We start from the raw sequence: 56,905 nt of genomic DNA on the forward strand, positions 1-56,905 counted from the left end.
CCCCTGCTCGAGCAGCCCCAGCGCCTGTTCCCGCTGAGCTACCGAATACCGCCTCAGTCCACCAGCCATCGTCCCGCCTCCACACGACATCCGTGTTGCGCAGACGATCTGAGACCGCCCTCACTCGAGTGGGACGGGGCGCTCACTCGAGTGGTGGCTGGGGGACGCCGACCGCGCGGAGCATCCGGGCCGCCTGCTCGCGCATGACATCCCGCAGCTCGGGCGGGTCGAGGACCGTCATCTCCCACGGCAGCACCCCGAGGTGCATGGCCATCCACCCGAGGTGGTTGCCGCCGGCCTCGAAGATGCAGCGTGTCCGCCCGTCGGCCGTGACCGTGCCCACGGACGCGGGAATCTGCTTCTCCACCAAGGACTTCGGGGCCTCGATGCGCACCCGGCACACGTGGTCGTAGGCGCCCTGCGAGATAGAGCGACGCACGTGGTCGGCCGCGTCGGGCGCGTCGTCGCGGGGTCGGAACCGCCAGCCGCGTGACTCCGCAGCAGTCATCCGGTCGAGCCGGAAGATGCGCCAGTCGTCCCGGTCGAGGTCGAAGCCGAACAGGTACCAGCGGCGTCCGGTGGCGACGAGCCGGTAGGGCTCGACCCGGCGTTCGCCCGAACCGCGCGGGCCGGCATACGCGAAGGTGACGCGCTCGGTCTCGCGGCACGCCCGGGCGAGCAGGAGCAGGATGGCGGCGTCGACGGGGGCGGTGTCGCTCGTGAGGGTCACGGTGGCCTCGTGGATCGCCTCGACCTGCGAGCGCAGGCGGCCCGGGAGCACCTGGTCGAGCTTGGCGAGCGTGCGGACGGCGGCCTCACCCAGACCCTCGACCGTGCCGCCGGCGGCGAGCCGCAGGCACACCGCGATGGCGACGGCCTCGTCGTCGTCGAGCAGGAGCGGCGGCAGCCGTCGACCGGCGCCGAGCTGGTACCCGCCACCGGCGCCGTGGGCCGCGTTGACCGGGTAGCCGAGATCGCGCAGGCGCTCGACGTCGCGGCGCACGCTGCGGGTCGTGACGCCGAGCCGGGCGGCGAGCTCCGTGCCGCTCCAGACCGGCCTGCTCTGCAGGAGGTCGAGAAGGCGCAGCACCCGCGCGGTGGTGCCGGTGCCGTCGCTGCTCGTGGACATGACCCGAGCATGACAGGCACTGCGGACAGAAGCTGTCCTATATGGGTGGGACGCTCGACGCATGACATCGACACAGACCTCCATCGACTGGACCGCCGTCCTCGTCGACCAGGCAGCCTGGCACTGGACCAACCAGCTGCGCCCCCGCTTCGAGGGCCTGACCGACGAGGAGTACGTCTGGGAGCCGACGCCGGGCGCCTGGAACGTCCACCCGCGCGGCGAGGGCAGCACCGAGACCCAGGGCGGCAGCGGCGAGCTGACGATCGACTGGGCCTACCCGGAGCCGGTGCCCGCGCCGATGACGACGATCGCGTGGCGGCTCGCGCACGTCATCGTCGGCGTCCTCGGCGCCCGCGTGCACAGCCACTTCGGCGGCCCTGCCGTCGACTACATGTCGTTCCCGTACGCCGCCACGGCCCAGGAGGCGCTCGAGCAGCTCGACGCGGCCTTCGCGGCGTGGACCACGGGGGTCCGCGGCTGGGATGCGGCGGCTCTCGCCGAGCCGTGCGGCCCCAGCGAGGGTCCGTGGGCCGAGCACCCTCGCGTCGAGCTCGTGCTCCACATCAATCGCGAGCTCATCCACCACGGGGCCGAGATCGCCCTGCTCCGTGACCTCTACGCCCACCGCAACGACTGAGAGCAGGCACCGGCCATGGCAGCCCACGTCCCACCCGTCGCCGACGAGCGCGAGAGCCTCATCGCCTATCTCGACCAGCAGCGCGACGCGTTCGTCACCGTCGCCCACGGTCTCACCGAGGAACAGATCCGTCTCGCCCCGACCGCGGGCACGCTCAGCATCGGCGGTCTCATCAAGCACGTCACGACTTGCGAGCGCGGCTGGACCGAGCGGATGGCGGCCGCTCCCGCGGCGCCGACACCGCCTGACCGCACCGTCGAGGAGCAGGCCACCGCCTGGGGTGACGACTTCCGCGTCACCGACGACGACACCCTCGAGTCGCTCCTGTCCGCGCTGGGCGCGCAGGGTGACGTCACGCGTGAGGTCCTCCGCCACGCGGACCTGGGCGCCGCGGTGCCGGTCCCGCGGGACGCCCCGTGGTTCCCCCACGACGTCGACGCCTGGTCGGTGCGATGGGTCGCCATGCACCTCGTCGAGGAGCTCGCCCGCCACGCCGGCCACGCCGACATCGTCCGGGAGTCGATCGACGGGGCGACGATGTACGAGCTGGTGGCCGCCCGTGAGGGCTGGCCCGAGACGCCATGGCTCAAGCCGTGGCGACCGGCGGCGCCGACCCGCGTCTGACACGAAAAGCACTGCAGCGCAAAGGCGAAGGGCCCTTGGGAGTATGAGTCTCAAGGGCCCTTCTGGTTTGATCGGTCGATGTGACGCTCCCGATCGACTTCTCGTCGGCTCCGGTCCCGGCCGCCTCGTCACCCGGCTGCCGCGGTGGGTTGCCCCACCGTGTGGACCCTCGTCTCCGAGTCGTCCCGCTCTCCCCGAAGGAAGGGCGTGAGAGATTTCTATCCCTGCCGGGGACGGTCCGCAAGCACTTCCCGAAAACTTCTCGGCGGTCCACAGCGCTACGGCGTGTCGTCCACAGCAAACCCCTTCTTCTCCACATGGCCGGAGCACCCGTGCACAGCTTGTGCACCGGCCCTGTGGACGACGGGCCTCAGCCGCCGGGACGGTCGAGCTCGTCGAGCACCGACTGCAGGAGCGCCGCCCCGTGGGCCGCGGAACGCGCCCGCTCACGGTCGCCGGCTGCGGCATACGCCGTCTCTGCCTCGACGAGCGACGACACCTCGAGGGCGACGACGGAGCGCTCGGTCGCATGGTCGAGCCGGCGTCGCTCGGCCTCCGTGACTCCGAGACCGACCGCCGCACCGGCCACGTCCGAGGCCGTGAACGCGGATGCGGGCGTGGACGCAGCGCCCGGCGGCTCGTCCCCCACGGGAACGGCCTCGGCGTTCTCGATGGCAGCCACGGCAGTTCGCAGCACACTGACGGCCGACCGGTCTCGCTCGCGCATCGCCGTCGTGAGCCGGGATCGCAGGACCGTGCGCAGCGTCGACGTCATGACGAGACCGTATGCCGCCGGCTGACCTGTGCGCCAATGGTTTTCGGCCGCCAGGACACGACCGGGCGAGCGAGCGCCCGTCCCGCCCAGACGTCGCTCAGCCTTCGGACATGAGGCGTTCACGCAGGAAGCCGACGACGGCATCGACCGCCTCGTGGTGCCGGTGGTCCGTCAGCGTGGCGTGCCCGGTGCCCGCGAGCTCCACCCGGATGAAGCCGTCGCCGAGCACCCGCTCCAACGTGTCGAACCTGGTGCCGGTGACCCAGTCGTGCCGGTATCGCACGCCGAGCACCGGACATCCCTGAGCGACCCGCTCGGCCACCGCAGCGAGGTCCTCGGCGCTGAGGTTGACGTCGGCGGCCCGTCTCCGGCCCAGTGGCAGTGGGGTCGCCGGCTGTGCGACCACCGGCGCGACGACGGCCGGGTCCACCATCATCGCCAGGGCGAACCCGCCGGTCACGCACATGCCGACCACTCCGATGCCAGGACCCTCCGCCGTCGCGTGAACCGCGCGGGCGAGGCTGCGCAGCCACCCGGCGAGCGGCGCGGTGCGCCCGGCCGCGAACATGGTGAACTCCCTCGTGAGGCACAGCCGCGGCACGACGCGCGCGGCCTCCCAGGTGCGCGGCGGCGCGTGTGCGCTGCCGAAGAGGTGCGGCAGCACGACGGCGAAGCCGGCCTGCACGAGCTCGTCACCGAAGTCGATGACCTCGGGCGTGAGGCCCGGGCTCTCGTGGATGACGATGACGGCAGGCCCGCTGCCGCGTCGGTACGTCGGGTAGGCGCGGCCGTCCGCCTCGTGCCGCCCCGCCTCCCACTCCTCCAGCAGCGACATGGCAGCGACACTACGCCGACCCCCTGTCGTCCTCTCGCGACGAAGTTACGCTGGCGCCATGTCGACGCCAGCGACCGCGGAGCGCGGACGGTTTGCCGGACTGCTCTCCCCCTCGGAGCGCGACCCCCTGCCCGTCACCGACCAGGCCGTCCAGCGCGGGCTCCGCCGGGAGACGGTCCTCGTCCTCGGGGTGAGTCTCGGGTCGTCGGCCGTCTACGCCGTGCTCAGCATCATCGAGAAGCTGACCCGCCCCGTACCGCTGTCCCAGCAGACGACGGCGATGAACCAGTCGGCCACCCCGGGTCGCCCCTGGCTCGACCTCGCCTTCCAGCTCGCCGGCATCGTCCTCCCGCTCGTCGCGGTCGCCCTCGCCCTCTACCTGCTGAACCACATCCGCCAGCCGGCGGTCGACGTGCGCGCCGGTCACTTCGTCGGGCTCGACCGTCGCGAGCCGGGGCGCGACCTGCTCCGCGGGCTCGGGCTCGCCGCCGTGATCGGCATCCCGGGCCTCGGCTTCTACTTCCTCGCCAAGGCCATCGGCATCAACACCCAGGTGTCGGCGGCCAACCTCGAGGCCGTGTGGTGGTCGGCGCCGGTGCTCGTGCTTGCAGCCATCGAGAACGCCGTGCTCGAGGAGGTCATCATGGTGGGCTACCTCTTCACGAGGTGGCGCCAGTCCGGGTGGTCGTGGCCGCTCGTCATCGGCCTGTCCGCCCTCATCCGCGGCAGCTACCACCTCTACCAGGGCTTCGGCGGCTTCGCCGGCAACATCGTCATGGGCCTCGTCCTCGGGCTCGTCTTCGTCCGCACCCGGCGCGTCATGCCGCTCGTCGTCTGCCATGCGATCCTCGACACGGTGGCGTTCGTCGGCTACTCCGTCCTGCGCGCCCGCGGCGTCTCGCTCTGACGACCCCGCCCTGAGCGCCCGGCCGCCCGGCACGACCCACCCAGCCACACTGCATACGATGGCGCCCATGAACTCGGCCACGCAGGTGCGCGCTCGCCTGCTCGGGGACCCGGCCGACGACTTCCGCGTGACCCGTCGCACCGCCGGCCGCATCGCCTGGCTCGGCTGGGCCGGCCCGCTCTTCTTCATGCTGGTCGGCGGCTTCATGCGCTTCTGGCACGTCGGGGCGCCGCACCAGCTGGTCTTCGACGAGACGTACTACGTCAAGCAGGGCTGGTCGATGGTCCTGTACTGGTTCGAGATGAAGAACGACGACGTGCTGCAGCAGGCCAACCAGGTCGACCAGCACTTCACCGCCAACGACCCGATGGTCTACGGCACCGAGGGCGACTTCGTCGTCCACCCGCCCGTCGGCAAATGGCTCATCGGGTGGGGCGAGGCGCCCTTCGGCATCCTCAACTCCTTCGGCTGGCGCTTCGCCGTCGCGCTCGCCGGCACCATCTCGATCTTCATGCTCGGGCGCATCGCGCGACGGCTCTTCCGCTCGGACCTGCTCGGCACCGTGGCCGCAGCGCTGCTCGCCTTCGAGGGTCACCACTTCGTCCACTCACGCACCGGCCTGCTCGACATCTTCGTCATGTTCTTCGGGCTCGCTGCATTCGGGGCCCTGCTCATCGACCGGGACAAGGCACGGGAGGTCCTCGCCCGCACGGTCGGTGACCGCGCCCGCTCGGCCACGTCGTGGCTGGGACCGTGGCTCGGTTGGCGTCCGTGGCGGTGGGTGGCCGGCATCATGCTCGGCCTCTGTGCCGGCGTGAAGTGGTCGGGCCTCTACTTCCTCGTCTTCTTCGGGCTGCTCACCGTCCTCTGGGACCTCGGGGCCCGGCGGGCTGCCGGTGTGCGCGGCTGGTCGGTCGGCGCGGTCGTCAAGGACGGGCCGTACGCGTTCGTGCAGCTCGTGCTGACCGCGGTCGTCACGTACGTCGCGAGCTGGACCGGGTGGATCCTCACCAAGGGCGGGTCGTTCCGCACGTGGGCGCAGAACAACCCCGACACCGACCACGGCTGGCTGCCTGACTGGTGGCGCTCGCTCTGGGCCTACCACCAGCAGATGTACGCCTCGACGCAGGCGATCACGAGCTCGCACCCCTACCAGACCAACCCGTGGTCCTGGCTCATCCAGGGACGCCCGACGTCGTTCTTCTACGAGGGCCCGAAGAAGGGCGCCGACGGGTGCCTCGTCGAGCAGTGCAGCAAGGCGATCACCTCGCTCGGCACCGTGTCGATCTGGTGGGGCGGCACCCTTGCGATCTTCGTGCTGCTCTTCATGTGGGCGCTGCGCCGCGACTGGCGGGCCGGCGCGATCCTCTGCGCCCTGTTCGCCGGCTACCTGCCGTGGTTCTTCCTCGGCGACCGGACGATCTACTCCTTCTACGAGGTCGCCTTCGTGCCGTACGTCGTGCTCGCCTGCGTCTACGTCCTGGGCCTCGTCATCGGCGGCCGCGACGTGTCGCTGACGCGCCGCCGCGTCGGCTACGGCGTCATGGGACTGTTCGTCCTCGCCACGATGGGACTGTTCGCGTTCTTCCACCCGATCTACGTCGCAGACGTCATCCCGCTGTCGGAATGGCAGGCCCGGATGTGGTTCCCCAGCTGGGTCTGAACATGGCGCCTACCGGCCTCCCGGTCGATTGGGTATGCCGGTCGGCGTGGTGTTATCGTTCCTTCGCACCAAGGGGCTGTGGCGCAGTTGGTAGCGCGTCTCGTTCGCAATGAGAAGGTCAGGGGTTCGAATCCCCTCAGCTCCACCAGACGGAAACCCCGTCCCACCTGCGGAGACCCGCTGGAGGGGGCGGGGTTCTCTTCTGTCATCGGTCGTCCTCCTGCCGATGTGTCCCCCCGGGTGTCCCCCGGTGTCACTGTGGGCCCAGCCAGACCGCGCGTCGCCTCCCGCTCGCCGACCGACTGATGCCGATCGTTCTGCGCCTGAGCGTCGACCACCCAAGGTTGTACAGGCAGGGGCGGCGGGCCTCGGCATGACCGGAGAATCGCCTGGTGGGAACCTCGCCCGGGGATCTCCCGCTGGTTGGGCGCGAAGCCGAGATGCACCTACTGCGCGACCTCGTCTCCGGCACAAGCCGACGCGGGCGAGGCCTGGTGTTCACCGGTGAGCCAGCCGGGCGTGGGAAGTCAGTCCTGCTGGAGCAGGCCGGAGTGCTGGCGCACGGGGAGGGGTACCTCGTTCTCGGGGTGGCCGCTGGGGCTGTCGCCCGGCCCGGCCCCAGTCATGTTCCTGAGAACGGTGGTGGCTTCGGGGCCCGGTCGCGGCCGCGACCCGCGTCACCGGCCGGTCGGCCGGCTGCCACGGCGCCCCCGGGTCGCGAGGCGGCGACCAGGCCGATGGATGCTCCCGCAGCGGCGGTGGCCCGCAGCAACGTGCGCCGGCTCGGCGCCGACGCCTCGGCCGCGATCGCGGTGACGTCTGCGGGTGTGGCGGCAGGGTGTCGCGATGACTCGGGTGGAGGGTTCATGGTGCTGTTCTCCTTCTGGGCAGCTGGAAGCAGTCGCTGGGCACGGCGAGCAGCGCGGAAGCTCGGGCCCGGACGGCAGCCATCAGCCGACGGCCGTCGTGGGGAGTGCCTCGCCGCCATGGACGGGCATCGAGCTGGACCGTGCTGAGGCGGGTGTCGTCCTGACGACGAGGCCGGCGGCGGGCGGCACCTCCACGATGACGCCCGGTGCGCGTCGCGCCATCAGCCGAATGACTGAGTTCCACCCGGAACCGGGTTCGTTGCGCACCTCCCAGCCCACCTGGCGGCGCGTATTGAGCCGGGCATGGGCGCACGGCACCCGCCTCTTTTCGGGCCGCTGCGGAAGCGCGACGTCTTCGACGCCTGGGTGCCGGGTCGCGCGCAGGCCGGCAGGCACAGTCACGCGGCTGATGCCCGCCACGGCGGTGCGTCGTCAGGGTGGGGAGGTCCCGGGCCGATACGGCTCGAGCACCACTTCGGGACCGGCGGACCACATACGGGATGCGGTGTGAGCATGGACAGACCTCGAACGCCACTGTTCGCGCAGCCCACGGCCGACGTCGGGCTACCCGCGGACGCTCGCCTCGTGCGTGAGGAACACGGAGAGGGCGATCTCCGTGGCTGCCAGGAGCTGCTCGGCGCTCACCCCCGCCGCCGCGTGGACCGCGTTGCCCTCAGCGACCATCATGACGAACCGAGCCAACCCGGCCGTGTCGGCGTCGGCCGGCAGGTCTCCGTCGGCGACCGCCCGCGCAAACCGCTCGGCCAGCTCCCGCTCGCCTGCGAGCCGGCTCGCCGCGAGGAACTCCGCGATCGCCTCGTTGCCGGCGCTGCACGCGGTCCCTCCCTGCACCGTCAGGCAGCCGGCCGGCTGACCCGGGCGGGTGACCGCCTCCACGTTCCGCCGCAGCAGCGACGTGGCGACCTGGGCAGCGGTCGGCTCGGCCAGGGCCTCCCGCGCGTACGCCATGTCGACCTCGGCGTAGCGCGCCACGGCCGCACGGAACAGCTGCTCCTTGTTCCCGAACGCCGCGTACAGGCTCGGCCGGTTGATCCCCATGGCCCGGGTCAGGTCATCGAGCGACGCGCCCTCGTAGCCGTGACGCCAGAACACCTCGACCGCCGCGTCGAGCGCTCTCTCCGCATCGAACCCTCTGGGTCTGCCTCGTGGACTCAACGACCTCACCTCTTCCGCCTGTCACGGTACCAGTTCCAAACCGAACGGTACAGATTTGCCAAGCGGCAGATGGGAGCGTACTTTCTTTCTGTACCACTCGATACACAACTACGAAGGATGATCATCATGGGACAGCTGCACGGCAAGAACGCGCTCGTCACGGGAGCCACCTCCGGCATCGGCCTGGCCACGGCACGTCGGTTCGCCGCCGAGGGGGCGCACGTCTTCATCACGGGGCGCCGCCAGGAGGCGCTCGACGCGGCGGCCGCCTCGATCGGCGACAACGTCACCGCCGTCCGCGGTGACGTCAGCAAGCTCGAGGACCTCGACCAGCTCATCGAGGCCATCCAGGCGCACGGCGGCGGACTCGACGTGCTCATGGCGAACGCCGGCGGCGGCGGATTCGCGCCCCTCGGCGCCATCACCCCCGAGCAGTTCGCCGAGACCTTCGACGGCAACGTGGGCGGAACCCTCTTCACCGTCCAGAAGGCATTGCCGGTCCTCAACGACGGCGCCGCCATCGTGCTGGTCGGGTCCACGGCCGCCACGGCCGGCACGCCGGCCTTCGGCGTCTACGCGGCGTCCAAGGCCGCCATCCGCTCCTTCGGGCGGACCTGGGCGGCCGAGCTGGTCGGGCGCAAGATCCGCGTCAACACGGTCATTCCCGGCCCGACCCACACGCCTGGGGTCGAGGGGCTCGCGCCCACTCCCGCCGACACGCAGGGACTGCTGGACACCCTCACGTCCACGGTCCCGATGGGCCGGATGGGCCAGCCGGAGGAGATCGCGAACGTCGCCCTCTTCCTCGCCGGCGACCAGAGCAGCTTCATGACTGGCGCTGAGATCTTCGTCGACGGCGGAGCGCAGCAGCTCTGACCCTCCGCCGACGGTCGCCGGGCCGCCCCTACTCCCCACCCGGAGCGGGGGCGGCCTGAGGCTGAAGCCGCGGCGCTCTCAACGCCCCACCGCACGCGCCTTGGGTGCAGCTCCCCGGTCGAGCTCGTCCGCCACCAGACGCAACGCCACGCGACGGATGAAGGAGCTGAAAGGGCCGATCACGAGCCAGTACCGCCTGAACCGGCGCCGGCTCTCGTCGTCCGTCAAGACCACTCGCGTCTCGACCGTCAGGATCGACGAGTCGTTCCCGTAGGGGTCGATCCTCAGGCCGGCGGCGATCTTGGCGTACCCCGGCTCGTCGAAGCTGGCGAACTCCTCTGGCGTGGTCGGGGCGTCAGCGGGGTCCGCGACCGCCCTCCACGGGCAGCTGACCTGACCGAGCACCATCTCGACGCCGGGCGTCTCGCCGAGGAGGATCCACCCCAGACCGACCAGGTCCTTGAGCCGGAAGGTGCTCAGGGATGCCTCAGGAGCCGAAGCCGTCGGAGGCCGCCCCCTCAGCTCTCCCGCGACACGTCGTGGCAGAGCCCGCATGACGAGCAAGGCTCGAACCAGAGGCGCCTTGAAGAGGTCCACGTCCGTCGCCGCCCGGTAGCACTCGACAGGGACTGCCCGGAAGACGTCGGAGTGCACGACGGCAACGTCGAAGTGGGGCCGCGAACTCGTCCAGGAGCAGCCGCGAGCCAGAAGGTGTGCCGGCTGCACCGGCCAGTTCCCCATCACGTGATTCTCTCGGCGGCGCGCTCATGGCACCAGCGTGCCTGCGGCCGACGTCAGCGCCACAGGGGCCAAGGTCCCCGCGTTCTCGTGCGACGTCGCCTCGAACGCATTGCGTTGGCGACCCAGAGCGTCGATCACTCGCTCATACCGGGCCGATGAGAATCTTCTCTCCCGTGCCGGCCTCGATCGCCCCGCGGTTGAGAGCGGCGCGTTGGTGCTGTCCATCCTCAGGCCCGTTGACAGCAGGCGGAGCGTGGGCGGGGCTCATGGCCGGGCTCCCTTGCTCGCTCTCGGCCGGGTGCGGGCACCGGCGGTGCCGCCCGAGAAGAAGATGGTCAGGCCCACGATGTAGCCGAAGTCGTACCACGCGCCGTTGTTGTGCACTTCGTAGATGCCGACGTTGTGATTGAACAGCGAAACCAGGAACGCGATGGGTGCGATGAATCCCTGCCAGAGGCCGAACCAGAAACCTGCCGAGTCGCTTCCCCCAGCGGCGGGATTCGCCGCCGCTGCACAGCTCGCCAGCAGCAGCGCCGAGAAGATGAGCATGAGCACCACAAGGATCCGGCGTCCACCGTGTGATGTTCCGGTCCTGCGCCACGTCGAAGAGGCCATCGGGCGCCTCGATCCCTAGAACCCGACGCGTCGCACCGGATGCGTCCTGTCCTGTCCAATGTGCCACCGGGCGGGGCGGTCACGCGGCAGATTCCTGCAGGTGCGCTCCACCCAACGGTGGCTCGCGATTCCGCGGAAGACCCTAACGCGCACGTCCTCGTATGCCGCTCCGAGGACCGCCGCGCTCGCCGACTGACCTGCGGTCATACTCGATGCGTGAGCGTGCCGTTCCCTGAACCGACCGAACCTGCATCGTCGTCCACTGAGGCGATCATCCGTTATCTCGACTACTTCCGCGACCAGGTCGCAAGCAGGGTCGAAGGGCTGTCCGAGACGGAGCAGCGGACCAGCAGACTGCCGTCAGCATGGACGCCCGTACAGCTCCTGAAGCACCTGACTCATGTCGAGCAGCGATGGCTCGAGTGGGGATTCGAGGGCGCCGCGGTTGCCGACCCGTGGGCGGACAGCCGCGATGGGCGCTGGTTCGTGGACGAGTCCGAGCCCCTCACCGACCTGCTGGTGGCCTTCCGCGAGCAGGCCACACGCAGTAACGCTGTCATCGAGGCTCACGCTCTGTCCGATGTCGGGCAGCCTGGGCCGCGCTGGGAAGGCCAGCCACCGGCAACCCTCGAGAGGGTGTTGCTTCACCTCGTGCAGGAGTACGCAAGGCACGTGGGCCATCTCGACATCGTGGCCGAGCTGGCGGGAGGCCCAACGGGCGAATGACGGGCCAGCGGCCGGATCGCCTTCCTTGTCGGAGACCATGGAGGCATGCCAGTCCAGTTGCTCGGCCAGGACGTCGCCGCTGACCTGCAAGCCGCCACCTTGTCGTACCCGGCAGATCAGACCGCTGCCGGCGAGTGCCCACCGGGCTTCCGGCGCTTCCATGTCACCAGACGCTTGAAGCGGCGAGACTTCGACGGTGCCGCCCGGGACCTGATGGGCTGGCTGATGCACGAGAAGGCTGGCCTGCGTGTCCAGGCGTCCGATGCGACCGTTCAGACGGGCACGGTCGTGGTGATGCGACTCGGTCCCGGTCCGCTGTCATTGCGGATCCCGTGCCGAGTCGTCCAGGTGATCGATGAGCCGCGGCGCAAGGGGTTCGCCTACGGCACCCTTCCGGGGCACCCGGAGTCGGGCGAAGAGCTGTTCGTCCTCGACCACGACTCGGACGGCACCATTCGGTTCACGGTCACCGGTTTCTCCAAACCTGCGTCGTTCCTCACGAGACTCGGCGGACCCATCGGTCGAGCCGTGCAGGATTGGATGACGCAGCGGTACCTCGTGGCCCTCGACCGGCTCTGAGGCATCGGCATCTGCCGTTTGTCGGTCTTGCCGACGAGCGGACGTCGCCGCCGCCCGACGCATCGATCACATGAGCATCGCGCAGACGTCTTGGCTCGTACCAGTCGACGTGAAGGTTGTGATGGCGCCGGCCGGATCCATGGCTGCCACGAAGTTGCCGGTGAACAGGTAGGTCCGGCCGTTCTGGATGTCCCCGGGGCCAGCGTCGCCCGGGAAGAACACGAACGCGTTGATGCCACTGCCTCGAAGAACCGATCCGCCATCCGCGCTGGGCACGCTGTCGAAGCTGCCCTGTTGGTCGATCGTGGTCGAGGTGCCGGTATCCACATTCGTGAACCGGTCGATGTGGCGCCCGGTCGCGTGGAAGCGCTCGTTGTCGAAGAAAGTGAAGACTCGGTTGCCCCCAACGAGATCCGCTTGCAGCGTGTAGGCGCAAGCGGTTCCGGCCGGGAAGGTGTTGCTGTTACCGATCGGAGCAGGGATGCGGAAGGGCTTGCTCGCGGACGCGTCGGGCGCGACCGCGACGACGCACCCCACCATCATCGCCACCGCACCCACCAGGAGCCCGCCGCGTCGGACGCGTCCTGTCGCCCCTCGTCGCCACTGGAGCAGGAGGGCCCAACCTATGGGAAGCACAACGAGCGCGGCGATCACGAGGAGCGCGAACATCGGGAACCTCCCGGGGTTGGTGACTCCTCACTCTCCTCTTCGTCCCAGCCGACCGCTACGGCCTGAACGCACGGATCTGCCGCCCGGAGGGCGGATCCACGTCCCAGGCCGCAAGCGCAGATCCACGGGGAGAGGTCAGACGTCGCCGGCGACGGCCGTCGTCCTTGCCCGAGGCAGGTGGCGAACGGCGGGAACCATGGCGACGTCAACTGCGGCTGTGACCCCCAGGACGGTCATCGCGAGGAGAGCGTGGTGCAGCCCGATGGCGACCGTCACGAACCCGATCAGCAGGTTGCCCAGCGGGATCACGCCCGCGCTGGTGAGGTAGTCGTAGCTGGAGACACGCGACAGTGCGCGGTCGGGCACGTGCTCCTGCAGCGACGTCTCCCACAGCGTGAACGTGCCGGTCACGCAGATGCCCGCCAGTGCTTCGAGCCCGGCGATCGCCCACACCCCGAACCCGCTGCCGATGAACGCTGCCTGACACGATGCACCGATCAGCATCAGGCTCGCGACGCGGAGGGCGAATCGTGGCCTCCAGCGCAGCAGGAGCACGTCTCCGACCACGCAACCGACGCCGAACCCTGCCGTGATGATGGCCCAGGACCTCGCGCCGTCCAGCTCCTCCGCGGCGAGCACGGGGCCGAGCACGAAGATCGCCGGGAGCACGATGAGGTGGTAGGCGGCCATGCCCCCGAGGAACGACGTGACCCATGGGCGGCTGCGCACCTCCGACCACCCTTCCTTGAGGCTGGACAGGAAGCGCGTCGTCGATGCCCCGGGATCCTCGTCGTGCATCACCTGGGCGGCGACTCGGGGACGGATCGGGATGAGACAGGCGATCGAGACGGCAAACGTCCCGGCGTCGAAGAGGAAGGCGCCGCCCGGCCCGGCGAACGCCACGAGAAATCCCGCCAGCACAGGTCCGACGATGGAGCCGGTGGAGAAGCTGAGACCGCGAAGGGCGTTGGCCGGTTGCAGGTTGATGGGAGAGACGGTGCCGGGCAGCAGCCCGGTGAAGGCGGGGGCGAAGAAGGCGTCCGCGGCACCGTACAGGGCGGCCAGGAGAGCGAGGTGGAGCACGTGGGCCGTACCGGTCACCAGGAGGATGCCGCCCGCGAGCTGGCAACCGAATCGGGTCATGTCCGAGGCGATGAGGATCTTCTTGCGATCGAGCCGGTCGGCCCACACCCCGGCCGGCAGTGCCAGGACCGCGAAGGGGAGGAACTGGGCGGCCGACACGATCGCCACGTCACCCACGCCGCCGCCGACGGCCAGGACGGCGAACGGAAGCACGACCATCATGACGCGGTCACCGAGGATGGACAGCACCTGACCGCCGAACAGCAGACGGTACTGGGGCTCCTCACGGAGGACCGAGGGCAGCCGAGGTCGCCAGGAGCGAGGCCGGTCCACCGGTTCTCCTTGCGTGCTCATCGACTTCTCCTGACACGGAAGCGGGTTCCAGCGTCCCTAGAGTGCATGGCTGGGCGTTCGAACGAGAAACGAATTCGACCAGGGCGCCGGCCCCGAGGCGTCAGTCTCGCTGGACGTCAGGTGCCAGACGCGGCTCCACCGCCCACCAGTTGTCCATCCGGCTGACCGCCACCGGTCGACCGGCACCGCCCTCGCTCCCGTCACCGTGAACGCCGTCGACGACGCGCCCCAGCCGGTGGAGGTAGGCGCAGATGCCGGCCACGCCCTGCATCCACCCGACTCCCGGCGGCAGCAGCGGGTCGGCGTTGCGATGCTCGACGAACCGCCAGTACGCGCGGTCCCCCTCGACGATGGCGTGCTCGACGAGCGCGTCACCGAGCCGGATGGCGAGGTCAAGGTCTCTCGGGTCACCGAGGCTTGTCCAGGCGTCGAGGAGCGTGTCGCCGACTCCCGCCGTCCCGCAGCAGCGACCGTCGTTGTCCCAGAAGCCGGGCCGCAGCCGTTGAGGTATGCCGGAGGCGTGCACCGCGTCCAGGCACCGTCGGTGCCACCTGAGGGGGTGCTCCCCGGCCACCTCGCGGACGCCCGCCGCGTCGAGGGCGAGGAAGAGCAGCGAGGTTCCCGTCGGACCGTGGCACCAGCCATAGGACAGTGGTTCCAGCCCGAGCTCGGGCGCCGCGGGCACGAGGTGCGGGAGCGCCAGCCCGGGATGGCCCGGCACGCGCAGCCCGACGAGGTGCTCAGCCCCTCGGCGGGCCTGCTCCACGACGTCCGGACGGTCCAGGGCGGAGCCGGCGAGGGCCAGCGCCGCCGCAATGCCTGCCAGGCCGTGAGACCAGTTCGGCATGTCGCGGCGCGGCCCCAGCCGGTGGCGGTCCGCGACCATCGACCAGTTCAGGCCGTCGGCCACCGGCTCGGCCTCCGCGATGAGCACGTCGACGCACCGGTCGGCGAGCTCGCGTCCGGCCGGGGCGCCGTGACGCATCGCCCAGAGCGCCGCGAGGAGCACGCCGGCTGTGCCCGTCGTCGCGTCATGAACCCGCGCGTCGGACGTGTAGCGCGGAGGCCCCGCGGCCTCGGTCGGCCAGCCGTCCGGGGTGAGCAGCTCGAGCAACCTGTCGACCGCCGTGTCCACGACGGCCAGGTCCGGGACGGGAACAGACAGGTCCCCGGAGGGCCCCGATGGTCTCGCCCTCCCCGCCTCGGCGGCGATCAGCGCGCCTACCGAGCTCGCGAGGCCGTCGAAGTACGACGCGTCCGTCTCGGCGGGGGCCTCGGCGCTCAGGCGCGAGACGACGCCGTCGACGAGCTGCGTCTCCTCGTCGGTCCACGCGCGGGCGAGCCCGATCTCGGTGAGGAGGTGGACGAGTCCGGAGACGCCGCTGTGCAGCCCCTGCGCGAACTGCGGGCGTAGCGCGGGACCACCCGCGGGGTCCACGGAGTCCGGGATCCAGGGCCCGTCGTCGTCCCACTCGACATGGTCGAGGACCCAGCGCCACGCGGCCGCACCGAGGCTCAGGTAGGTCCGTGCCCTGACATCCGAGGGCGGCCCCAGCGCATCCCTCGGCGGCAGCGTCGACATCCCGACATCGTCGCAGGCCCTGGGCCCTCGGGGACAGCAACCGTTCGCACCGAGGAGGTCAGGGGCTCGAGGACCTCAGCCCCAGACGCCCGCGACTCACTCCCGTGCGACGGCGAGAGCCGGGGCCCCCACGGGCCGCACCGTGACGCGGTCGCCCGGTGCGAAGTCGGCCACGACCGCGCTGGGCACCTGCACGAGCACCTGGTTCAGGTCCTCACCGGGGCTGACGACCACCCGACCCTGGGCGCCGAGGAAACTCGAGCTGATGACGACCGCGGCCCCCTCCCCCTCCTGCGTGACGCTGAGGTGCTCCGGCCGGATGAGGACCGTGACGGGGCCCTCGCTCGCGGAGCCGGGGAGCAGTGGGACGCTCGCGCCGAGCACCTCGGCGGTCGCTCCGTGGGACGTGCCGACGATCCGGTTGGTCAGGCCCACGAAGTCCGCGACGAAGTCGTCGGCCGGCCGCGAGTAGAGCTCCTGCGGTGCGGCAAGCTGCAGGAGCCGGCCGTCGCGCATGACCCCGACCCGGTCGGCGATCGCCAGCGCCTCCTCCTGGTCATGGGTCACGAAGAGGGTCGTCGTCCCGACCTCGAGCTGGATGCGGCGGATCTCGTCGCGCAGCTGGGCCCGGACCTTGGCATCGAGGGCGGAGAGGGGTTCGTCGAGCAGGAGCACCTGCGGCTCGATCGCGAGCGCCCGCGCCAGCGCGACGCGCTGCTGCTGGCCGCCCGACATCTGGTGGGCGTACTTGTCGACGTGGGCCGAGAGACCGACGAGCTCGAGCATCTCGGCCGAGCGCCGGCGTCGCTGCTCGCTGCCCTGCTTGCGCAGCTGGAGGCCGAACTCGACGTTCTGCCGCGCCGTCAGGTGCGGAAAGAGGCTGTAGGCCTGGAAGACCATCCCCATGTCGCGCTTGTTCGTCGACACTCGAGTCAGGTCCTTGCCGCCGACCTCGACGCGTCCGGAGTCGGGGTCCTCGAGCCCGGCGAGGCAGCGGAGCGCGGTCGTCTTGCCGCAGCCTGACGGCCCGAGGAGGGCGACGAGCTCCCCGGGTTCGAGGTGCAGGGTGAGGCCGTCGAGGGCGTTCACCCCCGAGTAGGTGCGGCGCAGCTCGGTCAGCTGCACCGCGACACCACGACTCATGAGGGCTCCTTGCGGGAGGGTCGCCGGCCGCCGACGAACGACAGGACGAAGAGGACGAGGAAGGCGAACACGAGCGCGGCCAACCCGACGGCGACGCTGATCTGCGAGTCGGACTTGCCGAGGAGGAACATCGCCACCTGCAGGTTGGTGCGGCTGAACAGGTTGGCGATGGTGAACTCGCCGAGCGTGAGGGCCACCGCGAGGAAGGCTGCCGACAGCACCGCCGTGCGCAAGTTGGGCAGCACGACCCGGGCCATCACCCGGCCCCAGCCGGCGCCGAGCGACCGGGCCGCCTCGGAGAGGGTCTTGACGTCGATGGCCCGCAGGCCCACGTCGATGGAGCGAAAGGCGTAGGGCAGCACGAGGATGACGTAGGCGAAGCCCAGCCAGATCGTCGACTCGCCGAGGAAGTAGGTCACCCAGGAGTAGACGGGGGTGAGCCCGACCACGAGGACGATCGCCGGCACCGTGAGGGGCAGCAGGCAGAGGAACTCGACGGTGCGGGACAGCCCCGGCAGGCGAAGCCGCACCCAGGTCATCGTGGGAACGAGCAGCACGAGCATGACGACGACCGTGAGCACTGCCAGCCCGACCGACGCGGTGAATCCGGCAGCCAGGTCGGGGTAGTCCCGGGAGATCGCCTCCACGTCGACGAGCTTGGCCCAGGTCTCGCTCGTCCGGTTGCCCTGCGCGTCCTTCGTCGTGAAGTCGAGCATCCCCAGGAGGGGGGCTGCGAAGAACGCCATGCTGAGGGCGACGACGACCCAGCGCAGGGCGGACTGACGGCGACGGCGGGTCGCCCTGATCCCGCTCATCGGGCGAGCCAGCGTGACGCGCGGCGGTCGATGGCGGCATACAACGTCATGACTCCTGCGACGACGACCACCATGAGCAGCGCCATGGCCTTGCCGACGTTCTCCTGACCGAGGATCACCTCGGAGTTCAGCGTGCCACCGATGGCGAGCGGGAGGAGCGGGGAGCCTTGCGAGACAAGCGCGGCCGCCGTCGCGTAGGCGCTGAAGGCATTGGTGAAGAGGAGCAGCAGGGCGCCGACGAACGAGGGGAACAGGATCGGCGCCGCGACCTTGCGCCAGTAGAGCCACGTGCTGCCACCGAGGGTCTCGGCCGCCTCACGCCACTGGGGACGCAGACCCTCGACCGCCGGCAGGAAGACGATGAGCATCAGGGGGATCTGGAAGTAGAGGTAGACGAGCATCAAGCCCTTGTTCCACTCGTAGAGCCACAGGCCACCCGTGTCGTCGAGACCCCACGCCGTCAGCAGCTTGGTGAGGTAGCCGGTGGCACCGAACGTCGCGAGGAACGCGAACGCCAGGGCGACCCCGCCGAACTGCGCCAGCACCCCGCACAGGGAGGTCGTGAAGCGGCGGAGCACGCCGTCCACGTTCGCCGTCGACACGGCATACGCGAGGAAGGCTCCGATCACGGCACCACCCACGGCCGTGACGGCCGACAGCACCAGCGAGTGCCACAGGGCCGAGGTCACCGCCGGCTCCGCGAGCGCCCTGACGTTGGCCAGGCTCAGCCCGCCCTGACCGTCCGGACCGGTCGCGATGAACGCGCCGACGACCACGACGAGGGTCGGGATCAGGAGGAAGACCGTGACGTAGGCGAAGAAGGGGACGACGCCGAGGAGGGCGCTCGACGGTCGACGACCGGCGAGCGCCCCTCGGCGGGGAGTGTCAGCCAACCGCGTTCGCCCACGCCGTGGCGAGGTAGGCCTTGCCCGACGTCGCGTCGGCCTGGGTGGGCACGACCGGGGTCCCACTCACCTTGGGCAGGGCGGCAGCGGCCGCAGCATCGAGCGTGCCGGCCTTCTGCATGGCCTCGAAGCGGACCGGACGCGCACCGCCCTTGAGCCAGAGGTTCTGGCCCTCGTCGGAGTAGAGGAACTCCTGCCACAGACGGGCGGCCGCCGGGTGCGGCGCGTCCTTGTTGACCGCCTGGTAGTAGAAGCCGGCGATGACCGCCCCCTCGGGGACGACAACCTTCCACGACGGCAGCTTCGCGGTGGCGGCGCCGTTGAGGTAGTCCCAGTCGATGACGACCGGGGTCTGGCCCGACTGGATCGTGGCCGGCGTCGGGTCGACCGGGATGAAGTTGCCGGCGTCTTTGAGCTTCTTGAAGAAGTCGACACCCTTGGTGAGGTCACCGGCCGTGCCACCCTGCGAGACCGAGACCATCTGGACACCCGCAAACGCCGCTCCGGCCTTCGTCGGGTCACCGTTGAGGGCGACCTTGCCCTTGAACTCCGGCTTGAGCAGGTCGTTGACGCTGGTGACGGCCGGGACCTTGGCGGAGTCGTAGCCGATCGACATGTAGCCGCCGTAGTCGTTGACCCAGGCACCGTTGGCGTCCTTGAACGAGTCGGGCACGTCCGCGAAGGTGGCCACCTTGTAGGGCGCGTACTTGGCCGTGTTGGCCAGGGCGACGGCGGCACCGAGGTCGAAGACGTCGGGGGCGGTCGACTGGCCCTTGAGCCGGTCGGCTGCGGTGATCTCGTCAGCGCTGCTCGCGTCGGGCTGCGCGCTCGTGACCTTGATGCCGTACTTGTCGCCGAACGCCTTGATGATGGCGCCGTAGTTGGCCCAGTCCGGCGGGAGGGCGATGACGTTGAGGGCGCCCTCCTTCTTGGCCGCGGTGACGAGCGCGTCCATCCCGCCGAGGTCTGCGGCTGACGTTGCGGTGGCGGCGCTCTTGCCGCCGGGAGCGGTGGTGGTGTCGGAGCTCTTCGTCGGCGCCGAGCAGGCGCTGACGACGAGCGCCGACGTGGCGACCAGCGCGAGCATCCCGGTGGACCGGCGCAACAGGACAGAGTGCATGCGATTCCCTCCCAGTGACGAGTGCCCGAAGCGGGCTGTTTCGAACACTAGGGGCAAGGCAGGCCCCGTGGGCAGGACTTGGCTCGCGTTCACCTGGTGCGCTTGAATATTTCACTACCGGCGCCCGTCGCCGGTCGGAATCGTCAGTGGCTGTCGCGTCCCGCCAGCCGCTCGCTCTCCTGGTCGAGGCCTCCGGGTCTACACTCCGGGAGGCGACGGCAGACAGGCACGTCGCGTGCGCGACGACGGCAGGGAGGTGGGCGCCATGTGCGGCGAGCCTCCCAGTCATACGACCGACGAGAGCTGACCGCTCGAGACTCCCGCAGGGGCTCGCGGCGGTTCTCGTCGTGATGACCGCCAGCCCCTTCGTCCCACCCGGGAGTCGTCGTGTCCGAGCGCCCTCGCAACCCCATCCGCACCCTGGCCGGCCGCGTGCGCCGTCCGTCGCCCACCCACCCCAGCCGCACGAGCCCGCAGCCGACCGCCCCGTCGTCGCGCCAGGAGCGACGGCAGGGCGCGAGCGTGGTCGACAGCGCCATCTACGTCGACGGGCGGCGCACCGCCTCACCGGAGACCCTCGCTGACACGTTCCGGGGCCTCCGCGAGCTGACCGAGTCGGTCGCCTGGATCGGTCTCTACCGCCCGACGCAGGACGAGCTGGCTGCTCTCGCAGCGGAGTTCGACCTGCACGAGCTCGCCGTCGAGGATGCGATCGTCGCGCACCAGCGGCCGAAGATCGAACGCTACGGCGAGACGCTCTTCGTCGTGCTGCGAGCGGCTCGCTACGTCGACGCGTCCGAGGAGGTCGAGTTCGGCGAGGTGCACCTCTTCGTCGGTCGCGACTTCGTCATCACCGTGCGCCACAGCGAGGCCCCCGACCTGTCGGCCGTCCGCCGGCGCCTCGAGAGCGACCCCGAGCTGCTCGCCCTCGGCCCCGAGGCGGTGCTCTACGCGATCCTCGACCGCGTCGTCGACGGCTACCTGCCGGTGGTCCGCGGACTGCACAACGACATCGACGAGATCGAGACCGAGGTCTTCCGCGGCGACCCGGCCGTGTCGCGCCGCATCTACGAGCTGAGCCGTGAGGTCATCGAGTTCGAGCGCGCCGTGCGTCCGCTGGCCACCGTCATCCAGTCCCTGTCGGCCGGCTTCGAGAAGTACGGCACCGACGAGGAGCTGCGCCGCTACCTGCGCGACGTCGAGGACCACCTCACCCAGGTGCGCGAGCAGGTCGACGGCTTCCGCCACCTGCTGCGCGACATCCTCACTGTCAACGCGACCCTCGTCGCGCAGAAGCAGAACGAGGAGATGAAGACCCTCACCGAGGCGAGCATGGACCAGAACGAGGAGGTCAAGAAGATCTCGGCCTGGGCGGCGATCCTCTTCGCGCCGACACTGATCGGCACCGTCTACGGGATGAACTTCGACGCCATGCCCGAGCTGCACTGGCGCCTCGGCTACCTCTACGCGATCGGCATGATGGGTCTCGTCAGCGTCGGCCTCTACGGGATCTTCAAGGGACGTCGCTGGATCTAGGAGAGCGGCCGAGGGGCGGGTAAGGAGCGGGCATGCCACACGCACGCATCGGCGTCTCTGGCTGGCGCTACCCGTCGTGGCGCGGCGACTTCTACCCCAAGGGCCTCCCCCAGCGCCTCGAGCTGACGTATGCCGCCGAGCGGATGACCTCGATCGAGGTGAACGGGTCGTTCTACTCCCTCCAGCGCCCGAGCTCGTATGCCGCGTGGCGGGCCGCCGTGCCCACCGACGTCGTGCTCGCGGTCAAGGGCGGGCGGTTCATCACCCACCTGAAGGCGCTGAAGGATGTGGAGACGCCCCTCGCGAACTTCTTCGCGAGCGGGGTCCTGGCGCTCGGGCCGCAGCTGGGCCCGGTCCTGTGGCAGCTGCCGGAGCGCTTCGTCTTCGACCGCGAGCGCGTCGCGGGGTTCTTCGCGCTCCTGCCCCGGTCGACGGCCGAGGCCGCGCGGCTGGCGGAGAAGCACGACGACAAGCTCAAGGAGGGCCGGTTCCTCACGACGTGCGAGGTCGACGTGCCGGTGCGCCACGCCCTCGAGCCGCGGCACGACAGCTTCGACACGGACGAGGCGAGGGCCCTGTGCGCCGAGCACGGCGTCGCCATGGTCATCGCGGACAGCGCGGGGCGCTGGCCGGTCATGGACGACGCGACGAGCGACTTCCGCTACGTCCGGCTGCACGGCGAGACCGAGCTCTACGCGAGCGGCTACACCGACGAGTCCCTCGACCGCTGGGCCCGGACGTGCGAGGCCTGGATGGAGCAGGGGCACGACGTCCACGTCTACTTCGACAACGACGCGAAGGGGCACGCACCCCACGACGCGGTGCGTCTCGTCCGGCGACTCGGGCTCCACACGACCGCGTGAACGGGAGGGGGCCGCACTCCGGCACGGGCGCAGCGCAGCGCAGCCACCCGGCATACGGTGTCGGGACAGGAGTCGGACGACGGGAGCCAGCGATGACCCAGCAGCACCTGAGCGACGCGGGATGAACAGGGACGAGCTCCGCGCGGCGCAGGAACCGCTCAAGGCGCGCTACCGCGAGGACCCCGAGGCTGCGGTGCACGCGGTGTCGGCGAGCGCCGTCTTCGGCGAGCCGGTCACCGTCGAGGTGCGCACCTCGGCCGGTGCCGTGCGGGCAGGACTCCACCCGGCCGCGGGCGGCGACGGCTCGGACGCCTGCTCGGGCGACATGCTGATGGAGGCGCTCGTCGCGTGCGCGGGCGTGACGCTGCACGCCGTCTCGGTCGCGTTCGGCGTCGACCTGCGCGATGTCGAGCTGCGCGCCGAGGCAGCGTTCGACGCGCGCGGCACGCTGGGCGTCGACCGGACGGCCCCGGTCGGGGTCCTGCTCCCGCGGGTCGTCGCCGAGGTCTCGACGGAGGCCGACGACGCGACCCTGGCCCGGCTCGCTACGGCGACCGAGCGCTACTGCGTTGTTGGGCAGTCCCTTCGGCACCCACCCACCATCGAGGTGCGACGCCGCGACCCGCGGGACCGGTAGGTTCGTGACGTGAGCCGTAGCGTCTACGTGGCCTCTCCCGAGGGCCTGACCGGCAAGTCCGCGGTGGCCCTCGGCCTGCTCGACGCGCTGCTGCGCGAGGTCGGGTCGGTCGGCGTCTTCCGCCCGCTGACGACGCTCGGCGGCACCGGTCCCGACGACGAGGTCGACCACATCGTCGAGATGCTCGTGAGCCAGCCCGGCGTGGACCAGACCTACGACGAGGCCATCGGCGTCACCTACGCCCAGGCCCACGACGACCCGGACGAGGCGCTGCACCGCATCGTCGAGCGGTTCGGCGCCCTGAGCGCGAGGTTCGAGGTCGTCCTCGTGCTGGGTTCGGACTACACCGACGTCTCGACCGGCACCGAGCTGTCCTTCAACGCGCGGGTCGCTGCCAACCTCGGCTCCGCCGTCGTGCTCGTCGTGCACGGTCGCGACCGCACGCCCGAGCAGATCCGGGTCGCCGCCGACGGAGCGATCACGGAGCTGCGCGCCAACCACGCCCAGACCGTGGCCGTCGTCGCCAACCGTGTCGACCCCGCCGACCTCGAGGCGGTGCGCTCCGTCCTCGCCGGGCTCCCCTTCCCCGTCACGGCTGCGATGCCGGAGAACGCGCTGCTCTCCGCCCCGAGCTTCCGCGCCCTCGCCGACGCCATCGGGGCGCGGCTCGTGCTCGGGAGCGAGTCGTGGATGGACCGCGACAGCCTGGGTCTCGTCGTCGCCGCGATGAGCCTGCCCAACGTGCTCGCGCGGCTCGGCCCGGACGTCACGGTCATCGCCCCGAGCGACCGCACCGACCTCATCCCCGGCCTCATGCTCGCGCACCAGTCGGGCACCTTCCCGACCCTGGCCGGCATCATCCTCACCGGCGGCTACCCGATCCCCGAGACCATCGCGCGCCTGTCGGCCGGCGTGCAGCAGGACCTGCCCATCGCGCTCACCGACGACGGCACCTTCCGGACCGCGGAGAGGCTCATGCAGGTGCGTGGGCCCATGACGAAGGGCTCTCGCAACAAGATCGAGACCGCGCGCCGCCTCTTCGCCGAGAGCGTCGACCAGGCCGCCCTGCTCGCGGCCATCGACGTGTCGGCCTCCGAGGTGCGCACGCCGCTGATGTTCGAGTTCCAGCTCATGGAGCGGGCGCGCTCGGACCGCAGGCACATCGTGCTCCCCGAGAGCCAGGACGACCGCATCCTCGAGGCGGCCGACATCCTCCTGCGCCGCGGCGTCGCCGACCTGACGCTCCTCGGCGACGAGACCAAGGTGCGGGCGCGCGGCTCGGCGCTCGGGCTCGACCTCGACACCGCCGCGGTCGTCTCCCCCACCGACCCCGGCCTCGTCGAGCGCTTCGCGCAGGAGTATGCCGTCGCGCGCGCCCACAGGGGCATGACCGTCGAGCGGGCCCGGGAGGTCGTCACCGACATCTCCTACTTCGGCACGATGATGGTCCATCTCGGCCTCGCCGACGGCATGGTGTCCGGTGCCGTCAACACGACGGCCCACACGATCCGGCCGGCCCTCGAGTTCGTCAAGACGGCCGACGGCGTCAAGACGGTGTCGAGCGTCTTCCTCATGTGCCTGGCCGACCGGGTGCTCGTCTACGGCGACTGCGCCGTCATCCCCGACCCGACGGCCGAACAGCTCGCCGACATCGCGATCTCGTCGGCGCAGACCGCCCAGCAGTTCGGCATCGAGCCCCGCGTCGCGATGCTCTCCTACTCGACGGGATCGAGCGGCTCGGGAGCCGAGGTCGAGAAGGTCCGTGCCGCGACGGCCCTCGTGGCCGAGCGCGCACCGGAGCTCGCGCTCGCCGGTCCGATCCAGTACGACGCGGCCATCGACCCCGTCGTCGGCCGGGCCAAGATGCCCGACTCCGACGTCGCCGGTCACGCCACCGTCTTCGTCTTCCCCGACCTCAACACGGGCAACAACACCTACAAGGCCGTCCAGCGCAGCGCGCACGCCGTCGCGGTGGGGCCCGTGCTGCAGGGGCTGCGCAAGCCCGTCAACGACCTCTCCCGCGGCGCGCTCGTCGACGACATCGTCAACACCGTCGCCATCACCGCCGTGCAGGCACAGGGCGTCTCCGCCGAGCAGCAGGGAAGCACCACGTGACGCAGTCCTCCACCGACCGCCCCGTCCTCGTCCTCAACGCCGGGTCCTCCTCGCTCAAGTACCAGCTCGTCGTGCCCGAGTCGGGTGAGGTGCGCGCCGCGGGGATCGTCGAACGCATCGGCGAGCCCGGCAGCGAGGTCGCCGACCACTCCGTCGCGCTCGAGCAGATGCGGGCGCAGCTGCGGGCCGACAGCGTCCGTCTCGACGAGGTGCCTCTGCGCGCCGTCGGCCACCGGGTGGTCCACGGCGGTCCCGACTTCTCCGAGCCCGTCGTCATCGACGACGCCGTCCTGGATCGCATCCGACACCTGAGCGCCCTTGCGCCACTGCACAACCCGGCCGCGGTCATCGGCATCGAGGCGGCCCGCGAGCGCCTCGACGTCCCTCACGTCGCGGTCTTCGACACCGCCTACTTCTCGTCGCTGCCCGCGGCGGCGTCGACGTATGCCGTGCCCCGCGACCTCGCCGCGAAGCACTCCATCCGCCGCTACGGCTTCCACGGCACGTCGCACCAGTTCGTCGCCGGAGCCACGGCCGAGCTCCTGGGTCGCCCGCTCGAGGACCTGCGCCAGGTCATCCTCCACCTCGGCAACGGCTGCTCGGCGTCGGCCGTGCGGGGCGGGCGCGCGATCGAGACCTCGATGGGCCTGACGCCGCTGCAGGGTCTCGTCATGGGCACCCGGTCCGGTGACGTGGACCCGGGGCTGCACGCCTACCTGGCGCGCGAGGCCGGCCTGTCGCTCGACGAGATCGACACGCTGCTCAACAAGAAGTCCGGCGTGCTCGGCCTCAGCGGTGTCAACGACTTCCGCGAGCTCGTGGAGCGCGTCGAGGCCGGCGACGACGACGCGCAGCTCGCGTTCGACGTCTTCGTCCACCGGCTCAAGCACTACGTCGGGGCCTACCTCGCGATCCTCGGCGGCGCCGACGTCCTCGTCTTCACCGCGGGCATCGGGCAGCACAGTGCGCCGGTGCGGGCCGCGGTCGCCGACGGCCTCGGCGAGCTGGGCATCGCCGTCGACGCCTCGCTCAACGACGACGACTCGTCCGGGGCCCGCGTCATCTCCCCCGACGGCTCCCGTGTGGTGGTGGCCGTGGTGCCCACCAACGAGGAGCTGGCCATCGCCCGCCAGACGGCCGACCTCGTCGGCTGACCCCGTGCTGAGCGCCGGTCGAGGTCCTACCGGCCCTCACCCGGCTGCCGGGATCACCTCGAGTCGCGCCGCGACTCGAGGTACTCGCGCAACGAGGTCGGGCGGCGTCCGGTCAGACGCTCGACGTCACCGCTCACCCCGTCGAGCTCGCCCGCCGCGACCGCGGTGTAGGTCGACACCCAGGCGTCGACCTGCCAGTCCGGTGCCCCGTAGACCGCGCGTGACGCATACGCCTCCTCGAGGGTCTCGTCGTGGAAGTGCACCTGCCGACCGGTGACGTCGGTGATCGTCTCGGCCATCTCGGCGAAGGTCAGGGACTCCGGTCCGGTCAGGTCGTACGTCGCGCCGGAGTGGGAGGCCGGGTCGAGCAGCACGACCGCCGCGACGCGTGCGATGTCGGCGTGCGAGACGACCGCCGCCCGGCCCTCGGCCGCGGGGCCGCGGATCACGCCGTCGTCACCCACCATCTGGTCCATGAACTCGAGGTAGAGGTTGTCGCGCAGGAAGGTCCAGTCCATGCCGGAGGCCCGGAGGTGCTCCTCGGTGGCGGCATGGTCACGGGCGAGCGTGAACGTAGCGTCGGGTGCCGCGCCGAAGAACGACACGTAGACCACGTGACGCACGCCGGCCGCCGCGGCTGCGTCGACGAAGGCGCGGTGCTCGGCCAGCCGGTCCTCGTTCTCCGCCGCCGAGACCATGAAGAGCGTCTCGACACCCTCGAGAGCAGCTCGGGCCGCGACGCCGTCCCGGTAGGTGCACTGTGCCGCAACCGAACTCGGCAGCTCTGGAGCACGCGCCAGATCCCGCACCAGCAACCGCTGCGCGACCCCGCGCCCGGCCAGGTCCCGTGCGACGAGGCCTCCGAGCCAACCGGTCGAACCGGTGACGGCGAGGGACGGACGCCCACTGTCGGTTCCGCTCATGCCAGGAGCCTACGCACGCAGACCCGTCAGGTCAGCCGCACGAGGCGGCCGAGGTCGACGCAGGAGACGCCCACCGCAGCCATCCGGCTCGTGACCGCGCGGCCGTGGTCGCGCGGCACGACGAGGGCGGCAGGCGTGCCGCGGCTCAGCGCGTCGGCGACGTCGTCGCGGGCACTGGCCAGACGCTCCCAGTCGGCCAGCCAGGTGTCGACGGGCAGGTCGTCGGCCCGGGTGTCCGCATCGAGCGTGCGCACGTGGGCCACGAAGTCGCGGATCGCCTCGTCCTGCGCCGCTATGGTCGCAGCGCGCACCGACGGCGGTGCGCCCGTCGGCACAGGGTGGGAGGCGAGCTCGGCGCGGAGCCGGGCGCAGCCGTGCTCCACGACAGCCACGACACCCGGCCGGTCGATGAGCTCGGGACGGTCGTGGTTCGCATAGGCCCACAGGCCCACGACCGAGATCACCATGAGCGCCACGAGCACGATCGCCGACCCCACGACGACGACGGCTGCGGGCCGCGACCAGCGAGCACGACGACGCAAGGGCTCACGCAGCGGTGGCGCCTTCTGCCAGAACGTCGTCACATCGGGAGTGTTCCGCCCTGCGGCCCGACCCGCACCGTCACGCCCCGACACGATGCTCGATCGTGACGCCGCGGCAGCCAGCGGGGCGCGGACCGCGGCGGGTGATCCACCGGAAGCCCGCCACGCGGCATACGGTGTGGTCGTGACCGACAACCACGCCACCCCCTCCGGCGCGCCTATCGACGCGACCCTGCCCGTCCCCACCCACGACGGCGCCGACGCGCACCGGCGCGAGGACCGCACCCCGACCACGACGAGCGAGCTGTCCGGGGTGGAGGCTGCAGCCGTGCCACCGAGCATCCGGGTCGCGAGCGAGTGGGCCTGGCGGCTGCTGCTCATCGGCGCAGCCATCTACCTGCTCTCGCTCACCGTGCGCTCGGTCTCGGAGATCATCGTGCCGGTCGCCATCGCCATCCTGCTGACGGCGCTGCTGCGTCCCATCGCCAACTGGCTGCACCGGTCGATGAAGCCGGGCGCGGCCGCCGGCCTCACCCTGCTCGGCACGATCCTGCTCATCGGCGCGCTCTTCACGCTGGTGGGCACCCAGTTCAGCAGCGGCTTCTCCGACCTGACGAGCCAGGTGGCGACCGGCCTGGAGCGCATCCGAGACTGGGTGCGCACGACCTTCAAGATCACCGACGCCCAGTTCGACCAGTACTTCAACACGGTCCGCGACAAGGTCAGCGAGTCGGGCAACCTGGGCGACACCGCGACCTCGGTCGGCCTCACCGCCACGCACTTCCTGGCGGGGCTGTTCATCGCCCTCTTCTCGCTCTTCTTCTTCCTCTACGAGGGCCCGCGCATCTGGGGCTGGGTCGTGCGGCTCTTCCCTCGCGCGACCCGCCCACGCGTCGACTCCTCCGGCCTCATCGCCTGGCAGCAGCTGTCGGCCTTCGTGCGTGCGACGATGATCGTGGCGTTCGTCGACGCGGTCGGCATCTCGGTCGGCGCCGCGATCCTCAAGGTGCCCTTCGCCTTCGCGATCGGCGTCCTCGTCTTCATCCTGGCGTTCATCCCGATCGTGGGCGCGCTGCTCTCCGGTGCGGTCGCGGTCCTGCTCGCTCTCGTCGCGCACGGCCCCGGCGTCGCCCTGATCATGCTGGCCGTCGTCATCGGCGTGCAGCAGCTCGAGTCGCACGTGCTCCAGCCGTTCCTGCTCGGCAAGGCCGTCAGCGTCCACCCGCTCGCCGTGATCCTCGCGATCGCGACCGGCTCGATCATCGCCGGCATCGTCGGCGCCCTCGTCGCCGTGCCGTTCGCGGCGGTCCTCAACGCCGTCGGCAAGCACCTCTTCAGCGACGAGTCAGAGCGTGAGCTCGACCGCGAGCTGGAAGCGTCCGCCGACGACGGAGGAGCACCGGCCAACGCCTGACCCGAGGGCGGGGGTCGTATGCCTCATGGCGTATGCCGTGGGGCGCGCTCTCCCACTCCCGTGCGTGACCGTGGGGCCGCTCGCAGCGCGAGCGGCCCCACGGTCATGCGAGACAGGTGTGGCGACAAGGCCTCTCGACGGTGGGGCGAGGCCCTTACGGACGGCTGCGGCTAGAGCGTCACTGGGAGACGGCGCGGCGGGCGAAGAGGGCTCGGTCGTCGAGCTCCTCGGCCTCCTCGGCGAACTCCGGCGTGTCGAAGACGTCAGCCGGGATGCCGGTGTCGGTGTAGCGCGGCTCGGCCTTGGCCTTGAGCGAGTAGGTCGGCCGCGGCACGGGGACCGGGCTCCAGCTGCCCTCGGCAGCCGGGGCCGCCTCTGCCTCGACGACCGGAACCTCGCCCGTGACGGGCGCCTGCACGTCGAAGACGCCGGGCTCGACGTGCTGGCCGACGAGGGACTGCGGCTCCGGAGACGCCGCCGTGACCTGCGACGGGACGGGCGTGCTGCGGATGACCTGCGTGTCGTCGCTCGAGAGCACCGGCACGTGGTGCGCGAAGTCGTGGCCCCGGCCGGAGTCGGCGCGCCCGTCACGACGGCGCTTGCCGCGGCGACCGCCGCCGGCCGTCTCGGCGGCGTCTGCCGAGGTGCGGAGCCGGTCGGCCTGGGCCTCGGCCCTGAGCCAGACGAGCACGGCAGCGACGGTGAGCACGGCGAACGGGATCGAGGCCCACATCAGCAGGCCGGTGACCGTGAGCGCGATCGAGACGGGGACCCAGACGACGGAGAGAAGGAGCAACACGGCACGAATTCGACGCTGCGCCAACGGGACCCGAGCCGGAGCCGGAACCGCCTGACGACCTACCGGACGTCCTGACCGAGGCTGCGCCCCGTGGCTCGTCCGGCTCGCTGACTCGGGCATGCGGTCCACCTCGGCGGCGTAGGGGGCGTGGTCGGTGTGGCCCGGATCCAGCCGGTTGCCCGACGGGACGGTGGCAGTGAGGACGCGCTCGTCACCGCGTCGCGCGACGAGCGGCGAGTGCCGGTGCGACGTGCCGGCAGGGACCGCTCGCTTCACGTCCACGGTGGGACGGCCGGCGCCGGCGGGCTTGACGGCATACGAGTGGGGGCGCGGCGTGCTCAGCTCGGTGGCCGGGAGGGCCTGACGCTTCTCGAGGACGCGCATGGCCTGCGTGAACCCGTCGACGGAGCGCGTGGCGGCAGCGTCCTCGCGACGGCGGGCCCAGTGCTGCACGAGATAGGCAGCCCAGATCGCCACGATGACGACGAAGATGAGGCTGCTGACAGGCACGTGACCCACGGTAGGACGCGGTTCGGTAACGACACGGCACATTCGAGGCGTGTCGCGCAAGAGGCTGGTGTTACACCTGTGACAGACGGGTCGTGAGGGTCGAACCGGCCAGGTCCTCCGTCGTGACGGCGAAGGACCGGTGGTCACGCCAGGCACCGTCGATGTGCAGGAACCGCTGACGGATCCCCTCGTCGCGCAGGCCAAGACGCTCGACGACCCGCAGCGACGGCACGTTGTCGAGCCGGATGTTGACCTCCACCCGGTGCAGCCCGCCCGGGCCGAGGGCGTGGTCGACGGCGAGGGCGAGCGCGCGCGTCGCGATGCCACGCCCCGTGACCGCCTCGTCCAGCCAGTATCCGGCCGCCGCCGACTGCTGCGCGGCCCGGACGATGCCGAAGAGGTGGACCTGACCGACGATGCGCCCGCCGACCTCGATGCACCAGGGCATCGCCCGGTCGGCACTCGCCTCAGTGTCGAGATCGCGGACGAACTGCCGGAACGAGACCGGCGTGCGCGCGGGCGAGCCCGGCGGGAGCGTCGGCTCCCACGGCTGGACATATGCCGCGTTGTCCCGTCGCACGCGCTGCCAGTCCCGCTCGTCATCGACCCTCAGCGGCCGCAGCACGATGGCGGGGTCGGCGGACGCGTCGCGCAGGACGACGGGCCACCGGGCCCGTCCGTCGCGATGCGGACGCCACGGCATCCTCACGTCAGTGGTCGCTGCCGGGGATCTGGTCGAGGGCGTGACCCAGGACCGGCTCGAGCACGTCGAGCGCATCGCTGACGCCGCCGCGTGACCCGGGGAGGTTGACGACGAGGGTGCGACCCGACAGACCGGCGAGCCCCCGCGAGAGCATCGCCGTCGGCACCCCCTTGGCCACTCCCGCCGCACGGATCGCCTCGGCCACGCCCGGCACGAGCCGGTCGAGCAGCGGTGCGGTCTGCTCGGGCGTCGCGTCGGTGGGCGTCAGGCCGGTGCCCCCTGTCGTCAGCACGAGGTCGGGCTCGCTCGCGAGCACCTCGCGCAGGGCCATGCCGTACTCGTCGCCGTCGGCGACGACCACCGGGGCCCCGACCTCGAGACCCCAGCCTCGGAGCCGGTCCACGATGACCGGCCCCGACCGGTCGGCGTAGACACCGGCCGCTGCCCGGGTCGACACCGTGACGACGACGGCCCGACGGCCCGAGCCCGGGCCCTCGCCCAGGCCGGAACCCGCGGCCTCACTCATGCCAGTCCCCCGAACGGCCGCCGGACTTCGCGGTGACACGCACGTCGGTGATGCGGCCGTGCTTGTCGACGGCCTTGACCATGTCGATGAGGGCGAGCGCGGCGACGGACACGGCGGTCAGCGCCTCCATCTCGATGCCGGTGCGGTCCGCGGTGCGCACGGTCGCCGTGATGTCGGCGCCGTCGTCGGCGACCGTGACGTCGACCTCGACGCCGTGCACGGCGATAGGATGCGCGAGCGGGATGAGCTCCGGCGTCCGCTTGACCGCCTGGATGCCGGCGATGCGTGCGACGGCGAGGGCGTCGCCCTTCGGAACCCGCCCGGAGCGGAGGGCGGCGACGGCGTCGGGGCTGAGCAGCACCCTGCCTGCGGCACTGGCCTGGCGCGCGGTCACGGCCTTGGCCGACACGTCAACCATGTGCGCGCTCCCGTCGGCGCGGACGTGGGTCAGCGCCGGAGCCGGCGGTGGCTGGTCGGTCATCACATCTCCTTGTCGAGGAGCAGGACGTCGACGACCTCGCCGGCGACGAGCTCGGTGACGTCCTCGGGCACGACGAAGAGGGCGTTGGCCCTCGAGAGGTCGGCGACGAAGTGTGACCCCTGACCCGCCACCGGCACCGCGACGAGCGTGCCCTCGGCGGAGCGGGACACCACGGCGCGGCCGAACTGCCTCCGGCCGCCGTAGGACTCGACGCCCGAGATGAGAGTGGCCGGGCGCAGGCGGCGCTTCTCCGGTGTCAGCCGCATGAGGCGGCGCAACGCCGGACGCACGAAGACCTCGAACGACACGAAGGACGACACCGGGTTGCCGGGCAGGGCGAAGAGCGGCACCGGTTTGCCGCCCGGTCCGGTGAGCAGGCCGTAGCCCTGGGGCTTGCCCGGCTGCATCGCCACCTTGACGAAGTCGATGCCCTTCCCGCGCAGCGCGCTCTTGACGACGTCGTAGGCGCCCATGGACACACCGCCACTGGTGATGACGACGTCCGCCCGGGTCACGATGTCGTCGAGGGCGGCGAGCAGGTCCTTCTCCGAGTCGCCGACCGCGCCCCGCACCTCGGCGGACGCCCCGGCGCCGACCGCCGCGGCCCACAGCATCGAGGAGTTGGAGTCGTGGATCTGCCCGGGCCCCAAGGGTTCTCCGGGCTCGACGAGCTCGGTCCCCGTCGAGAGCACGACGACGTGCGGTCGGCGGTGGACCTCCACGCCGGCATGTCCGCAGGCCGCGAGCAGGGCGATGGTGCGCGCACCCACGACCTCGCCCGCGGAGACGATGACGGTGCCCGAGGCGACGTCCTCGCCGCGTGGCCTGACGTATCGGTGTCGCGGCACCGAGGCCCGGCACTCGACCTCGCCGCTCGCGGCGCCGTCCGTGTCCTCGACCGCGATGACCGCGTCGGCGCCTTCGGGGATCGGGGCGCCGGTCATGATCCTGGCTGCCTCTCCTGGGCCCACCGAGAAGGCCGGGTCGTCACCGGCGGCGACCTCGCCGACGACGCGCAGCCGCACCGGCGCGTCAGCCGCGGCTGCGAGCGACTCGGCGCGGACGGCATACCCGTCCATCGAGGAGTTGTCGAAGCCGGGGAGGTCGACCTTCGAGCGGACGTCACGCGCCACGACGAGGCCGAGGGCCTCGGTGAGCCGCGTCCACTCGGTCGGCGACGGCTCGAGCGTGGAGAGGATGGCCTTGAGGTGCTCGTCGACGGTGCGCAGGTCGCGCGGCGTCGCGGCGGGCGACGTCGCGGGCACCGGCAGCTCGCCGAGCACGGCATCGTCGAGGACACGGCGGTAGCCGTCGATGAGCACATCACCGACACAGCGGACGTTCCGGCCGAAGACGGGGTCGCCGATGACGCGCAGGCTGGTGCAGTCACGCATCGACGGCACGCCCTTGGGGAAGCGCTTCTCGAAGCCGGGCACGAAACGGTAGGCCGAGTCGAGGTCGACGTAGGGCTCGGGCCCGTCGACGGTGGCGACCACGTGGTAGCCGTCGTCGAGGGAGAAGAAGTCCGACCGGATGACGAGCAGGTCGTTCGTGGTCTTGACGGGCCGGAAGCGTGTGCGCGGCACCAGGATCGCCTCGGACCCCTCGAAGACCTCGATCGCCGTGCCCATCGCCGACTCCATCTGGATGACCTCGGGCGAGCTGGGGTCGGCCGGGTCGACGTTCTTGCGGTTGACGATGATGGGGAGTCCGAGGACCCCCTGCTTGGCCGTCATGCGCTCCCGCAGGACCTCGAGGTCGATCCACACGTTGTTGGCGTTGAAGGTGCTGTGCCGCTTGATGTCGCGGAAGAACCTCTCCTCCCCCTCGGCCACCATGGCCGTGTCGCGCAGCACGATGCGTCCGTCCGACTTGCGCACCGCGAGGTGACCGCCCTTGCGGTCGCTCTTGGTCCGCCGGCAGACCTCGGCGACGTAGGGCAGACCGTGCTCGACCATCCACGCCGCGACGTCGGGGTCGCACGTCGCACCGAGGTTGTCGGAGTTGGAGAGGAACGCATAGCGGATCCCCTTCTCCAGCAGGGCGTCGAGCACGCCCGACGTGACGAGCGAGACGTAGACGTCGCCGTGCCCCGGCGGGCACCACTCGAGCTCGGGGTCGGCGGGCCACTGGACCGGCATCAGGTCGTCCGGCCGCAGCTTGGGCTCGGCGCTCTGGATGAAGTCGAGGGGCAGTCCCTGGACCGGCAGGTCGGGATACTTCGCGAGGATCTTGAGCGACTCCTCGGACGTGCGGAAGGAGTTCATCAGCACGAGCGGGAGCTCGACGTCCCAACGCTCACGGAGCGCGAGCACCTGCAGGGCGATGATGTCGAGGAAGGTCAGGCCGTCCTTCACCTCGAGCGCCGACTTGGCCCCCGTCATGCCCATGCCGGTGCCGAGACCACCGTTGAGCTTGATGACGGCGGTCTTGGACAGCGCCGCCCGCGCCTCGTCGTCGGCGACCTTCACCTCACCCAGCGCCTGGATGTCGCCCAGGGGCTCGATGGAGTCCTCGGGGATGGTGCCCAGCGCGCCCGCCTGCAGCTGTTCGAAATAGTGCTCGAAGACGCTGATGGCCTCGGGGCCCAGGCCTCTCCGGCGCATCAGGTCGACGGAAGCGCGCAAGCCCTGGTCACTCATGGCCATCACCTTACGATGGGCTCCATGCGCGTCCGGACCGTCTCGCGAACCCGATTGCGATGACGACGGCCACCAAGCGTGACCTGCGTCACGCCGCCCGCGCCCGGCGGCGCGAGCTCGCCCGCACGATGGACGACGCCGCCCGCGACGCGGCCGCCGCCGCGATCACCGAGGCCGTGCTGCGGTTCGTGCCCGAGCCCTGCCGGGTCGCCGTCTACGAGTCGCTGCCGGACGAGCCGCCGACCGGGCGCCTCGTCGAGACGCTCGTAGCGGCCGGACACGAGGTCGTCGTGCCCGTCGTGCTCGACGACTTCTCACTCGAGTGGAGGTATGCCGTGCCCGGCACGTCGGGCGACCGGGCCACGGTGCGCCGTCCGAGCCGCGGTGGGCACGGTGGGCACGGTGGGCACGGGCCGGACGCCGCCGACGGGCAGGGATGGCTCGGCACCGACACCCTCGCCACGTGCGACCTCATCGTGACACCGGGCCTGTCCGTCGACGCCCATGGCACCCGTCTCGGACAGGGCGGCGGCTGCTACGACCGCGCCCTGCTGCACCGCGACCCCGCGACTCCTGTCGTCACCCTGCTGCACGAGGGTGAGCAGAGCACCACCGACCTGCCGGCCGACGCGCACGACGTGCCCGTCGACGGCTACGTGACGACCACCGGACGCGTCGTGCGCCTGCGCTGACGCGGCCAGCACCCGGCATACGCCCTCAGGTGGTGGAGCCCAGGTGGTCGAGCTCAGGTCGTCGAGCTACGGGGACGACGTCGCGGACGGCGGCACGAGGGTCAGCTCGTCGTCGGTCGCGTCGCGGACCGCGGCCTGGCTGAACGGCCACGCGAAGGTCTCGTTGGCCGCCCAGGCGTCCACCTGGTCGGCGTAGTGGTCGTCGTAGGCGTGACCCGACTGACCCGTCGAGTTGACCCAACGGGACGCGTCGAGGTTGCCGAGGTCGACGACCATCCGCATCGAGGGCCCGTTGGTCACGTCGTAGCCGGGCTTCGAGGCGTTCCACGAGTTGGCGTTGACGATGGAGTTGCCGCCGCCGAGCTCGATGTCGTTGCGGTTGAAGAGGTTCTGGATGACACCGGGCACGGCGTCCGAGCTCATGACCTGGTGCTCGAGGTCCAGCTGGTGCAGGCGTCCCCACCGCCAGGTCGCGGGGACCTTGCCGAGCTCACGGGCGAGGTCGAGACGCGCCTCGACGAGAGCCCGCTTGAGGATCTCACCGGAGCCCTCGGTGACCCCGGGCGTCGTCTTGTCGTCCCACCAGTCGTTCTTCGGGTCCTTGAGCAGCTGCTCCATGACGACCATCCAGCGGCTGCCGCCGTCGGGGGCGATGTCCGGTGGGAGCTCGTCGAACGTGTACTGGAGGAGGTACTTCCACACCGCGTTGTAGTACGCCGCCGACGCCGCGTCGCGGGACTTGTCGTTGGGCTGGCTGCCGTCCCAGTCGCGCAGCAGCCGCTGGGCCTGGGCGGTGAAGTCGTCGACCTGCACCGACAGGAGACGCTCGACGAGCTCGGGTGCGTAGGTGTTACGGGTGTCGCCCTGGATCTGCGACATCGTCTCGGGTGAGACCTTCGGCGTCGCGGCGAGCAGCGTGCGGATGCGCTGCGCCCGGAAGCCGTAGTCCCACTCCGACGTGAGGAACGGCGTCGGGCTCGCCGTGACGGCCTGGTTGGCCGTGACGATGAAGCCCTCTGCCGGGTCGAAGGAGCTGGGCATGTCGTCGAACGGGACGTAGCCCTTCCAGTCCCACTGCGAGTCCCAGCCGGGCGAGGGCCAGAAGCCGGGGGGCGCACCGGGCGTCGCGGAGCGCCGGACCGGGATCTTGCCCGGCGCCTGGTAGCCGATGTGGCCGGCCGTGTCGGCGTAGACGAGGTTCTGCGACGGCACGGAGAAGAGGGCCGCGGCCTTGCGGAAGTCCGACCAGTTCGTCGCGCGGTTGAGCGCGAAGATCGCGTCGGCCGTCGTGCCGGGCGTCAGTGCCGTCCACGCGAGCGACACGGCATACCGGCTGGACTGCGGGGCCCCGCGCACGACGCTGCGGTCGCCCGCGGTGTCGATGGCCGGGACGACGTCCGACAGGATCGGCCCGTGCACGGTCGAGCGCACCGTCAGGGGCACGTCAGCGCCCCCGGCGACCTTGATCGTCTCCTGGCGCTTGACGAGCGGCACGTTGTCCCCGTCGCGCAGGTAGGAGTCGCCCGAGACCTGCTCGAGGTAGAAGTCGGTGACGTCGGGGCCGAGGTTGGTCATGCCCCACGCGACCTTGTCGTTGTGCCCGATGACGACCCCGGGCAGGCCCGAGAAGGTGAACCCCGAGACCTGGAACGGGCACGCGGCGCTGAGCGTGCGGCACTGGAGGTTGACCTGCCCCCAGATGCCGGGGATCGCGAGGGCCAGGTGCGGGTCGTTGGCGAGCAGCGGCTTGCCCGTCGTCGTGCGGGCACCGGAGACGACCCACGAGTTCGATCCGATGCCGTCCCCGCGGCCGAGGCTCGCAGGCACGGCGTCCACCGAGGCGAGCGCCGAGTCGACGGCCGCGCTCCCGTCCGAGGAGCGCAGCGCCGTGAGGGCGGCGGGCGTGGGGCTGGCGGCCTGGTCGCTCTGCGCCGCGGCCGGCTGCCAGTCCTGCTGGGACAGGATCGGCTGGTTGCGGTCGACGGGATAGGGCGGGTAGAGCAGGTTGACCTGCTTGAGCGAGCGCGTCGTGCGGGACAGACGGGCCCGCGCGAGCTCGTCCTTGTAGTCGCCGCGCAGGTCCCAGGCCATGGCCTTGAGCCACGCGAGCGAGTCGACAGGCGTCCACGGCTCGACGCGGTAGTTGGGGTTGCGGCGCGCGAGCACGGTGTACTCCAGCGACATCTTCTCGGGCGACTCGGCCTTCTTGATGTACGCGTTGACACCGTCGGCGTACGCCTGGAGGTACTGACGGGTCTCCGGGGCGAGCTTGGGCAGCTCCTGCTCGGCGACCCGGCGCCACCCCATCGCCCGGATGGCCCTGTCGCTGTCGATGCCTGCGCTCCCGACGAGCTCGGACAGGCGCCCGGCCGTCACGTGACGGCGCAGGTCCATCTCGAAGAACCGGTCCTGGGCGCTGACGAAGCCCTGCGCACGGAACAGGTCGTTGGCATTGTCGGCGTAGATCGTGGGGACGCCCTGGGCGTCGCGGTGGACCGAGACCGAGCTCGTGAGCCCCTCGATGGCGAGCTGGCCCGTGGTGTCGGGGAAGGACTGTCGCACCACACCGATCGCCAGGATCCCGACGGCGACCACCGCCATGACGACGAGGACGGCGACGAGCAGGAGGATCCGACGGGCGCGCTTCAACCGTGACACGCGACGAGCCTAGGCCACCGCCGACGGCCCGGAACGCACCCCGGCGGGCGCGGCACACATCGTTGCCGAACCGACGACAAACCCGCCACGAACGCCCGGCGAACCCGCGGACCGCTCCCCGGCGACGGGGGCCGGGATGGTTGGATTGCCCCCACACCTGAGGAGCTGCCCTTGCCCGCACTCGCATCCATCACGTCGTCGACCATGGACCTCGACGACCTGACGCGCGTGCTCCTCATCGGGTCGCTCGTGCTCCTCGTGGCCGTCGCGGCCGTGCGCCTGTCGGTGCGATCGGGCCTGCCGTCGCTGCTGATCTACCTCGGCATCGGCCTGGCCCTCGGCAACGCCGGGGCCGGCATCCAGTTCGACGACGCCTCGATCACCCGGGTGCTCGGCTATGCCGCGCTCGTCCTCATCCTGTCCGAGGGTGGCCTGACGACGTCGTGGTCGAACATCAAGGAGTCGGTCGCGCCGGCCGCGGTGCTCTCGACCGTCGGTGTCGTCGTGTCGGTCCTCGTCGTCGCCGTGGCCGCACACACCCTGCTGCCGCTGTCGTGGACGATCTCGCTGCTCATGGGCGCCATCGTCAGCTCGACCGACGCTGCAGCCGTCTTCGCCGTCCTGCGCAACGTGCCGCTGCCCAAGCGCCTGTCGGGGATGCTCGAGGCCGAGTCGGGCTTCAACGACGCCCCGGTCGTCATCCTCGTCGTCGCGTTCGCCGCCCAGGGAGTGCCCGGCGGGACGGCCGACCCGTGGTGGGTGCTCCTGCTGCACGCCGCCGTCGAGCTCGTCGGCGGGGCCGTCATCGGTGGCGCCGTGGGCTGGCTCGGCGGGCAGATCCTGCACCGCGTCGCGGGCGCCTCCTCGGCCCTGTTCTCCATCGGCGTCGTGGCGCTGACCGTGCTCGCGTATGCCGTCGGCGCGGCCCTGCACGTCTCCGGCTTCCTCGCCACCTACCTGTCGGCCCTCGTGCTCGGCAACATGGGGCTGCCCAACCGGGTCGCGTTCCAGAGCTTCGCCAACGCGCTCGGCTGGATCGCCCAGATCGGCCTGTTCGTGCTGCTCGGCCTGCTCGCCGACCCGACGCGCCTCGGGGAGCAGCTGGTGCCGGCGATCGTCATCGGCCTCGTCCTGCTGCTCGTCGCACGGCCGTTGTCGGTGGTGGCGTCGGTGTCGTGGTTCAAGGTGCCCTGGCGCGACCAGCTCTTCCTCTCGTGGGCGGGCCTGCGCGGGGCCGTCCCGGTCGTGCTGGCGACCGTTCCTCTCGTCGTCGGCACGCCCGACACCGAGTGGATCTTCGACCTCGTCTTCATGCTCGTCGTCATCTTCACCATCGTGCAGGCGCCGTCCCTGCCGTGGGTGGCGAAGCGTCTGGGGCTCAACGAGCAGGTGCACTCGGTCGACGTCGACCTCGAGTCCACCTCGCTCATGCAGATCAGTGCCGACGTCATCCAGGTGACCGTCGGGCCCGAGTCGCGGCTGCACGGCGTGGCCGTCTTCGAGCTGCGCCTGCCCAAGGGAGCCAACGTCACCCTCGTCGTGCGTCGGGGTGAGGGGTTCGTCCCGGAGCCGCACACGACGATCCGCCACGGCGACCAGCTGCTCGTCGTCACGACGTCTCGCGTCAAGCAGCGCACCGAGCAGCGCATCCGTGAGATCAGCCGCGGCGGGCGCCTCGCCGGCTGGCCGTAGACTGACCCTCGGCCTGTTCCCCCCATTCGACGTCCGAGGTTCACCTGTGCCCACCTACTCCTACGCGTGCCAAGAGTGCGGCCACGCCTTCGACATCCGCCAGTCGTTCACCGACGACTCCCTGACGGTGTGCCCGGAGTGCGGCGAGCCGCGACTGCGCAAGGTGATCCACCCCGTCGGCATCGCCTTCAAGGGCTCGGGTTTCTACAAGACCGACTCTCGCGCCGCGGCCAAGACCGCCTCGGCGGCGGCTGCCGGGAACGGCTCGGGCGACACAAAGAAGGACAGCGGGTCCACGACGTCGTCCGACTCGACCACCCCGTCGAGCACGTCCACCTCCTCGAGCACCTCGACGCCCTCGACCTCCTCGTCGTCCTCGTCGAGCACGTCCGGTTCGTCGACGTCGAGCACGTCGTCCACAGCCCCCTGAGCCAGGGGGACGTTGTCCCCACCCGAGGACGTATGCCGTCCGGCCGGCCGGGCGGCCACCCTAGGCTCCTGCCATGACGACAGAGCAGACGACCGTGTCCGACCCCGCAGGCTCGGGGGTGCCCTCCCCCGGCGCACGCGCCGAGATCGGCGTCATCGGCGGGTCCGGCCTCTACGAGTTCCTCGACGACTTCGAGACGGTCGACGTCGAGACGCCGTTCGGGCGTCCCAGCGACCCGCTCGTCATCGGTGAGGTCGAGGGTCGCACTGTCGCCTTCGTCGCCCGGCACGGCAAGGGCCACCGCTTCGCGCCGCACCGGGTCAACTACCGCGCGAACCTCTGGGCGCTGCGGGCCGTGGGCGTCCGCCAGATCCTCTCCCCCTGCGCCGTGGGATCGCTCAAGCCGGAGCACGGTCCGGGCACCATCGTCGTCCCGGACCAGATCGTCGACCGCACGTGGGGACGGGCGCACACGATCTACGAGGCCGAGGGTCCTGTCGTCCACGTCGGCTTCGCCGACCCCTACTGCCCCAACGGCCGCCAGGTCGCCGTCGACGCCGCCCGGCTCTCGGAGCTCCAGGTCGTGTCCGACGGCACGCTCGTCGTCATCAACGGACCGCGGTTCTCCTCGCGTGCCGAGTCGCTCATGCACCAGGACGCCGGTTTCGGCATCGTCGGCATGACGACGATGCCCGAGGCGGCCCTGGCCCGTGAGCTCGCCATGTGCTTCACGACGATCGCCATGGTCACCGACCACGACGCCGGGGTCGAGGGGGGTGACGCGGTCACCCACGACGAGGTGCTCCGAGTCTTCGCCACCAACGTCGAGCACCTCACCGGCATCCTGCGCGACGCCATCGGGCAGATGCCCGCCCACGAGCCCGACGAGACGGCGACCTGCCCGTGCCGACGGAGCCTCGACGGTCTCGAGCTGCCCTTCCCCCTCCCCTGATGACGGCGGCGCGCGCAGCCTCGCGGTGGCGCCGGGCTCGGGGCTCTGAAGGCTGGCCAGACGGTCCGAGACGCCGCCGGGCCCGACACACCCGATGGCGGCGTGGGGCGGCAGCCGGTCTCGCGGGGCTGGCGGTCCTCGTCACCGTCGGGGCCCTGCGCCCGGTCGCGGCCGGAGGGGCCGGCGTGCCGACGGTGGTCATGGTCCGTGACGTGGGCGCCGGGCAGCGACTCGGGCCCGACGACGTGGCGCTCGCGACGAGGTCCGACGGGCTACGGCCGGGGTCGGCCCTCGCGAGGGTCGAGGCGGCAGTGGGCCGTGTCGTCACCACGCCACTGACGGTGCACGACGTCGTGACGCCCGAGCGCCTGCTGGGGCCCGACCTGCTCGCGGGGCAGCCCGCGGATCGGGTCGCGATCAGCGTGCCCGTCCTCGACGCCGCCTCGATCGGGGTCAGGCCGGGCCACCACGTCGACCTCTACGCGACCGGCTCCGGGGCCCGGGCCGCGACCGACGTCGTCGTCCTCGCCGTGCACGACGCCGAGGAGTCGACCGGGCTCGGCGCCGGGGCACCGGCGCGAGTGACCCTCGCGCTCGACCCCGCGCAGGCCACCGAGGTGGCGCGTGGCCTCAGTGCTCTCGAGGCCGGGCAGAGTCTCGTCATCGCCATCCGGCACGGGTCGGGGTCCGCGCAGTAGGCTCGGAACGCCCGGAGTGTCCGTCACACGAGTCACTCTCATCGCAGCGTCGCACACGGGCCGCACCCGGGCCTCAGGCTCAGCAGAGACAGGCACGACCCTCGGGGGCGGGTCGACACCCCACCCGACCCCCGCGGCACCACACGCCCCACCTCCCGGGGCACAGGAAGGGACGCTCATGATCAAGGGTTTCAAGGATTTCCTGATGCGGGGCAACGTCGTTGACCTCGCTGTCGCGGTCGTCATCGGCACCGCGTTCGCCAAGGTCGTCGAGGCGTTCGTGGTGATCATCCTCGACCTCGTCGGCAAGATCGGCGGCAAGCCGGACTTCTCGTCCTTCAGGCCGGGCGGCGTGTCGGTCGGGCTGTTCCTGACCGCGCTCTTGAGCTTCGTCATCGTCGCCGCGGCCGTCTACTTCATGGTCGTCGTGCCGATGAACCACCTCGCGGAGCGGCGCAAGGCGGGCATCGAGCCCGAGCCCGAGGCGCCGTCCGAGGAGGTCATCCTGCTCACCGAGATCCGCGACAGCCTCCGCGCCCGCTGATCCCACGAGCGACACAGTGCCCACTCGACGTCACGTCGAGTGGGCACTTCTTGTGTCGGGTGCCCGGGTCGCCATACCCCACCCGGCCCTTCAGGCGGGGTCGGTGGGCTCAGCCGTGCTCAGCGGCCTCGCCCGGGGCGCTGCCGTAGGCCTGCGGACGCTCGTAGTCGCCGAGGATCTCGGCAAGGGCGAGCGGACGGGCAGCCTCGGCGTGACGACCGGCGCGCTGCAGCGTCCGGCCGAGCAGCAGGTGCGCGTACGAGTCGGTCGGTGACTGCTCGATGACCTGGGTCAGCGTCGCCTCGGCGCGCCCGAGCTGGGCCGACTGGAAGTAGGCGCGGGCCAGCATGAGCCGCAGGTCGGTGACCGAGTGGAGCACGGCGTCGGACCCGGTCGAGTCCGCGCGGGACGACTCGACCTCGTCGACGAGCTCGGCCAGGGCGGTGGCGGCGGCCGCGTGGTCACCCCGCTCGAAGAGACCCTGGGCCCAGGAGAGGCGCAGCGAGAACGGTGTCGTCGTGTTCATGAGCCCGTCAACGCGGGGCTGGGTCGCGGCATTCCGAGGGGTTCACTCGTAGTGCGGTGGCCGCTGCTCCTGCAGCCAGCGGTCCCCGAGGCCCGACCCGGAGGGCCGCTCCCCCCAACCGAGGTCGAGCTCGTCGCTGCTGCGGCCGAGCGCGGCGCCCGGCTCGCTCGCGTCGGTCTCGGAGGTCGCCTCGGCGGCCGCCGTGCCCTTGCGGAAGACGCGCCGGCGCTTGCGCTTCGGGGTCGGCGCGCCCGTCGACGACCCGGCGTCGGCGTCGGCCTCGCCCGACGCCGAGGCGTCGGTCGCTGCATGGGGCTCCGCGCCGACGTCGGGACCGTCCGTCGCGGGCTCGCTCGGCGCGTCCGCGTCCGCGTCGGACGAGGTCGGCTGCGGGGCGAGTGGTGGCGACGACGTGCGAGCCAGGGTCACGATGCGCGCGATCTCACGGGCGGGGTCCCGGAACACGTCCGTGCTCCACACCCGCTCGTGCACCCAGCCGAGCCGCGTGAGCTGCTCCGGCCGCAGACGGTCACGGTCGCGGGTGCTGCGCAGGGCGGCATACCGGCTCCCGTCGGTCTCGACGGCGATCAGCGCACGGCCGCGGTGGTACGGGTCCTCGACCGCGATGTCGATGCGGTGGCTTGCCGTGCCGTAGTCCTCGTGGACCGTGAGCCCGTGACGGCGGAGGCGCTCGGCGAGGTCGTGGCGCAGGGGGTCGCTCGTGGCGGTCGCCGTCGCGAAGAGGGTGTCCTCCGCTCCGGCACCACCACCGGCCTCGGCGTAGGCGAGGAAGTCACGCAGCATGAGCGCGCCCCGGGCCTTGAGCCGGCTCGGGTCGAGGTCGATGGCGCGTAGGGCCGACACGACCGTCATCCGGGAGCGGGCCCGGGTGATCGCGACGTTGAGACGACGCTCGCCGCCCTCGATGTTGAGCGGTCCGAACCGGTGCAGCACCCGCCCGTGAGGGGTCTTGCCGTAGCCGATCGACAGGATGATGGCGTCGCGCTCGTCACCCTGGACGCGTTCGAGGTTCTTGACGAAGAAGCGCTCGTCCCGGGCGTCGTCGAAGAAGGCTGCGACGTCGGGCGCGGTGCGCAGGGCCCCGGTGATCGCCTCCTCGAGCCGGTCGGCGTGCTTGATGCCGAGAGCGATGACGCCGAGCGACTCGGTGGGGCGGCTGCGGGCGTGCTCGAGGACCAGCTCGACGACGCGGGCCACCTCGCCGTCCGTCGTCTCGATGGTGTCGACGCCGGGCTGGACTACGGCCTGACCGTCGACCGGCTCGAACGTGACGGCTGAGTCGAGGGAGGTGCCCGGGAAGGTCGTGAGACGCCCGTCGTACATCGCCTCGTTGGCGAAGGCGATGAGCCGCTCGTCGCGGCTGCGGTAGTGCCACGTGAGGTTGCGGGTCGGCAGCGCCGCGGCGAGCACGTCGAGCACCGACTCGAAGCCCTCGGTCAGGGTCTCGTCGGCCGGGGCCGCCGCGTCGGACTCGTCGTCGGACACGACCGTGAAGAAGTTCGTCGGCGGGAGCTGTCTCTCGTCACCGGCGACGACCACCTGGCGGGCGCGCGAGATGGCCGAGATGGCCTGGGCGGGCTGCACCTGCGACGCCTCGTCGAAGATGACGACGTCGAACCAGCGGCCCGGCGGCAGGGTCGACGCGACGACGAGCGGGCTCATCGCCCAGCACGGCTTGATCGCCGTGAGGGTCGCCGACGCCTGGGGCATGAGGTCGCGCAGCGGCCGGTGGCGGCGGGCCTTGCCGGCCTCGGCCCGCACGAGCGCCTCGTGCGCCGGGTGGTCGGCCAGCGTCTCGCGGACGTTGCGGGCGACAGCGGCGCGCACCCGCGCGACGGTCGCCGACTGGTGCGCGCGGTCGGCCTCGGCGAACTCCGCGACGTCGCGGCGCAGGCCCGCGCCGTCGTGGGCGCCGTAGGCGGGGTCACGCACCGTGATCTCCTGCGCGAGCGAGGCCCACCACACGTGCTCGACCTCGGCCGTCACCTGGTCGGTGGGGATCCCCCGGGCTGCGAGGTCGTCGACGACGGCGCCGAGCCCGACGGCACGCAGCTCGTCGAGGGCGGTCGTGACCTGCGGCAGCACCGCGATGCGGTCGGGACGGCTCGCCAGGGCGGCGAGACGCTCCCGCAGCTCGAGCAGCGGCAGGGAGACGAGCGTCTGCCCGTCGGGACCGGGCTGGAGTCGCTCGTCGAGCCACTCGAGGTCGGCCGTGAGGTCGGCGAGCAGGGCCAGCCCCTCGTCGAGCCGGGGCGAGATCTCGGGCCGGCCGCCACCGCCGACGAGCTCGAACCAGTGCTCGCGCTGCTCGCTCGCCGACTCGAGCTCCTCGTGGAGGTTGGCGGGGGGACGCCCGGGCCGGAGCAGCCGCTTGGTCTGCTGTCGGATCTTCCAGCGGTCGAGCCAGCCCATCTCGACGTCGCGCGCCTCACGCCAGTCACGCGTCGCGGTCGCAGCGATGTGCTCCTTGAGCGGGATGTCGAACACCTCGGGCCGGAACACCTCGAGCGTCTCGCGGACACTCGACATCGTCGCGAAGGCCGACTTCCAGTCCTCGAGCGAGTTCGCTTCGGGCACACGGGACTCCGACAGGATGCGGTTGAGCTGGCGAGCCGCGTCGTCGAGTCCGCTCGTGCTGTGCCTGGTCGTGATGTCGAGCGCGCGGGACGCGTCGTCGGCGCTGAGGATGCGGGCACCGAACCACGGGTCGTCGCCGGCACGGGTCCACGCGCCGAGGCCGGCTGCATCGCGCAGGCGCCGCCCGAGCTCGACCGCACGGGTGCGGCTCAGACCGGAGAGGTCGCGGCTGCCGAGGCGCACGTGGCAGGTCGGCGGCGGGGTGCGGGTGCCGAGCTCGACGAGCGCCTCCTGCGCCTCGTGCGCCGAGACGCCCCAGGGGTCGCGCACCGCGTGGAGGGCCTGCACGTGCTGCTGCAGCCGGGCCCGGCGGTCGCGAAGGGTCGAGGTGGTGCGGTCGCTCTCCGGAGCATCGTTCTCGACGGCGGCGTCGAGGCTCCGGGCGAACTGCTGGGCCGTCGCGCGCTTGTTCGTCGGGCCGTCGTAGGCGTCGAGCACGAGGTCGCCCAGGCCGAGCCGGTCGAGGCGGCTGAGGACGGCGTCGATGGCGGCGCGCTTCTCGGCCACGAAGAGGGTCGACTTGCCCTCGGCCGCGAGCGAGGCGATGAGGTTGACGATCGTCTGCGACTTGCCCGTGCCGGGAGGTCCCTTGATGACGAGGTGGGCGCCCGCGCGGACGGCATCGATGGCCGCGTGCTGGGAGGAGTCGGCGTCGAGCACGAGGTACTCGTGCTCGGGGTCGGGGTCGGGCTCGCTGTCGGGCACGCGGAGCCGCACGGCCGCGAGCGCCGACTCGTCACCGGCGAGGGCCGCGACGACGTCATGGTCCGCGAGGCTGGCGCCCTGTAGGGCGAGGTCGGCCACCATCGGCAGCTTGGCGTAGGAGAAGGTGCCGAGCACGAGCCGCGGGGTGATCTCGAACTCGGGCACGCGCTCGCACGCGTGGCCGAGGGCGGCATACACCGGGTAGGGGTCGAAACCGTTGCCGGCGCTGGCGAGGTCGGCGAGCGCGTCGGCGTCGAGCTCGATGCCCTGCTCGGAGCGGAGGTACTCGCGCAGCACCGGGTTGAACTCGGCCTCGGGCCCGAGGTCGATCTCGAAGTCCTCCTGGGCGGCTCCGGTCGGGCGCAGCACGCACGAGCGCAGCAGCACCGGCGAGGCCGGCGGGCGCGCGGCACGCGGGACGGACCAGGTGGCCATCCCGATGGCGATGAAACCGGCCGCGATGCCGCGCTCCTCGCGCAGCTCGAGGGCCTTGGACCGGATGGCGCGCGCCCGGCGGCGGGCCTCCTCGAAGGCAGCGGGCTCGCGCATGAGGTCAGACAGCCGGGTGCGGCGGCCGGCGAGCAGCATCGAGACGCCACCGGGGTGTGCGGTCGTCAGGTCGAGCGTGCCGGAGGGCAGGTCGCGGTACCAGAGCAGCGTGTTGCGCCCGCCGAGGTCGACGAGCGTGCGCTGCCACGTCTTGACGCCAGCTGCGACGCGGTCGGCGCGCGGATCGCCCGAGGGCGACTCCGCCGGAAGGGCAGGGTCGGTCCTGAGGGCGTCGGTCATTCCAGCAGGCTAACCAACGAACCCCGGTAGACAGGCCAGCGACAGACCACCGCGCGGAGGAATCGGTGGCCGGCGGACGGCATACGCGAACGGCAGGCGCCGACGGCCGGGGTCGTCATGTCGACGACCCCGGCCTCCTCCCCCGAGCTCGGCGCGTCAGCGGCGACCCTGCGGCACGGTGAGCGGGAAGCTGCCGGGCGCGCGGTCGGCCCACGCGCTGGTGTATGCCGTCCGGTACGTCGCGAGGTAGGGCGACGGGTCTGCCTGGGTGGGGTGGTCACGCCTCGGGCTCTGCAGGTCGAGGGCGAGCGATGCCGAGCGGACGGTGATGGTCTGGCCCGACGCGGTGTCGGCCCACGACCGGGTCGTGTTGGTGCCGATGCCGACGACGAGCTGGTGGCCGCGCTCGAGGACCCAGTCGGTGGACTTGAGGTCGAAGGCGAGCCGGCCGCCGCGCACGAGCGACATCTGCTCGTCGAACATGACGGCGGCGCCGTCGGGGGCGACGTCCCAGAGCCGGACCAGGACGTTGCCCTGTCCGCTCGTGCTCATCGTGACGCGCGGGGTGCCGGTGACGCGGACGGCGGACCGGGTCGGCTTGGACCACGTGTAGTAGGCGTTGTCGTCGTCGGTCGTGCGCGGCTGGGGTCCATGGCCGCGTTCGGTCGTGACGGTGGCCGGCAGGTCGGGGGCGTTCTCCATGTCCCAGGTGCCGGTGTCGGGGGCCGCGCTGCGGGCCGCGGCCGCGGTCCGGCCCTTGTCGTCGACGTAGCGGCCGGGCTGCAGGCGCACCTCGGTCTCGCGACGGATGGCAGGCCAGGTCGACTGCGCGCGCCACGTGCCCGTGCTGTCCTCCACGGCGATGGCCGGGTCGGTGACGGCGGGCCGGATGCCCTTGAGGTGCTGGTCGTAGAAACGCATGACCTCCGCGAACCAGTCAGCGCGACCCATCCGGAGCACACCGTCCGAGCCGGTCTCGTTGCCGCGCACGTGCTCCCACTGCCCGAGCCAGCCACGCTCCTCGCCGCGGTGGTTGTCGAGGTAGGTCTCGATGTCCTCGGGTTTGGTGTTGGGCTCGATGAACCCCTGGGTGACGAAGAGCGGCACGCGCGAGCCCTTGGCCTGGGCGGCCAGGTTGCGGGCGCGCCAGTAGGCGGAGCTGGGGTCGGGGTCCTGCGTGTCGGTGAGGTTGTCGGCGAAGCACTCGGGGTGCGACACCTCGTAGGCGGCGTTGGCCTTGTACCTCGCCGAGTCGTCGGGCATCCCCTGGATGCCGGCGATGGAGTTGTACGCGCGCGGCGTGCCGAGATAGTTCGGGCGGCGCACGCCGTTGCTGTAGAGGTAGTTGTACATGTCCCAGACCGGCTCCTGGGCCACGACGGCCTCGAGTCCGGCGGGTGCGAGGTTGGCTCCCACGAGTCCGGTCGAGGCGTCGTAGGACTTGCCGTAAAGCCCGACCCTGCCCGTCGACCACGGCTGGCTCGAGGACCAGTCGACGGCGGCCTTGACGTCGGCCTGCTCACCGGGGCCGACCCAGTCGAGGCAGCCGGTGGACCCGCCGAAGCCGCGCAGGTCGACCATGACGACGGTGTAGCCGCGGGCCATGAGGTCGGCACCCTCGATGAGGTCGTTGAACCGCTCCGACGGCCCGGTGCCTGTGAAGCCGTCGTCACCGGTCTGGCCACGGTGCGCGAAGTAGGGGCCGACCGAGAGGATCACCGGGGTGCGGGCACCCGCCGGGAGGTTGGCCGGGCGCAGGACGTCGGCGTGCAGCTCGACGCCGCTCCGGTCCGAGCTGGGGAAGTACTCCTCCGACCAGAGCGCACCCTCCGGCACGCGTGGGTTGTCCTCGTGCGACACGGGAGCGCCGGGCGCGGGGATCGGATCAGCCTGCGCCGCAAGGGGCGTCACGAGCGGCGCAGCGAGTGCCGCAGTCGAGGTGAGGGCGGCGGCGGCAAGGATCGACAGACTTCGGGAACGAGACATGGCGTCCCTCTCGGTTCGGCGTCACTGGACTTCGACGCTAAATCGGGACAAACCACCCTGCAACCGGAGATTTCGGGGATCAGCCCGGTCGCAACGCCGAACGGGTCGCGGCCACCGAACCGGACACGGACTCGACCGCGGCACGAAGCGAATCCTCCGTGGCGCCCAGGGAGCCGAGGGCCAGCGCAGCGTCCCGCGAGAACCCCGCGGGCGTGCGCGGCAACGAGGCGACCGCAGGCACCAGGCCCTTCTCGTTCGTCACCCACCGGCCGGCGTCCGCGTGGAGGGCGTGGGCGCAGAGCAGGATCGCTCTCGAGAGCGCGGACGACACGTAGGCGGTGTCCCCTCGGGCCGCACCCTTCCCGGCCGCCACGACCAGGAAGTCCGCCTCCCAGAGGGCGCCGACCATCGCGTCGCGAAGCGAGCGTGGGTATGCCGTCACGGTCGACCGCAGGGACGCGAGCCGACCCGACGGGTCGGCGAGGACGACGCCGAGAGCCAGCTCGCCGGCATACGACACGTCGAGGAAGCCGAGCGGGTGACCCGCCTGCTGATGGAAGGCGAACTCTCCACGGGACGCCCGATCCGCCTGCGCGGCAACGCGATCGATGTCACGAAGGATCCAGTCGACGGCGGTTCCGTCCACCTTGAGCCAGCCCCCGGCATCCACCCACGGACCCCACGAGCCGGGCTCGCCCACGGTGATGTCGCGCCCCGACCAGCGGCTCGCGAGACGGGTCAGGGTGGCGGTGTCGGGCGCCCCCTCGTAGTAGACGCCGAGGTCGACGTCCGAGGACGGGAGGGCGTCGCCCCTCGCCCGGCTGCCGCCGAGCACGACGCCGACGACACCGCTGACGCCTGTCAGCTCGTCGGCCATCCGGCGCAGCGTCTCCTCGGAGATCATCGAGCCCGGCCCATGGCGGGGACGTTACCGGAGCCCCGCTCGAGCCGCCCGGAACCCGAACCCGTGCCCTCACCCTCCGCACGGGCGGTAGCCCACACCCCCGGACCGCGTCGATGAGGCGTGGGTTGGCCGGGTCGGCGCCGACCCACGCCGCGGTTTCACGGACCGAGTGGTCGATGGACCTTGCGCAGATACCCCATGGGGGTATGCTGAAGGAATGGACAAGATCAGCGACACCCGCATTTCCTCGACGGGCTCGCTGGTGCAGGACCCCGTCTGCGGCATGGACGTCGACCCCGCCACCAGCGAGAACCACCTGGAGCTGGACGGCCACGACTACTACTTCTGCTCGGCGGGCTGTCTCGCGACGTTCGAGGCCGACCCCACGGCATACCTCGGCGGTGCACCTCGACCCGAGCAGCGTCCGGTCGGCGGCCACGACGGCCACGACGGCCACGGCCACCAGGCCGACGCGTCTGCCGTCGGGGACGTCGCGGAGTGGACGTGTCCGATGCACCCGGAGATCCGGCAGCCGGGACCGGGCACGTGCCCCATCTGCGGGATGGCCCTCGAACCCGTCATGGTGACGGCGGACAGCGGGCCCAACCCCGAGCTGGCCGACATGACGCGGCGGTTCAAGGTGGCCGTGGCGCTAACCATCCCCGTGCTCATCCTGTCGATGGGCCGCGACCTGGTCCCGGCCCTGCACGACGCCATCCCCTCGACCGTCGCCACCTGGGCCCAGCTCATCCTCGCGACCCCGGTCGTGCTGTGGGCGGGCTGGCCGTTCTTCCAGCGCGGCTGGACCTCCGTCCGCACGATGAAGCTGAACATGTTCACCCTCATCGCGATGGGCACCGGCGTGGCGTGGCTGTTCAGCGTCGTCGCGACCGTCGCACCCCAGCTGTTCCCCGAGGCCTTCCGGATGGACGGCGCCGTCGCGGTCTACTTCGAGGCCGCTGCCGTCATCACCACGCTCGTGCTGCTCGGGCAGGTGCTCGAGCTGCGCGCCCGCGAGAGCACCTCCGGCGCCATCCGCGCCCTGCTCGACCTCACCCCGAAGACCGCCCACCGAGTGGCCGCGGACGGGAGCGAGAGCGACGTCACCCTCGACCTCGTCCAGGTCGGCGACCTGCTGCGCGTCCGTCCCGGTGAGTCCGTCCCCGTCGACGGCGCGGTGCAGGAAGGGCGATCGACCCTGGACGAGTCCATGGTGACCGGCGAGTCGATGCCGGTGACCAAGCAGGCCGGTGACGCCGTCATCGGCGGCACGGTGAACCAGACCGGTTCGCTCGTCATCCGGGCCGAGAAGGTCGGACGGGACACGATGCTGGCCCGCATCGTGCAGATGGTCGCCGACGCCCAGCGATCCCGTGCGCCGATCCAGCGTCTCGCCGATCGCGTCTCCGCCGTCTTCGTGCCCGCGGTCATCGTGGCGGCGCTCGTCGCGTTCGTCGTCTGGGCCACCGTGGGACCCGAACCGCGACTCGCGAACGCCCTTGTCGTGGCCGTCAGCGTCCTGATCATCGCCTGCCCCTGCGCCCTCGGGCTGGCCACGCCGGTGTCCATCATGGTCGGCGTGGGGCGCGGCGCGACCCTCGGCGTCCTCATCAAGAACGCTGAGGCTCTCGAGCTCTTGGAGAAGGTCGACACCCTCGTCGTCGACAAGACCGGCACACTCACCCAGGGCCGCCCCTCCGTCACCCACGTCTCCGCAGCCGAGGGCTCGGACGAGAACGAGGTCCTGCGCCTGGCCGCCGCCGTCGAGCGCGCCAGTGAGCACCCGCTCGGACTCGCCGTCGTGCGAGCCGCCGGCGAAGCCGGCCTGAGCGTCCCTGCGGTCGACGACTTCGACGCTCCCGTCGGCAAGGGCGTCACCGGCACCGTCGAGGGACGACGGGTCCTGGTGGGCAGCAAGACGTTCCTGACCGGTCACGGCCTGGAGACGGCCGCCATGGACGCCGAGGCGGACCGGCTGCGCGCCGACGGCGCCAGCGCCGTCTACGTCGCGGTCGGAGGCCACGTCGCGGGCGTGCTCGCCATCGCCGACCCCGTCAAGGAGACCACCCCCGCCGCGCTCAAGGCACTGCGAGACGAGGGCATCGACGTGGTCATGCTCACCGGCGACAACCAGGTCACGGCCGACGCGGTCGCCCGCAGCCTGGGCATCGACCGCGTCCAGGCCGAGGTCCTCCCCGACCACAAGAGCGACGTCGTCAACGCGCTGCGCGCCGAGGGCCGGGTCGTGGCCATGGCCGGCGACGGCGTCAACGACGCCCCCGCCCTGACCGCCGCCGACGTCGGCATCGCCATGAGCACCGGCACCGACGTGGCCATCGAGAGCGCCGGCGTGACCCTTCTCAAGGGCGACCTGACCGGCATCGTCCGGGCACGGGCCCTGTCGGAGGCCACCATGTCGAACATCCGCCAGAACCTGGTGTTCGCCTTCATCTACAACGCCGCCGGGATCCCCCTCGCGGCCGGAGTCCTATACCCGGCGTTCGGCCTGCTGCTCTCGCCGATGATCGCCGCGGCTGCCATGGCGCTCTCCTCGGTGAGCGTCATCGGCAACGCCCTGCGGCTGCGCACCCAGAAGCTGTAGCGAGCCGTTGGGGTGGTGTCGCCGTGGCCGGTGGTGGCCGGTGATGGCCGGACGCGGCGACACCTGCCTCAGTGGACGTGGTCGTGGCCGAGGTCGTGGTTGTGGCCGTGGTCGGTCGGCGCCTGCCTGCCCGGGTGCGCGGGATAGGCGTGCACGACGGCCGCGGTCAACTTCGGCACGGTGCGGACCAGCTCTGCCTCGGCATGGTGGGCCAGCGCGTGAGCGTCGGTCAGGGACGTGGAGGGCTCGACGTCCAGCTCGGCGTCGGCGCGCATCTCGTGACCGATCCAACGCATCCGGACCGCCCGTACCGCAGTGACGCCGGGGACCTGGATCAGCGTGGCCTCGGCCTGCTCCACGAGCTCAGGATCGACGCCGTCCATGAGGCGTCTGAAGACGTCTCGGGCGGCGGTGCGCAGGACAAGGACGATGGCCACGGTGATGACGAGACCGACGACCGGGTCGGCCCAGCTCCAGCCGACGGCCACCCCTGCCGCGCCGACAAGGACGGCGAGCGAGGTGAACCCGTCGGTGCGGGCGTGGTAGCCGTCGGCGACCAGGGCCGCTGAACCGATGGCCTTGCCCTCACGGATGCGGAAGACGGCGACGGCCTCGTTGCCGAGGAAGCCGAGGAACCCGGCGACGGCCACCCAGCCGAGGTTGTGCACCGGCGCGGGGTTCAGCAGCCGGTCGACCGCCTCCCACCCCGCGACCACGGCCGACAGGGCGATCATCGCGATGACGAACAGCCCGGCCAGGTCCTCGGCGCGCCCGTAACCGTAGGTGTAGCGCCTGGTGGCGGCGCGGCGCCCGAGCACGAAGGCGATCCACAAGGGCACCGCCGTCAGGGCATCGGAGAAGTTGTGGATCGTGTCGGCGAGCAGGGCCACGGATCCGGAGAAGCACACGATGACCAGCTGCAGCAGCGCGGTCACCCCCAGCCCCACGAGGCTGATCTTCACCGCCCGGACCCCTCGGGCGCTGGACTCCAGGGCCGAGTCGATGGAGTCCGTCGCGTCGTGCGAGTGCGGCGTGAAGGCGTGCGTCACCGTGGCCCAGAGCCCCGAGCGGTGCGCATGCCCCTGGGACCCAGCGGAGTGCCTGTGCCCGTGGCCGTGCTCATGGTCAGCGTCGTCCGGTGAGTTCGGCGACGGCATACGCACGTTGCCGGGCACGTGGCGTTGGTTCGTCTCACTCATGGGGCACTCCTGAGCCCGGACGGGCCAGCGGCCCGGTGATGCTCGGGTATGCCGTCACCCGCGTGCTCCGCGTTGTGGATGGCGTCTCGAACCAGGCTGGCGATGTGCTCGTTCTCAACCCGGTAGAAGACCTGGTTGCCCTCTCGGCGCGTGCGCACCATCCGGGCCATCCGCAGCTTGGCGAGGTGCTGGGAGACCGACGGACCGGGCTTCTGGAGACGGTCGGCGAGCTCGGTGACCGACAGCTCGCCGTCGCTCAGCGCCCACAGCATCCGGACCCGGGACCCGTCGGCCAGCATCCGGAAGATCTCGACGGCGAGCTCGACCTGCTCGTCCGGCAACGCCTGCTGCGCATCTGCGTTCATACGCACATAGTAGTTGCTCGGGGTGCAGCAACGGACCGCACACCGTGGGCGGCCACGGCGTGCCACGGGCACCGCCGCGCTGGCTGTGCCAGCCTTGGGCGGGTCGCTCCCGGCCGGGGAGCACCCAAGGAGCGAGGGATTCGATGAGGGCCGACCACTACGACAGCTTCGCCGAGAGCTATGCGAAGTCCAACGAGTCGAACCTCTTCAACGCCTACTACGCGCGACCGGCCATGATCGAGCTCGCCGGCGACGTCCGCGGTCGTCGGGTGCTCGACGCCGGGTGCGGCTCCGGTCCCCTGACCGAAGCCCTCCGCGCCAAGGGCGCCCTCGTGACCGGATTCGACTCCAGCACAGCCATGCTCGAGCTCGCGCGGCAGCGACTGGGTGAGGACGTGGACCTGCAGGTGGCCGACCTCAGCCAGCCGCTGCCGTACGCCGACGGCACGTTCGACGACGTCGTCTGCTCGCTCGTGCTGCACTACCTGAAGGACTGGACGGCACCGCTCTCGGAGCTGCGGCGCGTCCTCAAGCCTGGTGGCCGCCTCCTGCTGGCGGTCAACCACCCTCGCATCCTCGAGGCCAGCGACCCCAGCGCCGACTACTTCTCCGTCACGCAGTACTCGGACGAGTACTCCTTCGCCGACGGCCAGAACGCGGTGCTCACCTTCTGGCACCGGCCTCTGCACGCCATGGCCGACGCGTTCACGGAGGCCGGCTTCCGCATCGCCGTCATCAGCGAGCCTCCCTTCTCACCCGACACACCACGCGAGCTCCTCCCGCCCGACCTCGGCGAGCGAACCGCCTTCATCTGCTTCCTCTTCTTCGTTCTCGACGCGCACTGACGCCGGCGGCGTACGCGCAGCTCGTCGGGTCTCAGAACTGGCCGGCAGGTCGCAGCAGGATCTCGTTGATGGCGAGGCGCCGTGGGCGGCTGAGGGCGAAGGCGATGACCTCGGCGACGTCGTCTGCCGTGACCTCGGCCTGGTCGTAGAGCCTGCCGACGCCCTCGCGGGTCTCCGCGTGGGTGATGTGGGTCGGGAGCTCGGTGGCGACCACGCCGGGCTCGATGAGGGTGACGCGCACGTCGGGCGGCAGCTCCTGGCGGAGCGACTCGGACCATGCGTTGAGGCCCCACTTCGTCGCCGCGTAGACGCCGTTGCCGGCGCGCGGTGCGACCGGCGACGGACGAGATGTTGACGATGTCAGCGCCTCCGTCGGATGCGGCTGCCCTGAGCTGGTCGAGGAACACCTCGGTAGCGGTGATCGCGCCGAGCAGGTTGACCTCGACCATCCGGCGGTAGTCGTCGCGCTGGTCGGCGGCGAACGGGCCGAGCAGCATGACGCCGGCGTTGTTGACGAGCACCGCCGCACCGCCGAGCTCGGTCTGCACATGGTCTGCCGCCGCGAGCAGACTGTCGCGGTCGGTGACGTCGGCCTCGATGGCGATGACTCTGTCGCCGAGCTCGTGGGCGAGAGCTGCGATCCGGTCGGCGTGTCGGGGCAGCGCGACACGGTAGCCGGCTGCGGCAAGCAACGCAGCATCACCTGCGCCGGGCTCTTGCCGTGCGCGTCGGCGATGCCGCCGATGACCGGATCCTGCAGCGTGCTGCCGCTGCTGCCGTCCCGGTAGAACGTGATGCCACCGATAGGTGACCAGGCCTGCGTCAGGATCCCGTGCTGCGCACCGAACTCCTGGACCGGCTTCTGCTGGAAGTAGGCCCAGCCGACCGCTACCGCCCGAACGCACGGGTCTGCCGCGCTCAGGGCGTGCGCCACGCCTCACTGGGCCGGTGAGCGGTCGTGGTTCATGGTGTCGAGAATGTGGTGGAGCGTCCGCAGCCGGCGCTCGGTGTCGGACGCTCCATCACCCAGGCAGCGGTCTACCTCGATGAGAACGGGCCGGAACAGCTCTATGGCGGCTGGGTGGACACTGCGCCGGCAACTGCAGGAGCTGGCGCCCCAGCCGATGCTCGGGCTCCGAGCCCGATGCCATCGCCAGGGGCGCGGAACCACGTCATGATTTCGGCGTTCGATCGTCTACAGAGTGACGTCGGGTTGACCCCCAGTTGGCCGGCGTCAGGGGTTCCCGGGTTGCTCTTGGAGGGGTGGCCCGGGAACCTCGCCGACAGCGAGGGTTCCCGCGCGGGGCGCGTCCCGCCAGCCGTCGCCCCCGCCCTGACCGACGTAGAGCACCGGGGGGCCGCTGCAGCCAAACCTGTGCCCGGCGGTCAGAACGATCGTCGGCGTGGCGTTGAGCCGCGACGGCGTGACGGTGGCCCGCACCGGCGGCTCAGACGAGAACCTCGGCATCCTCGCGGCGAACCCGCCTTGGGCGTCACGTGGACGAGCAATGGCTCACCCTCGCGGCCCCGCAGGCCTAGATCGACTGCGCGGGGTCGACGTCCGGTTATGCCGCTCGTGGTGCGTGCATCGGCCCGGACATGAGAGGTGGTTCAACCCAGGGTCAACCCTGGCTCCGACGACGCGGAGGGTCCGTGCCGCGCAGCCTTGAGTCATGGCTCCCAGCGACTACCTCATCAACGCGGTCTTCCTTCTGGACGACCCTCCGCAGGCCGTACTGGTCCGGCATCCCTATTGCCGCGACTTGTCTGGGCGGTCGTCCCGCGGACCGCTAGACAAGACGTCAACTCGGGCGAGATCGCCGGAACCGTCGTCGGGTTCGGGAAGCCATGCCTACCCAAGAAGCCCGAGCGCCAAGGCCCGCGTCGCGGCTTGGGAGGCTCGTTCGTCGTCCAAGAGGACGCAAATGACTCACACCTGGTGAGCTGGTTGCCCGTCGCTCCTCAGTAGAGCTCGAGCTCCGCGGCTCGACG

50 protein-coding genes, 1 tRNA gene and 3 pseudogenes (1 of these 54 cut by a window edge) are annotated in these 56,905 nt (G+C 71.3%); 22 read left to right on the top strand and 32 right to left on the bottom strand.

The genetic code is table 11. The annotated features are described in order from the left end of the window. Positions 1–142: 142 nt before the first annotated feature. A complete protein-coding gene (locus ABD831_RS21355) occupies positions 143–1,129 on the bottom strand; it encodes a helix-turn-helix transcriptional regulator (protein WP_344951835.1) in 987 nt (328 codons plus the stop codon). A 61-nt stretch (positions 1,130–1,190) separates the two neighbouring features. On the opposite strand from ABD831_RS21355, the gene ABD831_RS21360 reads away from it, so the two are divergent. Together ABD831_RS21360 and ABD831_RS21365 are read left to right on the top strand one after the other, a co-directional pair. Beyond that, positions 1,191–1,766, top strand: coding sequence for a DinB family protein (locus ABD831_RS21360; RefSeq protein WP_344951838.1), 576 nt, complete (start codon positions 1,191–1,193; stop codon positions 1,764–1,766). A gap of 15 nt (positions 1,767–1,781) precedes the next feature. After that, complete coding sequence (locus tag ABD831_RS21365; protein ID WP_344951841.1) at positions 1,782–2,390, top strand: DinB family protein; 609 nt, start codon at positions 1,782–1,784, stop codon at positions 2,388–2,390. Positions 2,391–2,760: 370 nt separating this feature from the next. Here ABD831_RS21365 and ABD831_RS21370 read toward each other — a convergent pair whose 3' ends face one another. Both ABD831_RS21370 and ABD831_RS21375 read right to left on the bottom strand, forming a co-directional pair. Beyond that, a complete protein-coding gene (locus tag ABD831_RS21370) occupies positions 2,761–3,165 on the bottom strand; it encodes a GatB/YqeY domain-containing protein (RefSeq protein ID WP_344951844.1) in 405 nt (134 codons plus the stop codon). A 97-nt stretch (positions 3,166–3,262) separates the two neighbouring features. Further along, the gene (locus ABD831_RS21375) at positions 3,263–4,000 is read right to left on the bottom strand and encodes a dienelactone hydrolase family protein (RefSeq protein ID WP_344951847.1); all 738 of its coding nucleotides are present in this window, start codon (positions 3,998–4,000) and stop codon (positions 3,263–3,265) included. Between the two features lie 58 nt (positions 4,001–4,058). Here ABD831_RS21375 and ABD831_RS21380 point away from each other — a divergent pair, with 58 nt between their 5' ends. From ABD831_RS21380 to ABD831_RS21390, 3 genes are all read left to right on the top strand, one after another. Next, entirely contained in the window at positions 4,059–4,907 is an 849-nt protein-coding gene (locus ABD831_RS21380) for a CPBP family intramembrane glutamic endopeptidase (protein WP_344951849.1), read from the top strand. A gap of 67 nt (positions 4,908–4,974) precedes the next feature. Beyond that, positions 4,975–6,570 (top strand): dolichyl-phosphate-mannose--protein mannosyltransferase, encoded by a 1,596-nt coding sequence (locus tag ABD831_RS21385; protein ID WP_344951852.1) that lies wholly within the window; start codon positions 4,975–4,977, stop codon positions 6,568–6,570. Between the two features lie 72 nt (positions 6,571–6,642). Beyond that, positions 6,643–6,718: transfer RNA gene (locus ABD831_RS21390), tRNA-Ala, on the top strand. 802 nt (positions 6,719–7,520) lie between these two features. Here the strand turns inward: ABD831_RS21390 and ABD831_RS21395 are convergent. Then, the gene (locus ABD831_RS21395) at positions 7,521–7,859 is read right to left on the bottom strand and encodes a hypothetical protein (RefSeq protein ID WP_344951855.1); all 339 of its coding nucleotides are present in this window, start codon (positions 7,857–7,859) and stop codon (positions 7,521–7,523) included. A gap of 144 nt (positions 7,860–8,003) precedes the next feature. Next, positions 8,004–8,624, bottom strand: coding sequence for a TetR/AcrR family transcriptional regulator (locus ABD831_RS21400; protein ID WP_344951858.1), 621 nt, complete (start codon positions 8,622–8,624; stop codon positions 8,004–8,006). A 117-nt stretch (positions 8,625–8,741) separates the two neighbouring features. On the opposite strand from ABD831_RS21400, the gene ABD831_RS21405 reads away from it, so the two are divergent. Then, a complete protein-coding gene (locus ABD831_RS21405) occupies positions 8,742–9,491 on the top strand; it encodes an SDR family NAD(P)-dependent oxidoreductase (protein ID WP_344951861.1) in 750 nt (249 codons plus the stop codon). A 78-nt stretch (positions 9,492–9,569) separates the two neighbouring features. On the opposite strand, the gene ABD831_RS21410 is transcribed toward ABD831_RS21405, so the two are convergent. Then, the gene (locus tag ABD831_RS21410) at positions 9,570–10,145 is read right to left on the bottom strand and encodes a hypothetical protein (protein WP_344951864.1); all 576 of its coding nucleotides are present in this window, start codon (positions 10,143–10,145) and stop codon (positions 9,570–9,572) included. A gap of 351 nt (positions 10,146–10,496) precedes the next feature. Then, positions 10,497–10,781 (bottom strand): hypothetical protein, encoded by a 285-nt coding sequence (locus tag ABD831_RS21415; RefSeq protein ID WP_344951867.1) that lies wholly within the window; start codon positions 10,779–10,781, stop codon positions 10,497–10,499. Between the two features lie 282 nt (positions 10,782–11,063). Here ABD831_RS21415 and ABD831_RS21420 point away from each other — a divergent pair, with 282 nt between their 5' ends. Together ABD831_RS21420 and ABD831_RS21425 are read left to right on the top strand one after the other, a co-directional pair. Then, positions 11,064–11,573: a mycothiol transferase gene (locus tag ABD831_RS21420; protein WP_344951871.1), complete on the top strand. Its 510-nt coding sequence runs from the start codon at positions 11,064–11,066 to the stop codon at positions 11,571–11,573. A gap of 57 nt (positions 11,574–11,630) precedes the next feature. After that, complete coding sequence (locus tag ABD831_RS21425) at positions 11,631–12,152, top strand: DUF1990 domain-containing protein (RefSeq protein WP_344951875.1); 522 nt, start codon at positions 11,631–11,633, stop codon at positions 12,150–12,152. 66 nt (positions 12,153–12,218) lie between these two features. Here the strand turns inward: ABD831_RS21425 and ABD831_RS21430 are convergent, their stop codons facing one another. The 7 genes from ABD831_RS21430 to ABD831_RS21460 all read right to left on the bottom strand — a co-directional run bounded on the left by ABD831_RS21430 (position 12,219) and on the right by ABD831_RS21460 (position 19,823). Continuing rightward, positions 12,219–12,821, bottom strand: a complete 603-nt coding sequence (locus ABD831_RS21430; RefSeq protein WP_344951878.1) for a hypothetical protein — start codon at positions 12,819–12,821, stop codon at positions 12,219–12,221. A 135-nt stretch (positions 12,822–12,956) separates the two neighbouring features. Continuing rightward, complete coding sequence (locus ABD831_RS21435; protein ID WP_344951881.1) at positions 12,957–14,258, bottom strand: MFS transporter; 1,302 nt, start codon at positions 14,256–14,258, stop codon at positions 12,957–12,959. A gap of 100 nt (positions 14,259–14,358) precedes the next feature. Further along, on the bottom strand, positions 14,359–15,840 hold the full coding sequence (locus tag ABD831_RS21440; protein ID WP_344951884.1) for a lanthionine synthetase LanC family protein: 1,482 nt from the start codon (positions 15,838–15,840) through the stop codon (positions 14,359–14,361). A 96-nt stretch (positions 15,841–15,936) separates the two neighbouring features. Further along, positions 15,937–16,983, bottom strand: a complete 1,047-nt coding sequence (locus tag ABD831_RS21445) for an ABC transporter ATP-binding protein (protein ID WP_344951887.1) — start codon at positions 16,981–16,983, stop codon at positions 15,937–15,939. Further along, on the bottom strand, positions 16,980–17,798 hold the full coding sequence (locus tag ABD831_RS21450; protein WP_142178873.1) for an ABC transporter permease subunit: 819 nt from the start codon (positions 17,796–17,798) through the stop codon (positions 16,980–16,982). Before ABD831_RS21450 ends, ABD831_RS21445 begins: the two co-directional genes overlap by 4 nt. Then, the gene (locus ABD831_RS21455; protein WP_344951892.1) at positions 17,795–18,691 is read right to left on the bottom strand and encodes an ABC transporter permease; all 897 of its coding nucleotides are present in this window, start codon (positions 18,689–18,691) and stop codon (positions 17,795–17,797) included. The genes ABD831_RS21450 and ABD831_RS21455 overlap by 4 nt, the downstream gene beginning before the upstream one ends. Further along, positions 18,684–19,823 carry an ABC transporter substrate-binding protein gene (locus ABD831_RS21460; RefSeq protein ID WP_142178875.1) on the bottom strand — a complete coding sequence of 380 codons (1,140 nt, stop codon included), beginning with the start codon at positions 19,821–19,823 and terminating at the stop codon, positions 18,684–18,686. Before ABD831_RS21460 ends, ABD831_RS21455 begins: the two co-directional genes overlap by 8 nt. A 387-nt stretch (positions 19,824–20,210) precedes the next feature. Between ABD831_RS21460 and ABD831_RS21465 the strand changes: the two genes are divergently transcribed. From ABD831_RS21465 to ABD831_RS21485, 5 genes are all read left to right on the top strand, one after another. Continuing rightward, complete coding sequence (locus tag ABD831_RS21465; RefSeq protein WP_425582868.1) at positions 20,211–21,359, top strand: magnesium and cobalt transport protein CorA; 1,149 nt, start codon at positions 20,211–20,213, stop codon at positions 21,357–21,359. A gap of 32 nt (positions 21,360–21,391) precedes the next feature. Further along, complete coding sequence (locus tag ABD831_RS21470) at positions 21,392–22,222, top strand: DUF72 domain-containing protein (RefSeq protein ID WP_344951899.1); 831 nt, start codon at positions 21,392–21,394, stop codon at positions 22,220–22,222. 121 nt (positions 22,223–22,343) lie between these two features. Further along, complete coding sequence (locus ABD831_RS21475; protein ID WP_344951902.1) at positions 22,344–22,859, top strand: OsmC family protein; 516 nt, start codon at positions 22,344–22,346, stop codon at positions 22,857–22,859. A 9-nt stretch (positions 22,860–22,868) separates the two neighbouring features. Then, the gene (gene pta, locus ABD831_RS21480; protein ID WP_344951906.1) at positions 22,869–24,974 is read left to right on the top strand and encodes a phosphate acetyltransferase; all 2,106 of its coding nucleotides are present in this window, start codon (positions 22,869–22,871) and stop codon (positions 24,972–24,974) included. Further along, positions 24,971–26,128, top strand: a complete 1,158-nt coding sequence (locus tag ABD831_RS21485) for an acetate/propionate family kinase (protein WP_344951909.1) — start codon at positions 24,971–24,973, stop codon at positions 26,126–26,128. Before pta ends, ABD831_RS21485 begins: the two co-directional genes overlap by 4 nt. 53 nt (positions 26,129–26,181) lie before the next feature. Here the strand turns inward: ABD831_RS21485 and ABD831_RS21490 are convergent, their stop codons facing one another. Further along, complete coding sequence (locus ABD831_RS21490) at positions 26,182–27,051, bottom strand: SDR family oxidoreductase (protein WP_344951912.1); 870 nt, start codon at positions 27,049–27,051, stop codon at positions 26,182–26,184. Positions 27,052–27,077: 26 nt separating this feature from the next. Beyond that, positions 27,078–27,635 (bottom strand): hypothetical protein, encoded by a 558-nt coding sequence (locus tag ABD831_RS21495; protein WP_344951915.1) that lies wholly within the window; start codon positions 27,633–27,635, stop codon positions 27,078–27,080. 142 nt (positions 27,636–27,777) lie between these two features. On the opposite strand from ABD831_RS21495, the gene ABD831_RS21500 reads away from it, so the two are divergent. Continuing rightward, positions 27,778–29,007: an AI-2E family transporter gene (locus ABD831_RS21500; RefSeq protein ID WP_344951918.1), complete on the top strand. Its 1,230-nt coding sequence runs from the start codon at positions 27,778–27,780 to the stop codon at positions 29,005–29,007. 178 nt (positions 29,008–29,185) lie between these two features. Here ABD831_RS21500 and ABD831_RS21505 read toward each other — a convergent pair whose 3' ends face one another. The 5 genes from ABD831_RS21505 to ABD831_RS21525 all read right to left on the bottom strand — a co-directional run bounded on the left by ABD831_RS21505 (position 29,186) and on the right by ABD831_RS21525 (position 34,668). Then, positions 29,186–30,316 carry a hypothetical protein gene (locus tag ABD831_RS21505; RefSeq protein WP_344951921.1) on the bottom strand — a complete coding sequence of 377 codons (1,131 nt, stop codon included), beginning with the start codon at positions 30,314–30,316 and terminating at the stop codon, positions 29,186–29,188. A gap of 70 nt (positions 30,317–30,386) precedes the next feature. Continuing rightward, entirely contained in the window at positions 30,387–31,019 is a 633-nt protein-coding gene (locus tag ABD831_RS21510) for a GNAT family N-acetyltransferase (RefSeq protein ID WP_344951924.1), read from the bottom strand. Between the two features lie 7 nt (positions 31,020–31,026). After that, positions 31,027–31,545, bottom strand: coding sequence for a MogA/MoaB family molybdenum cofactor biosynthesis protein (locus ABD831_RS21515; RefSeq protein ID WP_344951927.1), 519 nt, complete (start codon positions 31,543–31,545; stop codon positions 31,027–31,029). Then, the gene (gene moaC, locus ABD831_RS21520) at positions 31,538–32,026 is read right to left on the bottom strand and encodes a cyclic pyranopterin monophosphate synthase MoaC (RefSeq protein WP_344951930.1); all 489 of its coding nucleotides are present in this window, start codon (positions 32,024–32,026) and stop codon (positions 31,538–31,540) included. The genes ABD831_RS21515 and moaC overlap by 8 nt, the downstream gene beginning before the upstream one ends. After that, positions 32,026–34,668, bottom strand: a complete 2,643-nt coding sequence (locus ABD831_RS21525) for a UTP--glucose-1-phosphate uridylyltransferase (RefSeq protein WP_344951933.1) — start codon at positions 34,666–34,668, stop codon at positions 32,026–32,028. Before ABD831_RS21525 ends, moaC begins: the two co-directional genes overlap by 1 nt. Positions 34,669–34,727: 59 nt before the next feature. On the opposite strand from ABD831_RS21525, the gene ABD831_RS21530 reads away from it, so the two are divergent. Beyond that, entirely contained in the window at positions 34,728–35,360 is a 633-nt protein-coding gene (locus ABD831_RS21530; protein ID WP_344951936.1) for a 5-formyltetrahydrofolate cyclo-ligase, read from the top strand. Between the two features lie 66 nt (positions 35,361–35,426). Here ABD831_RS21530 and ABD831_RS21535 read toward each other — a convergent pair whose 3' ends face one another. Continuing rightward, positions 35,427–37,961: a penicillin acylase family protein gene (locus tag ABD831_RS21535; protein WP_344952004.1), complete on the bottom strand. Its 2,535-nt coding sequence runs from the start codon at positions 37,959–37,961 to the stop codon at positions 35,427–35,429. A 228-nt stretch (positions 37,962–38,189) separates the two neighbouring features. On the opposite strand from ABD831_RS21535, the gene ABD831_RS21540 reads away from it, so the two are divergent. After that, positions 38,190–39,710 carry a potassium/proton antiporter gene (locus tag ABD831_RS21540; protein ID WP_344951939.1) on the top strand — a complete coding sequence of 507 codons (1,521 nt, stop codon included), beginning with the start codon at positions 38,190–38,192 and terminating at the stop codon, positions 39,708–39,710. A 46-nt stretch (positions 39,711–39,756) separates the two neighbouring features. Further along, positions 39,757–39,852 (top strand): annotated as a pseudogene (locus ABD831_RS21545) (FmdB family zinc ribbon protein); the annotation flags it as partial. A gap of 62 nt (positions 39,853–39,914) precedes the next feature. Here ABD831_RS21545 and ABD831_RS21550 read toward each other — a convergent pair. Then, positions 39,915–40,199 carry a hypothetical protein gene (locus ABD831_RS21550; protein WP_344952010.1) on the bottom strand — a complete coding sequence of 95 codons (285 nt, stop codon included), beginning with the start codon at positions 40,197–40,199 and terminating at the stop codon, positions 39,915–39,917. Positions 40,200–40,213: 14 nt separating this feature from the next. On the opposite strand from ABD831_RS21550, the gene ABD831_RS21555 reads away from it, so the two are divergent. The 3 genes from ABD831_RS21555 (at position 40,214) to mscL (ending at position 42,334) form a co-directional block, all read left to right on the top strand. After that, the gene (locus ABD831_RS21555) at positions 40,214–41,092 is read left to right on the top strand and encodes an S-methyl-5'-thioadenosine phosphorylase (RefSeq protein WP_344951942.1); all 879 of its coding nucleotides are present in this window, start codon (positions 40,214–40,216) and stop codon (positions 41,090–41,092) included. A 185-nt stretch (positions 41,093–41,277) separates the two neighbouring features. After that, positions 41,278–41,790: an SAF domain-containing protein gene (locus ABD831_RS21560; protein WP_344951945.1), complete on the top strand. Its 513-nt coding sequence runs from the start codon at positions 41,278–41,280 to the stop codon at positions 41,788–41,790. Positions 41,791–41,968: 178 nt separating this feature from the next. Continuing rightward, entirely contained in the window at positions 41,969–42,334 is a 366-nt protein-coding gene (mscL, locus tag ABD831_RS21565) for a large conductance mechanosensitive channel protein MscL (RefSeq protein WP_344951948.1), read from the top strand. Positions 42,335–42,443: 109 nt separating this feature from the next. On the opposite strand, the gene ABD831_RS21570 is transcribed toward mscL, so the two are convergent. The 4 genes from ABD831_RS21570 to ABD831_RS21585 all read right to left on the bottom strand — a co-directional run bounded on the left by ABD831_RS21570 (position 42,444) and on the right by ABD831_RS21585 (position 49,902). Further along, positions 42,444–42,860 carry a tetratricopeptide repeat protein gene (locus tag ABD831_RS21570; protein WP_344951951.1) on the bottom strand — a complete coding sequence of 139 codons (417 nt, stop codon included), beginning with the start codon at positions 42,858–42,860 and terminating at the stop codon, positions 42,444–42,446. 42 nt (positions 42,861–42,902) lie between these two features. Continuing rightward, a complete protein-coding gene (locus ABD831_RS21575) occupies positions 42,903–47,012 on the bottom strand; it encodes an AAA domain-containing protein (protein ID WP_344951954.1) in 4,110 nt (1,369 codons plus the stop codon). Between the two features lie 156 nt (positions 47,013–47,168). Continuing rightward, positions 47,169–48,998, bottom strand: coding sequence for a CocE/NonD family hydrolase (locus ABD831_RS21580; protein ID WP_344951957.1), 1,830 nt, complete (start codon positions 48,996–48,998; stop codon positions 47,169–47,171). Between the two features lie 79 nt (positions 48,999–49,077). Continuing rightward, a complete protein-coding gene (locus ABD831_RS21585; protein WP_344951960.1) occupies positions 49,078–49,902 on the bottom strand; it encodes a nucleotidyltransferase domain-containing protein in 825 nt (274 codons plus the stop codon). A gap of 217 nt (positions 49,903–50,119) precedes the next feature. Between ABD831_RS21585 and ABD831_RS21590 the strand changes: the two genes are divergently transcribed. After that, a complete protein-coding gene (locus ABD831_RS21590) occupies positions 50,120–52,504 on the top strand; it encodes a heavy metal translocating P-type ATPase (RefSeq protein WP_344951963.1) in 2,385 nt (794 codons plus the stop codon). A gap of 68 nt (positions 52,505–52,572) precedes the next feature. On the opposite strand, the gene ABD831_RS21595 is transcribed toward ABD831_RS21590, so the two are convergent. Both ABD831_RS21595 and ABD831_RS21600 read right to left on the bottom strand, forming a co-directional pair. Then, the gene (locus tag ABD831_RS21595; RefSeq protein ID WP_425582869.1) at positions 52,573–53,661 is read right to left on the bottom strand and encodes a cation diffusion facilitator family transporter; all 1,089 of its coding nucleotides are present in this window, start codon (positions 53,659–53,661) and stop codon (positions 52,573–52,575) included. Between the two features lie 38 nt (positions 53,662–53,699). Continuing rightward, positions 53,700–54,068, bottom strand: coding sequence for an ArsR/SmtB family transcription factor (locus ABD831_RS21600; RefSeq protein WP_344951968.1), 369 nt, complete (start codon positions 54,066–54,068; stop codon positions 53,700–53,702). A gap of 143 nt (positions 54,069–54,211) precedes the next feature. On the opposite strand from ABD831_RS21600, the gene ABD831_RS21605 reads away from it, so the two are divergent. Next, a complete protein-coding gene (locus ABD831_RS21605; protein WP_344951971.1) occupies positions 54,212–54,913 on the top strand; it encodes a class I SAM-dependent methyltransferase in 702 nt (233 codons plus the stop codon). A 31-nt stretch (positions 54,914–54,944) separates the two neighbouring features. Here the strand turns inward: ABD831_RS21605 and ABD831_RS21610 are convergent. The 3 genes and pseudogenes from ABD831_RS21610 to ABD831_RS21620 all read right to left on the bottom strand — a co-directional run. After that, positions 54,945–55,605, bottom strand: a pseudogene (locus ABD831_RS21610) (SDR family oxidoreductase). Then, positions 55,605–55,787, bottom strand: a pseudogene (locus ABD831_RS21615) (aldo/keto reductase); the annotation flags it as partial. The pseudogenes ABD831_RS21615 and ABD831_RS21610, both read right to left, overlap by 1 nt. 1,088 nt (positions 55,788–56,875) lie before the next feature. Continuing rightward, on the bottom strand, positions 56,876–56,905 hold the 3' end of the coding sequence (locus ABD831_RS21620; protein ID WP_344951974.1) for a winged helix-turn-helix domain-containing protein. Its footprint extends 2,565 nt past the window's final position; only the last 30 of its 2,595 coding nucleotides appear in the window; the start codon falls outside the window, past its right edge; the stop codon is at positions 56,876–56,878.

This window comes from Terrabacter ginsenosidimutans (assembly GCF_039539425.1).
GTDB classification, from domain to species: Bacteria; Actinomycetota; Actinomycetes; order Actinomycetales; family Dermatophilaceae; genus Terrabacter; species Terrabacter ginsenosidimutans.

Coding starts and splice junctions, on each gene's coding strand:
- moaC (WP_344951930.1), bottom strand. CDS start 32,026: ATGACCGACCAGCCACCGCCGGCTCCGGCGCTGACCCACGTCCGCGCC.
- ABD831_RS21365 (WP_344951841.1), top strand. CDS start 1,782: ATGGCAGCCCACGTCCCACCCGTCGCCGACGAGCGCGAGAGCCTCATC.
- ABD831_RS21490 (WP_344951912.1), bottom strand. CDS start 27,051: ATGAGCGGAACCGACAGTGGGCGTCCGTCCCTCGCCGTCACCGGTTCG.
- ABD831_RS21385 (WP_344951852.1), top strand. CDS start 4,975: ATGAACTCGGCCACGCAGGTGCGCGCTCGCCTGCTCGGGGACCCGGCC.
- ABD831_RS21600 (WP_344951968.1), bottom strand. CDS start 54,068: ATGAACGCAGATGCGCAGCAGGCGTTGCCGGACGAGCAGGTCGAGCTC.
- ABD831_RS21510 (WP_344951924.1), bottom strand. CDS start 31,019: ATGCCGTGGCGTCCGCATCGCGACGGACGGGCCCGGTGGCCCGTCGTC.
- ABD831_RS21470 (WP_344951899.1), top strand. CDS start 21,392: ATGCCACACGCACGCATCGGCGTCTCTGGCTGGCGCTACCCGTCGTGG.
- ABD831_RS21375 (WP_344951847.1), bottom strand. CDS start 4,000: ATGTCGCTGCTGGAGGAGTGGGAGGCGGGGCGGCACGAGGCGGACGGC.
- ABD831_RS21360 (WP_344951838.1), top strand. CDS start 1,191: ATGACATCGACACAGACCTCCATCGACTGGACCGCCGTCCTCGTCGAC.
- ABD831_RS21370 (WP_344951844.1), bottom strand. CDS start 3,165: ATGACGTCGACGCTGCGCACGGTCCTGCGATCCCGGCTCACGACGGCG.
- ABD831_RS21380 (WP_344951849.1), top strand. CDS start 4,059: ATGTCGACGCCAGCGACCGCGGAGCGCGGACGGTTTGCCGGACTGCTC.
- ABD831_RS21525 (WP_344951933.1), bottom strand. CDS start 34,668: ATGAGTGACCAGGGCTTGCGCGCTTCCGTCGACCTGATGCGCCGGAGA.
- ABD831_RS21605 (WP_344951971.1), top strand. CDS start 54,212: ATGAGGGCCGACCACTACGACAGCTTCGCCGAGAGCTATGCGAAGTCC.
- ABD831_RS21595 (WP_425582869.1), bottom strand. CDS start 53,661: ATGCCGTCGCCGAACTCACCGGACGACGCTGACCATGAGCACGGCCAC.
- ABD831_RS21355 (WP_344951835.1), bottom strand. CDS start 1,129: ATGTCCACGAGCAGCGACGGCACCGGCACCACCGCGCGGGTGCTGCGC.
- ABD831_RS21430 (WP_344951878.1), bottom strand. CDS start 12,821: ATGTTCGCGCTCCTCGTGATCGCCGCGCTCGTTGTGCTTCCCATAGGT.
- ABD831_RS21570 (WP_344951951.1), bottom strand. CDS start 42,860: ATGAACACGACGACACCGTTCTCGCTGCGCCTCTCCTGGGCCCAGGGT.
- ABD831_RS21460 (WP_142178875.1), bottom strand. CDS start 19,823: ATGCACTCTGTCCTGTTGCGCCGGTCCACCGGGATGCTCGCGCTGGTC.
- mscL (WP_344951948.1), top strand. CDS start 41,969: ATGATCAAGGGTTTCAAGGATTTCCTGATGCGGGGCAACGTCGTTGAC.
- ABD831_RS21590 (WP_344951963.1), top strand. CDS start 50,120: ATGGACAAGATCAGCGACACCCGCATTTCCTCGACGGGCTCGCTGGTG.
- ABD831_RS21530 (WP_344951936.1), top strand. CDS start 34,728: ATGACGACGGCCACCAAGCGTGACCTGCGTCACGCCGCCCGCGCCCGG.
- ABD831_RS21405 (WP_344951861.1), top strand. CDS start 8,742: ATGGGACAGCTGCACGGCAAGAACGCGCTCGTCACGGGAGCCACCTCC.
- ABD831_RS21575 (WP_344951954.1), bottom strand. CDS start 47,012: ATGACCGACGCCCTCAGGACCGACCCTGCCCTTCCGGCGGAGTCGCCC.
- ABD831_RS21585 (WP_344951960.1), bottom strand. CDS start 49,902: ATGATCTCCGAGGAGACGCTGCGCCGGATGGCCGACGAGCTGACAGGC.
- ABD831_RS21580 (WP_344951957.1), bottom strand. CDS start 48,998: ATGTCTCGTTCCCGAAGTCTGTCGATCCTTGCCGCCGCCGCCCTCACC.
- ABD831_RS21440 (WP_344951884.1), bottom strand. CDS start 15,840: ATGTCGACGCTGCCGCCGAGGGATGCGCTGGGGCCGCCCTCGGATGTC.
- ABD831_RS21555 (WP_344951942.1), top strand. CDS start 40,214: ATGACGACAGAGCAGACGACCGTGTCCGACCCCGCAGGCTCGGGGGTG.
- ABD831_RS21445 (WP_344951887.1), bottom strand. CDS start 16,983: ATGAGTCGTGGTGTCGCGGTGCAGCTGACCGAGCTGCGCCGCACCTAC.
- ABD831_RS21535 (WP_344952004.1), bottom strand. CDS start 37,961: ATGGCGGTGGTCGCCGTCGGGATCCTGGCGATCGGTGTGGTGCGACAG.
- ABD831_RS21450 (WP_142178873.1), bottom strand. CDS start 17,798: ATGAGCGGGATCAGGGCGACCCGCCGTCGCCGTCAGTCCGCCCTGCGC.
- ABD831_RS21415 (WP_344951867.1), bottom strand. CDS start 10,781: ATGCTCATCTTCTCGGCGCTGCTGCTGGCGAGCTGTGCAGCGGCGGCG.
- ABD831_RS21515 (WP_344951927.1), bottom strand. CDS start 31,545: ATGAGTGAGGCCGCGGGTTCCGGCCTGGGCGAGGGCCCGGGCTCGGGC.
- ABD831_RS21435 (WP_344951881.1), bottom strand. CDS start 14,258: ATGAGCACGCAAGGAGAACCGGTGGACCGGCCTCGCTCCTGGCGACCT.
- ABD831_RS21475 (WP_344951902.1), top strand. CDS start 22,344: ATGAACAGGGACGAGCTCCGCGCGGCGCAGGAACCGCTCAAGGCGCGC.